The 57671-nt window shown below is 45.8% G+C and carries 48 protein-coding genes, 5 tRNA genes, 1 other RNA gene and 1 pseudogene (2 of these 55 cut by a window edge); 40 read left to right on the forward strand and 15 right to left on the reverse strand.

Going from position 1 to position 57671, the window contains the following annotated elements:
- Positions 1 to 1724: the 5' portion of a glutamine synthetase III gene (locus MYF79_RS08375; protein WP_247813389.1), read on the reverse strand. 475 nt of this gene lie to the left of the window's left edge; only the first 1724 of its 2199 coding nucleotides appear in the window; its start codon is at positions 1722 to 1724; its stop codon lies off the left edge, out of view.
- Positions 1725 to 2088: 364 nt separating this feature from the next.
- Here MYF79_RS08375 and purL point away from each other — a divergent pair, with 364 nt between their 5' ends.
- The gene (purL, locus tag MYF79_RS08380) at positions 2089 to 4344 is read left to right on the forward strand and encodes a phosphoribosylformylglycinamidine synthase subunit PurL (RefSeq protein WP_247813390.1); all 2256 of its coding nucleotides are present in this window, start codon (positions 2089 to 2091) and stop codon (positions 4342 to 4344) included.
- A 778-nt stretch (positions 4345 to 5122) separates the two neighbouring features.
- Here purL and MYF79_RS08385 read toward each other — a convergent pair.
- On the reverse strand, positions 5123 to 6370 hold the full coding sequence (locus MYF79_RS08385) for an aminotransferase class I/II-fold pyridoxal phosphate-dependent enzyme (protein WP_199657723.1): 1248 nt from the start codon (positions 6368 to 6370) through the stop codon (positions 5123 to 5125).
- Positions 6371 to 6489: 119 nt separating this feature from the next.
- On the opposite strand from MYF79_RS08385, the gene pafA reads away from it, so the two are divergent.
- The 3 genes from pafA to MYF79_RS08400 all read left to right on the forward strand — a co-directional run bounded on the left by pafA (position 6490) and on the right by MYF79_RS08400 (position 9829).
- Entirely contained in the window at positions 6490 to 8181 is a 1692-nt protein-coding gene (gene pafA / locus MYF79_RS08390; RefSeq protein ID WP_247813391.1) for an alkaline phosphatase PafA, read from the forward strand.
- A 96-nt stretch (positions 8182 to 8277) separates the two neighbouring features.
- Positions 8278 to 9057, forward strand: coding sequence for an enoyl-CoA hydratase/isomerase family protein (locus MYF79_RS08395; protein WP_247813392.1), 780 nt, complete (start codon positions 8278 to 8280; stop codon positions 9055 to 9057).
- Between the two features lie 109 nt (positions 9058 to 9166).
- Complete coding sequence (locus tag MYF79_RS08400) at positions 9167 to 9829, forward strand: hypothetical protein (protein ID WP_247813393.1); 663 nt, start codon at positions 9167 to 9169, stop codon at positions 9827 to 9829.
- 452 nt (positions 9830 to 10281) lie between these two features.
- Here the strand turns inward: MYF79_RS08400 and MYF79_RS08405 are convergent, their stop codons facing one another.
- Positions 10282 to 10665, reverse strand: a complete 384-nt coding sequence (locus tag MYF79_RS08405) for a hypothetical protein (protein ID WP_247813394.1) — start codon at positions 10663 to 10665, stop codon at positions 10282 to 10284.
- 152 nt (positions 10666 to 10817) lie between these two features.
- Here MYF79_RS08405 and MYF79_RS08410 point away from each other — a divergent pair, with 152 nt between their 5' ends.
- From MYF79_RS08410 to MYF79_RS08420, 3 genes are all read left to right on the forward strand, one after another.
- Entirely contained in the window at positions 10818 to 12248 is a 1431-nt protein-coding gene (locus tag MYF79_RS08410) for a tetratricopeptide repeat protein (RefSeq protein WP_247813395.1), read from the forward strand.
- Positions 12249 to 12526: 278 nt separating this feature from the next.
- Positions 12527 to 13291, forward strand: a complete 765-nt coding sequence (locus tag MYF79_RS08415) for a phosphosulfolactate synthase (protein ID WP_247813396.1) — start codon at positions 12527 to 12529, stop codon at positions 13289 to 13291.
- Between the two features lie 10 nt (positions 13292 to 13301).
- The gene (locus tag MYF79_RS08420) at positions 13302 to 14036 is read left to right on the forward strand and encodes a shikimate dehydrogenase family protein (protein ID WP_247813397.1); all 735 of its coding nucleotides are present in this window, start codon (positions 13302 to 13304) and stop codon (positions 14034 to 14036) included.
- Between the two features lie 246 nt (positions 14037 to 14282).
- Here MYF79_RS08420 and MYF79_RS08425 read toward each other — a convergent pair whose 3' ends face one another.
- Positions 14283 to 15080 carry a class I SAM-dependent methyltransferase gene (locus tag MYF79_RS08425; protein WP_247813398.1) on the reverse strand — a complete coding sequence of 266 codons (798 nt, stop codon included), beginning with the start codon at positions 15078 to 15080 and terminating at the stop codon, positions 14283 to 14285.
- Positions 15081 to 15183: 103 nt separating this feature from the next.
- Here MYF79_RS08425 and truB point away from each other — a divergent pair, with 103 nt between their 5' ends.
- The gene (gene truB / locus MYF79_RS08430) at positions 15184 to 15876 is read left to right on the forward strand and encodes a tRNA pseudouridine(55) synthase TruB (protein ID WP_247813399.1); all 693 of its coding nucleotides are present in this window, start codon (positions 15184 to 15186) and stop codon (positions 15874 to 15876) included.
- A gap of 847 nt (positions 15877 to 16723) precedes the next feature.
- Here truB and MYF79_RS08435 read toward each other — a convergent pair.
- On the reverse strand, positions 16724 to 19156 hold the full coding sequence (locus MYF79_RS08435; protein ID WP_247813400.1) for a BamA/TamA family outer membrane protein: 2433 nt from the start codon (positions 19154 to 19156) through the stop codon (positions 16724 to 16726).
- A 109-nt stretch (positions 19157 to 19265) separates the two neighbouring features.
- On the opposite strand from MYF79_RS08435, the gene MYF79_RS08440 reads away from it, so the two are divergent.
- Positions 19266 to 20012, forward strand: coding sequence for a TrmH family RNA methyltransferase (locus tag MYF79_RS08440; protein ID WP_247813401.1), 747 nt, complete (start codon positions 19266 to 19268; stop codon positions 20010 to 20012).
- A gap of 279 nt (positions 20013 to 20291) precedes the next feature.
- Here MYF79_RS08440 and MYF79_RS08445 read toward each other — a convergent pair whose 3' ends face one another.
- Positions 20292 to 21524, reverse strand: a complete 1233-nt coding sequence (locus MYF79_RS08445; protein ID WP_247813402.1) for an ABC transporter permease — start codon at positions 21522 to 21524, stop codon at positions 20292 to 20294.
- A 105-nt stretch (positions 21525 to 21629) separates the two neighbouring features.
- Between MYF79_RS08445 and MYF79_RS08450 the strand changes: the two genes are divergently transcribed.
- Complete coding sequence (locus MYF79_RS08450; RefSeq protein ID WP_247813403.1) at positions 21630 to 22922, forward strand: DUF5103 domain-containing protein; 1293 nt, start codon at positions 21630 to 21632, stop codon at positions 22920 to 22922.
- Positions 22923 to 23253: 331 nt separating this feature from the next.
- On the opposite strand, the gene MYF79_RS08455 is transcribed toward MYF79_RS08450, so the two are convergent.
- The 3 genes from MYF79_RS08455 to ffs all read right to left on the reverse strand — a co-directional run bounded on the left by MYF79_RS08455 (position 23254) and on the right by ffs (position 25846).
- Positions 23254 to 24573 carry an NAD(P)/FAD-dependent oxidoreductase gene (locus MYF79_RS08455; protein ID WP_247813404.1) on the reverse strand — a complete coding sequence of 440 codons (1320 nt, stop codon included), beginning with the start codon at positions 24571 to 24573 and terminating at the stop codon, positions 23254 to 23256.
- 283 nt (positions 24574 to 24856) lie between these two features.
- On the reverse strand, positions 24857 to 25507 hold the full coding sequence (gene fsa / locus MYF79_RS08460) for a fructose-6-phosphate aldolase (RefSeq protein WP_089835205.1): 651 nt from the start codon (positions 25505 to 25507) through the stop codon (positions 24857 to 24859).
- 239 nt (positions 25508 to 25746) lie between these two features.
- An RNA gene (gene ffs, locus MYF79_RS08465) (signal recognition particle sRNA small type) lies at positions 25747 to 25846 on the reverse strand.
- 259 nt (positions 25847 to 26105) lie between these two features.
- Here ffs and MYF79_RS08470 point away from each other — a divergent pair.
- Entirely contained in the window at positions 26106 to 26552 is a 447-nt protein-coding gene (locus tag MYF79_RS08470; RefSeq protein ID WP_247813405.1) for a DUF5684 domain-containing protein, read from the forward strand.
- A gap of 57 nt (positions 26553 to 26609) precedes the next feature.
- Here MYF79_RS08470 and MYF79_RS08475 read toward each other — a convergent pair whose 3' ends face one another.
- The gene (locus MYF79_RS08475; RefSeq protein WP_247813406.1) at positions 26610 to 27335 is read right to left on the reverse strand and encodes an RDD family protein; all 726 of its coding nucleotides are present in this window, start codon (positions 27333 to 27335) and stop codon (positions 26610 to 26612) included.
- Between the two features lie 237 nt (positions 27336 to 27572).
- Between MYF79_RS08475 and MYF79_RS08480 the strand changes: the two genes are divergently transcribed.
- The 5 genes from MYF79_RS08480 to MYF79_RS08500 are packed head-to-tail and all read left to right on the forward strand — an operon-like array spanning position 27573 to position 32976.
- The gene (locus tag MYF79_RS08480) at positions 27573 to 28556 is read left to right on the forward strand and encodes a stage II sporulation protein M (RefSeq protein WP_247813407.1); all 984 of its coding nucleotides are present in this window, start codon (positions 27573 to 27575) and stop codon (positions 28554 to 28556) included.
- Positions 28553 to 29413: a DUF4129 domain-containing protein gene (locus MYF79_RS08485; RefSeq protein WP_247813408.1), complete on the forward strand. Its 861-nt coding sequence runs from the start codon at positions 28553 to 28555 to the stop codon at positions 29411 to 29413. Before MYF79_RS08480 ends, MYF79_RS08485 begins: the two co-directional genes overlap by 4 nt.
- Positions 29410 to 30645: a DUF4350 domain-containing protein gene (locus tag MYF79_RS08490; protein ID WP_247813409.1), complete on the forward strand. Its 1236-nt coding sequence runs from the start codon at positions 29410 to 29412 to the stop codon at positions 30643 to 30645. The genes MYF79_RS08485 and MYF79_RS08490 overlap by 4 nt, the downstream gene beginning before the upstream one ends.
- On the forward strand, positions 30645 to 31625 hold the full coding sequence (locus tag MYF79_RS08495) for an AAA family ATPase (protein WP_247813410.1): 981 nt from the start codon (positions 30645 to 30647) through the stop codon (positions 31623 to 31625). Before MYF79_RS08490 ends, MYF79_RS08495 begins: the two co-directional genes overlap by 1 nt.
- Positions 31626 to 31635: 10 nt before the next feature.
- Positions 31636 to 32976, forward strand: coding sequence for a DUF58 domain-containing protein (locus MYF79_RS08500; RefSeq protein ID WP_247813411.1), 1341 nt, complete (start codon positions 31636 to 31638; stop codon positions 32974 to 32976).
- 28 nt (positions 32977 to 33004) lie between these two features.
- On the opposite strand, the gene MYF79_RS08505 is transcribed toward MYF79_RS08500, so the two are convergent.
- Positions 33005 to 33640: a hypothetical protein gene (locus tag MYF79_RS08505; RefSeq protein WP_247813412.1), complete on the reverse strand. Its 636-nt coding sequence runs from the start codon at positions 33638 to 33640 to the stop codon at positions 33005 to 33007.
- Between the two features lie 233 nt (positions 33641 to 33873).
- On the opposite strand from MYF79_RS08505, the gene MYF79_RS08510 reads away from it, so the two are divergent.
- Entirely contained in the window at positions 33874 to 34239 is a 366-nt protein-coding gene (locus tag MYF79_RS08510; RefSeq protein WP_247813413.1) for a DoxX family protein, read from the forward strand.
- Between the two features lies 1 nt (position 34240).
- Positions 34241 to 34840, forward strand: a complete 600-nt coding sequence (locus tag MYF79_RS08515; RefSeq protein ID WP_247813414.1) for an FMN-dependent NADH-azoreductase — start codon at positions 34241 to 34243, stop codon at positions 34838 to 34840.
- A 105-nt stretch (positions 34841 to 34945) separates the two neighbouring features.
- Here the strand turns inward: MYF79_RS08515 and MYF79_RS08520 are convergent, their stop codons facing one another.
- Positions 34946 to 35440, reverse strand: a complete 495-nt coding sequence (locus MYF79_RS08520) for a DinB family protein (protein ID WP_247813415.1) — start codon at positions 35438 to 35440, stop codon at positions 34946 to 34948.
- 123 nt (positions 35441 to 35563) lie between these two features.
- Here MYF79_RS08520 and MYF79_RS08525 point away from each other — a divergent pair, with 123 nt between their 5' ends.
- Positions 35564 to 36487, forward strand: a complete 924-nt coding sequence (locus MYF79_RS08525) for an AraC family transcriptional regulator (RefSeq protein WP_247813416.1) — start codon at positions 35564 to 35566, stop codon at positions 36485 to 36487.
- Between the two features lie 80 nt (positions 36488 to 36567).
- Complete coding sequence (locus tag MYF79_RS08530) at positions 36568 to 37428, forward strand: oxidoreductase (RefSeq protein WP_247813417.1); 861 nt, start codon at positions 36568 to 36570, stop codon at positions 37426 to 37428.
- An 18-nt stretch (positions 37429 to 37446) separates the two neighbouring features.
- Here the strand turns inward: MYF79_RS08530 and MYF79_RS08535 are convergent, their stop codons facing one another.
- Positions 37447 to 38448, reverse strand: coding sequence for an NAD(P)H-dependent flavin oxidoreductase (locus MYF79_RS08535; protein WP_247813418.1), 1002 nt, complete (start codon positions 38446 to 38448; stop codon positions 37447 to 37449).
- A 14-nt stretch (positions 38449 to 38462) separates the two neighbouring features.
- Positions 38463 to 39053, reverse strand: coding sequence for a riboflavin synthase (locus MYF79_RS08540; protein WP_247813419.1), 591 nt, complete (start codon positions 39051 to 39053; stop codon positions 38463 to 38465).
- A gap of 116 nt (positions 39054 to 39169) precedes the next feature.
- Here MYF79_RS08540 and rpsU point away from each other — a divergent pair, with 116 nt between their 5' ends.
- The 12 genes and pseudogenes from rpsU (at position 39170) to nusG (ending at position 44116) form a co-directional block, all read left to right on the forward strand.
- Entirely contained in the window at positions 39170 to 39367 is a 198-nt protein-coding gene (rpsU, locus tag MYF79_RS08545; RefSeq protein ID WP_089835189.1) for a 30S ribosomal protein S21, read from the forward strand.
- 82 nt (positions 39368 to 39449) lie between these two features.
- Complete coding sequence (locus MYF79_RS08550) at positions 39450 to 40394, forward strand: tyrosine-type recombinase/integrase (protein ID WP_247813421.1); 945 nt, start codon at positions 39450 to 39452, stop codon at positions 40392 to 40394.
- A gap of 192 nt (positions 40395 to 40586) precedes the next feature.
- The gene (gene hpf, locus MYF79_RS08555; protein ID WP_089835187.1) at positions 40587 to 40886 is read left to right on the forward strand and encodes a ribosome hibernation-promoting factor, HPF/YfiA family; all 300 of its coding nucleotides are present in this window, start codon (positions 40587 to 40589) and stop codon (positions 40884 to 40886) included.
- Positions 40887 to 41120: 234 nt separating this feature from the next.
- Positions 41121 to 41194: transfer RNA gene (locus tag MYF79_RS08560), tRNA-Thr, on the forward strand.
- A 72-nt stretch (positions 41195 to 41266) separates the two neighbouring features.
- A tRNA-Tyr gene (locus MYF79_RS08565) sits at positions 41267 to 41348 on the forward strand.
- Between the two features lie 138 nt (positions 41349 to 41486).
- Positions 41487 to 41559, forward strand: a tRNA-Gly gene (locus tag MYF79_RS08570).
- A gap of 72 nt (positions 41560 to 41631) precedes the next feature.
- Positions 41632 to 41703 (forward strand) — tRNA-Thr (locus MYF79_RS08575).
- 33 nt (positions 41704 to 41736) lie between these two features.
- A pseudogene (locus tag MYF79_RS08580) lies at positions 41737 to 41809 on the forward strand.
- Positions 41810 to 41879: 70 nt separating this feature from the next.
- Positions 41880 to 43067 (forward strand): elongation factor Tu, encoded by a 1188-nt coding sequence (gene tuf / locus MYF79_RS08585; RefSeq protein WP_199657694.1) that lies wholly within the window; start codon positions 41880 to 41882, stop codon positions 43065 to 43067.
- Between the two features lie 127 nt (positions 43068 to 43194).
- A tRNA-Trp gene (locus MYF79_RS08590) sits at positions 43195 to 43265 on the forward strand.
- 66 nt (positions 43266 to 43331) lie between these two features.
- Positions 43332 to 43526 (forward strand): preprotein translocase subunit SecE, encoded by a 195-nt coding sequence (secE, locus tag MYF79_RS08595; protein WP_236390949.1) that lies wholly within the window; start codon positions 43332 to 43334, stop codon positions 43524 to 43526.
- A complete protein-coding gene (nusG, locus tag MYF79_RS08600; protein ID WP_199657693.1) occupies positions 43526 to 44116 on the forward strand; it encodes a transcription termination/antitermination protein NusG in 591 nt (196 codons plus the stop codon). The genes secE and nusG overlap by 1 nt, the downstream gene beginning before the upstream one ends.
- 56 nt (positions 44117 to 44172) lie before the next feature.
- Here nusG and MYF79_RS08605 read toward each other — a convergent pair whose 3' ends face one another.
- Complete coding sequence (locus MYF79_RS08605) at positions 44173 to 44754, reverse strand: DUF1579 domain-containing protein (RefSeq protein WP_247813422.1); 582 nt, start codon at positions 44752 to 44754, stop codon at positions 44173 to 44175.
- 31 nt (positions 44755 to 44785) lie between these two features.
- Here MYF79_RS08605 and MYF79_RS08610 point away from each other — a divergent pair, with 31 nt between their 5' ends.
- From MYF79_RS08610 to MYF79_RS08645, 8 genes are all read left to right on the forward strand, one after another.
- Positions 44786 to 46045, forward strand: a complete 1260-nt coding sequence (locus MYF79_RS08610; RefSeq protein ID WP_247813423.1) for a transglutaminase domain-containing protein — start codon at positions 44786 to 44788, stop codon at positions 46043 to 46045.
- 303 nt (positions 46046 to 46348) lie between these two features.
- Positions 46349 to 46789 (forward strand): 50S ribosomal protein L11, encoded by a 441-nt coding sequence (gene rplK, locus MYF79_RS08615; protein ID WP_089835181.1) that lies wholly within the window; start codon positions 46349 to 46351, stop codon positions 46787 to 46789.
- Positions 46790 to 46836: 47 nt separating this feature from the next.
- The gene (gene rplA / locus MYF79_RS08620; RefSeq protein WP_106602923.1) at positions 46837 to 47526 is read left to right on the forward strand and encodes a 50S ribosomal protein L1; all 690 of its coding nucleotides are present in this window, start codon (positions 46837 to 46839) and stop codon (positions 47524 to 47526) included.
- 45 nt (positions 47527 to 47571) lie between these two features.
- Positions 47572 to 48099 (forward strand): 50S ribosomal protein L10, encoded by a 528-nt coding sequence (gene rplJ / locus MYF79_RS08625; RefSeq protein WP_199657690.1) that lies wholly within the window; start codon positions 47572 to 47574, stop codon positions 48097 to 48099.
- Between the two features lie 95 nt (positions 48100 to 48194).
- On the forward strand, positions 48195 to 48569 hold the full coding sequence (gene rplL / locus MYF79_RS08630; RefSeq protein ID WP_247813424.1) for a 50S ribosomal protein L7/L12: 375 nt from the start codon (positions 48195 to 48197) through the stop codon (positions 48567 to 48569).
- A 245-nt stretch (positions 48570 to 48814) separates the two neighbouring features.
- The gene (gene rpoB, locus MYF79_RS08635) at positions 48815 to 52624 is read left to right on the forward strand and encodes a DNA-directed RNA polymerase subunit beta (RefSeq protein ID WP_247813425.1); all 3810 of its coding nucleotides are present in this window, start codon (positions 48815 to 48817) and stop codon (positions 52622 to 52624) included.
- A gap of 148 nt (positions 52625 to 52772) precedes the next feature.
- Positions 52773 to 57068 carry a DNA-directed RNA polymerase subunit beta' gene (rpoC, locus tag MYF79_RS08640; RefSeq protein ID WP_247813426.1) on the forward strand — a complete coding sequence of 1432 codons (4296 nt, stop codon included), beginning with the start codon at positions 52773 to 52775 and terminating at the stop codon, positions 57066 to 57068.
- Positions 57069 to 57167: 99 nt separating this feature from the next.
- On the forward strand, positions 57168 to 57671 hold the 5' portion of the coding sequence (locus MYF79_RS08645) for a DUF4397 domain-containing protein (protein WP_247813427.1). 186 nt of this gene lie beyond the right edge of the window; only the first 504 of its 690 coding nucleotides appear in the window; it begins with the start codon at positions 57168 to 57170; its stop codon lies beyond the right edge, outside the window.

A 57671-nucleotide genomic window follows, 5' to 3' on the forward strand; every position in this document is an offset into this window, starting at 1 on the left:
TTGTCGGTAACGTAAGCATCCAGTGCCTTAGGAGTGGTTTTTACGTTGGCAAGGCCTCTCTTTTCAGCTTCTTTTTCCCATTCTTCGCTATAACCGTCGCCTTCAAACAAAACTTTTTCCGAATCTACAATATATTTCCGAAGAGTTTGCATAATCGCAATCTCTTTTTTCTCGCCTTTTTCGATCAGGGCGTCAACTTCAATTTTGAAGTTAGCCAGTGTTTTAGCCACGATTGTGTTCAATACAGTCATAGCGGAAGCGCAGTTTGCAGAAGAACCAACGGCGCGGAACTCAAATTTATTACCGGTGAAGGCAAAAGGTGAGGTACGGTTACGGTCGGTATTATCCAGCAGCAGCTCAGGAATATGACGGTGCAGGTCCAGTTTCAGGATGGCTTCGTCCTGCTCATCGAACTTGTTGTTCACGCGGGTCTTAACTTCCTGCAGTACATCATACAGGTATTTACCGGAGAAAACAGAGATGATAGCCGGAGGCGCTTCGTTGGCACCCAGACGGAAGTCATTGCTGGGAGATGCGATAGACGCTCTCAGCAGGTCTGCGTAGTCGTGAACAGCTTTGATCGTGTTAACAAAGAAAGTCAGGAACATCAGGTTGGTCTTCGGAGTCTTGCCCGGAGCCAGCAGGTTCACACCAGTATCTGTAGCCATGCTCCAGTTGTTGTGTTTACCTGAACCGTTGATGCCCGCAAATGGTTTCTCGTGCAGTAACACTCTCAGCTTATGACGTTTTGCCACTTTGGTCATTACGTCCATCAGCAGGGAGTTGTGGTCAACTGCGATATTCACTTCTTCGAAGATAGGAGCACACTCGAACTGGGAAGGAGCTACCTCGTTGTGACGGGTTCTCAAAGGAATACCCAGTTTGTAAGACTCTTCTTCGAAATCGCGCATGAAAGAATATGCACGCTCAGGAATTGAACCAAAGTAATGGTCTTCCAGCTGCTGTCCTTTGGAAGGAGCGTGACCAACTACGGTTCGGCCGCACATTACCAGGTCAGGACGGGCGTTAGCCAGACTTTCGTCTACCAGGAAGTATTCCTGTTCCCATCCCAGGGTAGCTGTAACTTTGGTTACATTTTTATCGAAATAGTTACATACGTCTACTGCAGCTTTATCCAGTGCAGAAAGCGCTTTCAGCAGCGGAGCTTTATAGTCCAGTGATTCACCGGTGTAAGCAACAAATATAGTAGGAATGCAAAGTGTTTTACCGTGACCCTGCTCCAGGATAAAAGGAGGAGAGGATGGGTCCCATGCAGTATAACCGCGAGCTTCGAAAGTAGCACGCAGACCGCCGTTAGGGAAGCTGGAAGCATCAGGCTCCTGCTGTACCAGCGCGTCGCCGTCAAAGGTTTCGAGGGCAGAGCCATCGCCTTTCAGTGTAAAGAAAGAATCATGTTTTTCAGCTGTAGTGCCGGTTAAAGGCTGGAACCAGTGGGTATAGTGGGTAACGCCTTTTTTCATTGCCCATTGTTTCAGACCAGAGGCGATCTGCTCGGACATTTTACGATCGATCTTAGTGCCAGACTTGATGGAGTTCATTAAGCTTTTATAAGCCTCATCACTCAGATTCTCGCGAACTACTTTTCCTGCGAATACATTGCTGCCGAACACTTCGGTGATCTTATTACCGTTCAGTTGTTCGGGCCTGATTTTTAAATCAACACCAGAAAGGTTTTCCAGTGCGGTGAAGCGTAAGGATTGCATGCTGTAAATAATTTTACACAAAAGAACGCTGTTGCGCTAACATAAGCAAGAATTAAGTTGATTTTAACTAAAAAATTACATTTAGTAGAGAAAAAGCTTAAATTTTTTAATTTTTGAATAAAAAATGAATAGTCAGTCCTGTTTAAACTGATATATTTAAAAAAATGTAATTCGTTAAAACTGCACTGATATTGCATTGACCTGATTATACGGAGGATAATACATTATAATATGAGCAGGGAAGCAGCCGTCAATTGTTTTAACCGGCAGGACCTGTAATTGCCAATATCCTTTGTCAATTGCAGGAAAAACCTGTAGGTTTGCATCTTCTTTTTTTATCTATCGTACTTATACATTCAGTTACATGCAAACTAACGTAGAAACTACAGATAAGTTTTCCCAAACTACTGTTGAAACTGCCGAGCAACTTGGTCTTACAGCAGACGAATTTGAGCGTATAAAGGGCATTCTGGGCCGCACGCCTAATTTCACAGAATTAAGTATGTATTCTGTAATGTGGAGTGAACATTGCAGTTACAAGAACTCAATTGTCTGGTTGAAATCACTGCCCCGTGAAGGTGAACGCCTGCTGGTAAAGGCTGGTGAAGAAAATGCCGGTCTGGTGGACATCGGCGATGGTTACGCCTGTGTGTTCAAGATAGAATCCCACAACCACCCTTCAGCTATTGAACCCTTCCAGGGAGCGGCTACCGGTGTAGGCGGGATCCACCGTGATATCTTTACCATGGGTGCGCGTCCTATCGCAGCACTGAACTCTCTGCGTTTTGGGAATATCAACGATAAAAAAACACAACATCTTATTAAAGGTATCGTTCACGGTATCGGTCATTATGGTAACTGTTTCGGTGTGCCTACCGTAGGTGGTGAAGCATACTTCGAAGATTGTTACGGTACTAACCCACTCGTGAATGCAATGAGCGTTGGGGTCGTAAGGGTAGGCCAGACAGTGTCTGCTACTTCCTATGGCGCCGGCAACCCTGTTTTCATTGTAGGTTCCGCTACCGGTAAAGACGGTATCGGTGGCGCCTCTTTCGCAAGCGCCAACATCACTGAAGACAGCGTGGAAGATCTGCCTTCTGTTCAGGTGGGAGACCCTTTCCAGGAAAAGAAACTGCTGGAAGCATGTCTTGAGATCATCCCAACAGGTGCACTGGTAGGTATGCAGGATATGGGCGCTGCCGGTATTACCTGCTCTACTGCAGAAATGAGCGCAAAAGGTGAACACGGTATGATCATTCACCTGGATAAAGTTCCTACCCGCCAGGAAAACATGAAAGCCTGGGAAATGCTGCTCAGCGAAAGCCAGGAAAGAATGCTGATCGTACTGCATAAAGGCAAGGAAGCGGAAGTCCTGAGAATATTTGAGAAATGGGACCTGCACTGCGTACAGATCGGTGAAGTAACAACTGATAAACAACTGAAGTTCTACTTAAACGGCCACCTGGAAGCTGATGTTCCTGCTGAAAGCCTGGTACTGGGCGGTGGCGCTCCTCAATATCACCGCGCTTATACCGAGCCTGCATACTTTGAGAAGATCAAATCTTTCGATATTCATAAAATACCTGATACCCTGCATCCACGCTTTGCAGCGGAAAGACTGGTTAAACTGCCAAACATTGCTTCCAAACGCTGGATCTATACCCAGTACGACAGCATGGTAGGTACTGCTAACGCCAGCACCAATGCGCCAAGTGATGCAGCTATCGTTACTGTAAAAGGCACTAAGAAAGCCCTTGCAGTGACTACCGACTGTAACAGCCGTTACGTATATGCAGATCCGCATGTAGGCGGACAGATAGCAGTAGCGGAAGCTGCACGTAATATAGTATGTAGCGGTGGTGAGCCAGTGGCTATCACCAACTGTCTGAACTTCGGTAATCCTTACGATCCGGAAGTATATTATCAGTTCGTACATGCGATCAAGGGAATGGGTGAAGCCTGCCGTAAATTCAATACGCCCGTTACCGGTGGTAACGTGAGCTTCTATAACCAGTCGCCCGATGGTCCGGTGTACCCTACACCAACTATTGGTATGCTGGGTATACTGGACGATATGTCTCAGCGGATCACCCTCAACTTCAGACAGGAAGGTGACCTGGTTTACCTGCTGGGCCGTAGCCGTAATGATATCAGCAGCTCTGAATACCTGCACAAACTGATCGGTATTGAACATAGTCCTGCTCCTCACTTCCACCTGGAAGAAGAACAGCGCCTCCATCATACTATCGCTAAATTAAATAAAGCAGGTATCATTCAATCAGCGCATGACGTAAGTGAAGGTGGTCTCTTTATTTCCCTGCTGGAAAGTGCAATGTCTTCCGGATTAGGCTTTGATGTGCACACAAATCCGAACTTCCGTAAAGACGCTTACCTGTTCGGTGAAAGCCAGAGCCGTGCAGTAGTAACTATCAAACCAGAAGACAAGGAAAAATTTGACGCTATCTTGCACAGTGTTATTGACGCAACTGAGCATTCCGTGAAAGTTGAAAAGATCGGCGTAGTGAAAGGAGAAAGTGTTGTAATTGATAATGAAGATTGGGGTACAGTGGCCAGCTGGAAACTGCCTTATGACGTTGCTATAGAGTCTCATTTACAATAAGTAAGCGATACTTAAAAGAGTAGAGGTGTAACACATATCCCACATGGGTGTTATGTTACACCTCTTCACATTTTATAGCTGTTCATCATACACTTATAACAATTGGGGAATTGGGTAATGCCCGACAGTAAAGGGTTTGACAAAAGAGGGGTGTTTATTGTACGCTTATTTCCTTTTAACAACTCATTAACAAAATCCCATCTTTGTGTGAATTTATATCCCAACGGTTAAACTACTTTTGATAAAGAGAAATGCGAATACACCGGGTCCGATAAAAAGGACCAAGTCCAATAATATTTATCCCGTGGAATCAAATTGATTCCCGTCCTATGAAAGCCAATGCCAATATTTATCCCCGGAATTAAAAGGATTCCGGTCCTATGAAATCCAGAAATCAGAACAATTATTATCCCTGGAACCGAATGGCTCCAGACCTATGAAACCTAGTTTATTTATCCCAGGAATCTTATGATTCCTAATTCTATGAAGACCAATTGTTCTACCATGTCCTAATGAAAGCTAAGTGAAACTTACACCTAGTGAGAAAGAACGATTTGTTGTGAAGCCCCTCGTATAAACGAGGGGTTTACTTTTTTATCTCAGTCCCAAAATAAACGCAAAAGTTGTGCCAGTTAGTATAGGCATTCCAGTTAAATTTTTTTCTTACGCTATTGATTAAACGTTGCCGTTCAATAGTGTACCTTATTTCATTCACTTTTCCGGTAAAAAAAGAAAGCCCGGATCATTGATCCGGGCCTTTTTATACATATTGGTATTGTTATACCATTGGTATTTCAGCTACTTCATATACTTTCCTGTCCAGCTTCTCTTTGGTTTCGCTGAATGCTTTCAGTGTCAGCTCAATATCTTCGTCGGTATGGGCTGCTGTCGGGATCAGGCGGTAGATGATCTGTCCTTTAGGGATAACAGGATATACCACGATAGAACAGAAGATATTGTAGTTCTCACGCAGGTCCAGGCACATTGCAGTTGCTTCAGGAATATCTCCCTGGAGGTAGATCGGCGTTACAGGTGAATTGGTTCGGCCGATATTGAAACCACGGTCACGCAGACCTTTCTGCAGTTTGTTCACATTATCCCACAGTTTGTTCTTCAGGTCTGCGTTTTTGCGCATCAGTTCAACGCGTTTCAGATGTCCGATCACCAGTGGTAATGGAATAGATTTCGCAAAGATCTGGGAACGCATGTTGTAACGCAGGTAGTTGATGATCGCTTTATCACCGCTCATGAAAGCGCCGATAGAAGCTCCTGATTTTGCGAAGGTATTGAACAGCAGGTCGATCTTATCCTGAACGCCCTGTTCTTCACCCGTACCAGCGCCGGTTTTACCCATGGTACCAAAGCCGTGTGCATCATCTACCATGAAACGGAACTCATATTTTTCTTTCAGGGCAGCAATTTCTTTCAATTTACCCTGATCACCGGCCATACCAAACACGCCTTCAGTGATCACCAGGATACCACCGGTACCGCCATTGGCCTTGATCAGCTCTTCTGCACGTTTTAACTGTTTTTCACAGTCTTCAATGTCATTGTGTTTGAATACATAACGGTGACCCTGGTGCAGACGCAGACCATCAATAATACTTGCATGGCACTCGGCATCGTATACGATCACATCGCGACGGTTACAGATAGCATCGATCGCACTCATGATCCCCTGGTAACCATAGTTAAGAAGGGTAGTATCTTCCTTCCCCATGTAGTCGGATAATTCTTTTTCCAGCTTTTCGTGGAAATTGGTATTTCCACTCATCATACGGGCTCCCATTGGAGTGGCAAGACCGTACTCCGCCGCTGCTTTAGCATCAGTAGCACGCACCTCAGGATGGTTGGCCAGGCCCAGATAGTTATTCAGGCTCCAAACAATTTTCTCGTTACCCCTGAATTTCATACGGGGGCCAATCTCACCTTCCAGCTTAGGGAAAGCAAAGTAACCATGAGCTCTGTCAGAGTGTTCGCCTATAGGGCCCATGTGCTTAAGCAGTTTCTCAAAAATATCCATATGTTAAATAATAATTAAGAGTGATCAACGAAAACCCGCACAAAGGTATTAAAATATTAGTTTTTGTAAACTTGGGTTACCTTTGAAAATGTGAATAATAAATAATGTATTTAAAAATCATGAATTGTAAGTTCTTGTCGTGTGTGTTCATAACGGCCTCCCTCTTATCTACACAATTTGCTGACGCTCAGAAAGCTACCTCTCCCAGACCCGGTTACGTTACTGCATGGAGTAAACCCGCTGCTGCTAAAAAAATTATCCGTCCCAAGCTGGTGGTTGGCATCGTGGTGGATCAGATGCGTTGGGACTATCTCTATCGTTATGCGAACCGCTATACAAATGGTGGTTTTAAGCGGTTACTGAAAGATGGCTTCTCCTGCGAAAATACGTTAATTAATTATACGCCAACCATTACCGCCTGCGGCCATACCTGTGTATATACGGGATCGGTGCCTGCCATACACGGTATAGTAGGTAATGACTGGTATAACAGGGACCTGAACAGGGATACTTATTGCGCTGAAGATAGTACTGTAAACACGGTGGGCAGCGCATCCAATGCCGGAAAAATGAGTCCCCGCAACATGGAAGTAACAACCATCGGCGATGAATTGCGCCTGGCTACCAATTTCAAAAGTAAAGTGGTGGGTGTTGCTATCAAAGACCGGGGCGCGATCCTCCCGGCGGGGCATAGCGCTACAGCTGCTTATTGGTATGACGGCAGTACCGGCAACTGGGTTACCAGCACCTACTATATGGACCAGCTGCCAGGCTGGGCGGCAGATTTCAATAGTATGAAATGGCCGGCCCGTTACCTCAGCCATCCGTGGACCACTTTGTACCCTATCGAAACTTACCAGCTGAGTACCGCCGACAACAAGCCATATGAAGGTACTTTCAAACCGGGTAAAGCACCCGTTTTCCCATATGAACTGGGCGGTGAAACCGGTACACCATTCAAATCTATCTCTTCTACACCCTTCGGTAATACCATGACGCTGGAATTTGCCAAAAAAGCATTGGAAGCTTACCAGCTGGGTAAAGGAGATGTGACTGACATGCTGGCTATCAGCCTTTCGTCTACCGACTATGTAGGTCACCAGTTCGGACCTAACGCTATTGAGATTGAAGATACTTACCTGCGCCTCGACAAAGACCTGGAAGTTTTTTTTAAGTACCTGGATGCCGCTGTTGGCAAGGGACAATACCTGTTCTTCATCACCGCTGACCATGGTGTGGCACATGTTCCTGGTTTTATGGCGGAAAACAAGTTGCCCGGCGGTGTCTGGAGCGAAGGAAAAGTTGTCGGCGATCTGAATAAACTTATGAAAGAGCAGACCGGTGTGGATAAAGCTATCTCCGGCGCCAGCAATTACCAGTTGTATCTGAATCATGAAGCAATTGCGAAAGCAGGAAAATCGTCAAAAGATATGCGTGAGCTCATTATCAATGCATTACTGAAAGATCCGGCTATCAGCAATGCCTTCCCGCTGCAGGAGTTGATGTCGACCACCCTGGCAGAACCAATGCGTACGATGATGACTAACGGTTTTAACAGGAAACGCAGTGGTGATATTCAGATAGTGCTCAGACCAGGATATATTGATGGTGGAAAAACAGGTACTACGCATGGTTTATGGTACGCTTACGATGCACATATTCCGCTGGTATGGATGGGATGGGGCGTCAATCCAGGCAGAAGTAACCGCACGATTGGTATGACAGACATTTCTCCTACCATCGCGGCTTTATTACATATTCAGATGCCAAGTGGCAACGTGGGCCATGTAATAGAAGAAATAACGCGATAAAGACATCATTTCAGAAAGCTGGCGATTTCGGATCACAGAATTTAACAAGTTCTTGTTATATTCATTCTGCGATCTGAAATCGCCAATCCATAAATAATGGCTTTCGAACATATCCTATATGATGTTAAAGACCGTGTAGCCAGTATAACGCTGCACCGGCCGGAAAAACGCAATGCGCTGAATGGCGCTATGGTAGCAGAACTACGCGCTGCTTTCAAGCAGGCGGAAACTGATCCCGATGTGAAGGTGATCATATTGAAAGGCGCCGGTGAGGCATTCTGCGCCGGGGCAGACCTTGAATATCTCCAGCAACTCCAGTTAAATACAAGAGAAGAAAATCTTGCCGATTCAAAAGAACTGATGCAATTAATGCAGCAGATCTACTATCATGATAAAATAGTAATAGCCCAGGTAGAAGGACATGCCGTTGCCGGTGGCTGCGGCCTCGTTACATTGTGTGATCTGAGTTATGCCGTTCCGGCCGCAAAGCTGGGATATACCGAAGTGAAGATCGGTTTCATTCCGGCGCTTGTAGCCGTATTCCTTGTCAGGAAAATAGGAGAGGGGCGCGCCCGGGACCTGTTACTGACGGGACGACTGATCACCGCCGAAAAAGCAGCAGATTACGGCTTGCTGAATGAAGTAATACCGGCTGACAGCATCGCGGAACATGTGGCCAGAGTTGCCAACGATCTCTGTACCGGCGCTTCCGCCAATTCCCTGAAAGTAACCAAAAAACTGATCACGGGTGTTTTCGACCAGCCATTGGATAATGCGTTGGAACAGGCAGCCAGATCAAACGCGGAAACGAGGGAACATACTGATTGTCAGCGGGGTATTAAAGCCTTTCTGAATAAGGAAAAAATGGTTTGGTAATCCGGTATGATTTTTTCAATATAACCTATGAAGTCAGGCATAGTGGATCCCTATACAGCGGAAATATTATGCAGGGTAACATCCGGCCTTAAACTTTAAAACATTGCGGATGAAATACATAACTGTCATGCAAAAAGCTATTTTAACACTTTTATGCTGTTGCCTGATCACCGGTAGCCTGTTTGCACAGCGGCTGGTATCAGACGCCAAGATCGTTTACCGGATCGAAACACCACCACAGGCAGATCCCTCTTTTGAAGGCGGCACACTGACCCAATACATGAAGGGGCACCTGAGCAGAGTAGATATAGATTTTAAATCTGTGCACTACAGCTATCTCATTAACAGCCGTGAAGAAACGGTGGTGACGCTCATCGACAATCATGGAGACAAATACCTGATCCGTGCCGGTAAAGATGAATACACCAAGGAGTTGAATGAGTATACACAGGTGCAGTTCAAAGATGGCACCGAAACGAAGCAGATAGCAGGGTACAACTGTAAAAAGGCAATTGGAAAAATGCCTGATGGACAGACATTTGAGGTATACTATACCACCGATCTATTGCCCGAAAACAAGCAGTATAACCGCCGTTTTGTAAATCTGAAGGGTATACCCTTACAGTTTGAGATCATCAATAAAAACGGCTCAAGAATGCATGTAGTGGCAACTAAGGTTGACCTGTATGCTGTGCCGGGATCTTTCTTTGATACGCCTAAATCGGGGTATAAGGAGATCAGTCGAGAAGAGCTGATGAAAATGGGAAGCTGATAAGCTTACTTATAATTTTTAAAGGGTGCTGTTTTTAACAGCGCCCTTTTTTATTCCCTGAATCAGGTATCGCCTGGATATTTATGCTGCGTTCACTTGAGTTTTTCTTCCCTTGCTTCGGTTTCAGGCAGGATGGCGGTCGGATCTCCATTATCGGATCGCTGTCGGGTATTTTAGTCAGCCGGGGCTATGTTTATAGCTCAGGTGTGCAGACCTGCTATGTGCCTGGCGCCGGGGTATTACCCGGTCGGCCTGGAGTTACGGAGCGGGCAGGCATCTTTGGACGGGAACGGGGTAGGCTGGACAGGTGTTGTTCTCTCGTTAAAAGCGGGCAGGCATAGCATTGCCCCGGGTTAATGATGCTTCGGGATACCCAAACAAAACGCAAAAGAAAAGGTCCCGTCTCAGACGGGACCTTTTCTTTTTATGCAGAGTGCAAATGGTCAGTGTGATCAGTTCTTCCTCAATGGCAGCACTATGTGCAGCTGATGATAATTCATGTTGGAAGGCTGTTGAATTTTCGCGGCATATGGCAGTACATATGTTACGTTCCCTTTCTTAATCGTCATGACTGACTTAAAGTTCCAGGAATTATTTTCTGACAGTTTAAAGCTGGAGCTCATAGCACCATTGAAACGAAACCCGGCATCAAGGCTCAGATTGGTCTTTCCTGACAATCCTGCCAGGGAAATTCCGGTTTCGTTCTTCTTTATCTTGTCTTTATTATCAGAGGTTAAATTATCGCTGGCTTTAGCCGTCAGTCCTGATATTACCAGGATGCCAGCCAATAAAAAAGACAATGAAAAGGTCTGCAATATGTTAGTTATCTGTTTCATTGTATCACAAATGTACAAACTTTTCTATATATTATATAACAAATTCTTAACGAAGATACGAAAAAATCTTAAAGTAATGTTAAATAATTTAAAGAATCCCGGGAGTCCGGGGGTATAGGCGCCCGATTCAAAAAATACTTATATTTACATTAATGAATCAAGACTTTCCATTTTTAAACGACGATTTTGAGGAGTTAAGAGACTTGTTGCAGCAGTTTGAAAACCTGAAAGCTGGCCAGTCTCATTCCTTTCTCGACGAGGATTCTTTCGAACTGATCATAGACTACTATGATGAGCATGATGAACTTCCTAATGCCATGCAGGCTGCTGAAATGGCTATTGAACAGTTCCCTTATTCTTCTACGCTCTTACTAAAAAAGGCCAATTTACTCATAGAATCAAAGAAATACCAGGATGCAATGGATCTGCTCGAAAAGGCAGCCATACTGGATAGCACAGATATTAACCTTTATATCCTGCAGACTGATGTATATCTTGCCATGAACCAGCATGAAAAGGCTGCGGCCGTGCTGGAAGAGCAGATTGCCGTATTTGAAGGAGAGGATAAGACTGAATTATTGCTGGAACTGGCAGATGTATATGACGACTGTGAAGAATTTGAAAAGGTTTTCGACTGTTTGCGCCTTACGCTCGAACACGACCCCAATAATGAAGAGGCTTTACATAAGATCTGCTTCTGGACGGAATTTACCGGCCGGAATGAAGAAAGTATTCGCCTCCACACCAATATCATCAACGAGCACCCCTACAATCAGCTGGCCTGGTTTAATCTCGGTACTGCTTACCAGGGACTAAAATTATATGAAAAAGCCATTGACGCTTATCAGTACGCTATCGTAATCGATGAGAAATTCGACTATGCATACCGTAATATGGGCGATGCCTATATCAGGTTACGTAAATATGCCGAAGCAATTGACGTGCTGAAGAAGCACCTGGAAATTGCCAAACCGGAAGATGTTATTTATGAAGCCATCGGTCACTGCTACGAACGCCAGCGTAAATACACACAGGCCCGCTATTACTACCGTAAAGCATCCCACCTGAGCCCTGGCGATGATAAGCTCTACTATAAGATCGGTATAGCTTACATGACCGAAGCCAACTGGGAAAATGCTATCAAATCTATTATGAGCGCTATTAAGATCAATAAGAACAGCGCCGAATACCTGATAGCACTGGGCCAATGTTATCTGGAACTGGATAAGAACAAAGAGGGATTGATCCATCTGCTGGCAGCGGTACGTATCCGTCCTTCCAGCATAACACCCTGGCAGGAGTTTATCCGTGGTCTCTATGTTTCAGGCTTCTATGAAGAAGCCCTGTCACAGCTGGAGGCAGCAACACAGAAAGTAGGGCATAAGCCTGTCCTGCAATACTACCGGGCAGCTCTTATGTTTGCAACCGGTAAATCCAAAGAGGGTATGTTACAACTGGAAACAGCGCTTCAGGTCAATGCAAAACATGTGAAGAAACTGATAGAACTGGATCCGACATTGTTGCAACATCCCGGTATTGTAGAACTTATCACCAGGTATAAACGTACCAAAAAAGGGAAGTAATAAAGCTATTATCAGGAACCTTTGTTCCTTACATGCGTAATATTATGTGCTGTAATCCTGCACTAAATATTACGCATTTTTTTGTTTAATTTACTGATCTTTAGTGAATTATGAGATAAGAAAATTTCTTTCTGATAAAATCTTTTATTTGAAACTCTTTAGACCGGAATATGTTAATTTTGCGCCGGTTAATAAAGATGGGCAGTTCCCTATTCCAGAAAACCAGTGAAGTATAGTAGTTTGGTTTACAGACCGTCAAGACGAAAAAAAACGTTCAAATGAATTTTAATCTGACACAAATTCCCGATCGGACAAAGAAACCTCGTACCCATGGTCTGACCATGGTGATGGATAAAGGGCTAAGTTTGGAAGAAGCTAAGAATTTTTTATCAGTAGCGTCTCCACATGTTGATATCCTAAAGCTGGGTTTCGGAACTTCGTTTGTAACGCCTAACCTGCGCCAGAAAATAGAATTATACCAGTCTGCCAATATTCCTGTGTATTTCGGCGGAACATTATTTGAAGCATTTCTTATCCGTAATCAGTTTGATGAGTTTGTGAATGTGATCAAAGATTATGGTATTAAACATATCGAAGTATCTGATGGCTCCATTACCATACCGCATGCTGAAAAATGCGGTTACATTGAGAAACTGTCGAAGATAGCTGTTGTGCTGAGTGAAGTCGGTTCCAAAGATGCGGAACATATCATTCCTCCCTATAAATGGATTGAACTGATGAATGCCGAGCTGGGCGCCGGCGCTACCTATGTCATCGCTGAAGCCCGTGAAAGTGGTAATGTGGGTATCTATCGTGGCTCCGGTGAAGTAAGGGAAGGTCTTGTACAGGAGATCCTGACCAAGGTGCCTTCTGAGAAGATCATCTGGGAAGCACCACAAAAAGCGCAGCAATTGTATTTCCTGGAATTGATCGGTTGTAATGTGAACCTGGGCAACCTGGCGCCACACGAAGTGATCTCCCTGGAAGCAATGCGTATCGGCCTCAGAGGAGATACTTTCCACCTCTTCCTGGATAAAGCATAAACCGTTCTTTATGAAGGTGTACGGTCTTATCGGTTATCCGCTTAGTCACTCATTCTCGAAAGGATTTTTTGCCGAAAAATTTGCCCGTGAGGGCATCAGGGACTGCATGTATGAGAGCTTTCCCATACCAGAAATAGGCGAATTACCTGCATTGATAGCGCAATATCCTGATCTGCAGGGATTGAATGTCACCATCCCCTATAAACAGGTGGTGATGCCCTACCTGGATGAAATGAGTCCCGCTGCGGCACAGATAGGAGCCGTTAACTGCATCCGGTTCAAAAACGGCCGTAAGACGGGCTACAATACAGATGCTATCGGCTTCAGAAGATCCCTGGAACCCTTGCTGAAATCTTACCACAACAAGGCACTGGTGCTCGGTACTGGTGGGGCAGCTAAAGCAGTACAATATGTACTGGAAAATCTGAACATCCCTTATAAACTGGTTAGCCGGAAGGCTTCCGCTGATTCGGTCTCTTATGAACAGTTAGATGCTTCTATAATGGCATCTCATACGCTGATCATCAATACTACTCCGCTGGGTATGTATCCTAATGTCGATGCCGCTCCTGCATTGCCCTATGAGCTGTTAACTGACAAACATCTTTTGTACGATCTTATCTACAATCCTGCTGTCACCGCTTTCCTGCAACAGGGAGCTGACAGGGGAGCGACTATTAAGAACGGTCACGAAATGCTCATATTACAGGCAGAAGCAAGCTGGGAGATCTGGAACAATGATTAAAGCTGCTCAGACAAAGAGAGGCTAAGAACACCAGATCCATTATCAACGAAGCACACCACTGTATCGTTAAACATAGCATAACAATAAAGTAAAAGCTCCCACCTTGGCGGGAGCTTTTACTTTATTGTTATAAGTTATCTTAAGATAAAACACATCATAGGATCATTTCTCATTCCTGCGCCTTGATCATATAATAAATCCCGGTTGTAAAAAAGTTTCTCACAAAAGGGATCACAGCTATCCTCATTACTGTGCCTTGATCATATAATAGACACAGGTCGTAAAAAAGTTCCTCACAAAAGGGATCGCAGCTACAAGGCCCGATTGCAGGCGGGGTTTCAATCCAAATTTATATTTATAGATAGGATTGATCAGGTAGAATTGTTTACTGGTGATCTTGTAACCCTGTTCTTTCACGATGCGTTCAAAACGTTCAATAGAGATCCCTGTTTCCTTGATCTCCATTAGTTCTGCGATGATATTAGGCGGCTCTCCAAAAGCACGTAAAACGCCTCTATAGAGCGGATTAGGCAGCAAATGGATATATGGCATCATATTCAGCACTTTGCTTTCACATGTCTGCTGATGACCGCCATGTGGCATGTACCAGGGTGGGAATCCAAAATATACTTGTCCGCGGGGAGTCAGCAGGTTTTTCAGATAACCTATGATCTTCGCCTGATCTGGAATATGTTCAATAGCATCTTTCAGAATGATGAGATCAAAGGAATGTTTAAACTCTCCCAGGAAATCAACATCATAGATATTCTTGTTAATGAGCTGCATGTTACCTGCGTCTACGTATTGTTTCAGGTAATCATGCGCAAGCGCAATTTTATCATCTGAAAGGTCTACCCCCACGCAATGACAACCCTTTTCCAGGAAAGGTATCAATACGCCTCCTTCACCACAGCCTATTTCCATTATCCGCAGATCCGGTGTTACCGGCATGGCTGCATCTATAAAAGGCAGCACATAGTTAATGGAATTATCCACCTGTTGCTGATATCTGACATTCGCGTTGCTGTGTTGTATTAAAGACATATTATCAAAATTGCGTGAAAATAGTGAAAAAGCGCATATTTTATACCAGTATGGTGTATCAGAGGGTGAACGTCGCAATCCGGGTTTCTATTATCTTTGCGGGATGAATCAGACAGCAGAAAAAAACATTTACGAAGAAGGTCAGGTAATACTTATCAATAAACCCTTGAAATGGACCTCTTTCGATATTGTGAGAAAGATCAGGAACACCACAAAAGCGAAGACCGGTCATGCCGGTACCCTGGATCCGCTGGCAACCGGATTACTGATCTGCTGTACAGGTAAAATGACGAAAAAGATCAACGAATACCAGGCACAGGAGAAAGAATACACCGGCACTTTCACTATAGGCGCCGTTACACCTACCTACGATCTGGAATCTGAACCGACTGACTTCAAACCGCTGGATGGCATCACCGAACAGCTGATCCATGACACTACCCGCCAGTTCCTGGGCGAGCAGCAGCAGCTTCCTCCTATACATTCCGCCATCAAACAAAATGGTAAGCCTATTTATGAGCTGGCGCGCAAAGGCGTTGAAGTGAAAGTAGAGCCCCGCACAGTTTTCATTAAAGAATTTGAGATCACTAAAATAGAAATGCCTGTAATATACTTCCGCGTTGTTTGCAGCACAGGCACCTACATCCGTTCCCTGGCCAACGATTTCGGCGCCGCCCTCGGCGTAGGCGGCTACATGAGTAGTCTTTGCCGTACACGAATAGGAGAGTTTAAACTGGAAGATGCCTGGGATATCGAGCAGTTTATCGAGGAAGCGAAGAATGTTATTAAAAAATAAGAGGCGCTGGTAAGCGAATACAGATGTGTAGTACCCTTGGAATTATATCGTTTAAATAATTCGAAGGTTCCGTTATTGTTATTGTCTAATCTGCAACAAGCATTTCCGGTTTAGATTATTGGATTTGAATAACACCCGGTTTCAATCCCAGGGTGCGGGCACCGGTTTGCATCATTCGGTTTGAATAATACCGGTTTCAATTCCCCAAGTTTGCAGGCACCGGTTTGCATCGGATAGTTTCAATCGCCGGTTTAAAACATCGGGTTTGAATAAACACCGGTTTCAATTCCCAGGGTTTGGGGCCCCGGTTGGCGTTGGATGGTTTCAATCGCGGGTTTACATCATTGGGTTTGAACAACACCGGTTTTCAATTCCCCCGGGTTTGCAACCCGGGGCTACAAACACGTGACTCCTGACAGAGTCTATGCGATAGTAATGAATGGCCAATGTTTGTTGGGGTTATGCGTCTATTAGGCGCCTGTGAGTATAACGGTTTTCAGGTGGAGATTGCTGGCCTTAGTTATCTGAAGTAAGCTGATGTTTTGTACCAGGGGTTTAATCAACATCCCATCGTTCCAATACCTGCAAAGGTGATAGTAAGGAACTTCAGAGAACTACAGCCAGCAGTCCCACCTGAAACCGCGGCCGACGCTCGGGCCCTGATTAAAATGGGTGTGGTGAAACACCTGAAACCGCGGCCGACGCTCGGACCCCGATTTAAAATAGCTGTCGTGAAACACCTGAAACGCCGGCCGTTGCCGAGATCCCGATTAAAGTTAATGTCCCTGAAACCGCGGCTGGATGTCCGGATCCTGATTTAAAGTGGCTGGCCACTGGTGCAAGCCCGCTAAAACGGATAGCCTATCGCCACATTCCAGATGATATTATTCCGCCGCCACGCCGCATCTCCCAACTGCCACTGACTAAGATACCACCCACTCTTATTCCCCTTATAATAAGGCACTTTCACCGGCACACCCCAATCCAGCCTGATCAAAAAGAAGGAAAAATCCAGCCTTAATCCAGCCCCCGTACCCACCGCCAGATCACGATAAAGGTTTTTCAGTCTGAACTCACCTCCCGGACGAATAGTATCCTTTTTCAGCATCCAGATGTTACCCATATCAAGGAAGGTCGCACCCTTGAGGTTGATACTACCATTGAACAGGCGCAGGAGGTCAAAGCGATATTCGATATTACCCTCAAGCTTCATATCACCGGTCTGATCCGGGAAGTTGCTGGCAGTAATGGAACTATCCTTGAATGTGCCCGGCCCCAGCGTACGTAGTCGCCAGGCACGGATACTATTTGGACCACCAGCCGTGAACTGGCGGATATATGGCATTACGTCTGATTTGCCGTAAGGAATGCCGACACCGCCATAAATACGGGTGGCAAGTGTAGTATGATTGGTCAGGGTCCAGTAATGCCGGTAATCAGCCTCTAATTTGAGAAAACTGGCAATCGGCATATTGGTCAGGCTTTCAAGATCGGTACCTTTTCCGGAAATACTGCCCCAAAGGCTGTTGATACCATTCAGCCACGCGCCGGACTCTTCGACATTCGCACGGAAGTAAGAATAGTGATTGCGATGCAGGACATCGTTATTGCTGTAGATGTAAGTGACATTCTCGCCACCGATAAACGCCGGCTCAAAGCTTCTCTTCAGATAAGGGTTCTTATTCACGATGCTATCGCGGAACCCTGCATTCAGGTTTACCCCTACATAGTTGAGGGAGATCGGTTTGACGATCCAGCGTTTATAAAGGTTCTGGTTCCACTCATACCCGAAAGACGCATTCACGTTGGAAATGTAGAACTTGGCAGAACGGGTGAGATAATCGACCCCGGCTGTCAGCCTGGTACGTACGGTAGACCGGTTGCGCTGGGCAATATGGAAGGGAGTAATAAAGCGGGGAAAGATCAGGCTGACCTGTCCGCCTATTTCCTGCGATTGCAGCATCCAGTTGCCCTGAGTGCGGATGAGCTCAACGCCGGTATTCAGGCTCACGTTCAGCTGGGTGGCAGAACGGCCGATATTGAGGTGCCGGTAGTTCAGGCTGACGCCGCTACCAACGAGGTAATCAGAGCTCGTGCTGACCTCAAAGTTGGCCCCTATCTCCTGACGGCGTTTCGGCGTCATGAAGATGTAAGTGTTCAGTGTATTTGGTTTGTCTTTGCTTTCCCGGTATTGCAGGTTGACGAACTGCCAGGCGCCCAGGTCATAGAGGCGGCTGATGGCATCGTTGGTACGCTGCTGGGAAAACCGTTCGTCCTTTTTAAGCAATACAGACCTGTAAAGCACAGCCGGCTTCAGGATGTCCTGACGGTAACGGATGACCAGGTCCCGGCGCTGGGTGGTCTTGAACAGGGAATCGGCAGTACTGCCATATACCGGGTAATCGGGATAGGCAATAATACTGTCCAGTGTATACTGCTGATAGCGGAGGGATGAGTCTTCCGGATTCCAGATCTTAATGGTGATATCCATTTTAGGCCTGTCTTCCCCTTTACGTTCGTTGTACACGTTAACGATCCCTTCGAAGGGGTTCATGAGGTTGCGGAACAGGGTTTTATGTAGGGTGTCGATCTCAAATTCGATTGCATCGCGGTCAAATTTATAATAGCCGGCATTGCGTATCACACGCATGAGCCTTTCGCGTTCACTGCCCAGGGCTTCCTGCTTGTAAGACATGCCCGATTTGATCAGGGCCAGTTTTTCATTCTCTCTGACCAGCTTCAGCAGATTGGTGTCAGGTATTTCATAGCGGATCTTGTTGATCACAAAGTTCTTACCAGTATTCACCTTGTAGGTGACATTGACTTTCTGCCTTTTGATGGACTCCTCGTAATCTACGGTCGCATAGAAATAGCCCTGGTTATTCAGGTAGCTGACCATACGTTTGATTGATTCCTTGGTTTTGGTAGAATCGTAGATCACCGGTTCTTCCAGGTTGCGGGGCGCCAGCATCAGGTTCCAGAACCAGTTGGATTTCTTTTCATTGTACTTCTGGTTGTAGAGCCATACCTTGAAACGGGTGCCCATAAACAAGGTATTGGACTGTTGCAGCATGAGTTGCTTGGAAGTAAGGGAGGCGCGGATATCCTGTTTTTCTGCGGAAGATGCTTCTCCTTTTACATCCACATCGCTGTCCACATAAAGCAGCTGATTCTTTTGGAGGTATTTTGTATTGGAACATGCTGCCAGCGCCAGTGTGGTCATCAGGATGATTATATAGTTCAGATAAATGAAAAGGGAACTATGTGGCCGCTGCTGCATCAGAGTCAATACAATTATTAATAGTTAGAAGCTTTGTTTTCTGTTTATTTCCATAGAGGCCAGTCCGCGTGGCTTTGCCGATTAAAAGAATTCATGTAGGTTTGGCTCTATGTTGTCGAAGGCGCAAATTAAGTATATTCAATCATTACAGCATAAAAAATACCGTCAAAAATCCGGCCAGTTCATTGCTGAAGGAGATAAGATCGTTCCGGAGCTGCTACAGGAAGGCATTCCCGTGCAGGAGGTGTATGCAACTGCTGCCTGGATAAGTACTCATAGATCTTTACTGGACCGTACACCCGGTGTAAGGGTCACGGAAGTAGAAGAAAGTGTCCTGAAGCAGCTGTCAGCGCTGACTACACCTAATCAGGCATTAGCCCTGCTGGATATCCCGGGATCTGCTCAGGTAGCGCCGGGATCTTTGAAAGGTACTGTATCCCTGGCACTGGAAACCATCCAGGACCCGGGTAATCTGGGTACGATCATTCGTATAGCCGACTGGTTCGGCATCCGTCAGATCATTTGCTCACCCGATTGTGTGGATGCCTACAATCCTAAAACCATCCAGGCCACGATGGGCAGCATTGCCCGTGTAAGCGTACTGGAAAGTGATATCGTTACGCTGCTGCAGCAGGCGGGTGTGCCTTCTTATGCCGCTACCCTGCACGGTACCAATATCACCGAATTCTCAAAACTGAAAGAAGGTATTATCCTCATCGGTAATGAGTCCCGCGGACTGAGTGAAGCGGTAATAGCCGCCAGCACCTATAAGATCACTATCCCAAAACTGGGTGGAGCGGAATCCCTGAATGCCGGCGTCGCGGCTGGTATCATCTGCGGACGATTGTTAGTGTAGTACACTGATAACCATTTGTGCCCAAGGTCATATGCCGATATCCGGATCAGACGAACCACTGCTCCGGTTGTTAAGACAAGAATGAGATAACAGCCGGCCTCGTGCCCATAGCGAAATATTCTGTGAACAGCCGGTTGGCAGAAGATTGCGGTTACAGCGGCTGTAAGCAGGTTAAAACCATCGTTCCTGATTATTAAGTCAGCACGTTAATAAGGATATAAAACAGGAAGTCCATAGCGATCAGCGCTATGGACTTCCTGTTTTATATCTTATCAATGATTATTTAAACTGTATTGCCTTTACCGGCGTTATCCTCCGGATGATCCGGGACGGCAGTATCAATACCAATACGCAAAGCAGCAGGGTGCCTACATCAATCAGCACCACCTGCAGCCAATTCAGGGAAATAGCTGCGACAGACATATAGTAAGACTCTTCCGGCAATTTAAAGAGGCCGGTAGTTTGCTGCAAAATGGCTAAACCAATACCCAGGATATTTCCGAGGATAATCCCTGTTATGACGATATAGGCCGCCTGTATCATGAAGATTCCCTCTATTCTGTCATTCCGCAGACCCAGCGCTTTCAGGATACCGACCATATTGGTCCGTTCCAGGATGAGGATGAGAATTGCCGTGATCATGTTGATAGCGGCTACAATAGACATGATCACGAGTATAATGAGCTTATTTTTATTCTGTAAACGCAGCCAGGCAAAGATGTTAGGATAGATGTCAGCAATGGAACGGATGAACAGCTGATCGGGAATTACATCAAAAGCAGCGGTACCTATCTCTTTCAGGTTGCGGTAATCATCCGTAAAGATCTCATATCCTCCTATACTACCGGGTTCCCAGTTATTCAGCTTGCGGATCAGTTCAATATCGCCCAGTACATATGTCTTGTCATATTCCTCAATGCCTGTTTTGTAAATGCCGCTGATGGTCAGTTTACGCGCCCTGGGTGGTTGGCCCTGTGCCTGGATGAAGTAAATGATCAGCGGATCATGCAGTTTCAGTTGTAATTCCTTGGCGAGCCTGGCGGAGATCAGCACTTCAGGTGCATAGCTGCTGTCATTGTAGTGAATAACACTGCCTTCCTGCAGGAATTGCTGCAGATGGTCCCAGTTGTAATGGCGGTCCACTCCCTTGAAAATGACGCCTTCCAGATCTTTTTCTGCTTTTATTATAGCAGATTTGGTAGCATAAGCGTTTATTGTATTGATGCCTTTTATCTGCCTGAGCTTAGCCAGGGTCGTACTGTCCATTGTGAAGGGAAATTGTTCTGTCAGCGGACCGGCATTGGGCTGATACTCGGTAATGTGCATATGTCCCCAGAAACTGAATATCTTCTGCTGGATGACCTCCTGGAAGCCATTCACCAGGGCCACTGCCAGTATCATCACTGCTACGCTTATCGCAGTAGCTGCAATAGCAATATTGATAATGAACTTTGAAAAGGAAGATGACCGGTTAAAGGCAATCCGCTTGGCAATGAAGAATGGCAAATTCATAAGACAAATGTATTGAATATAATCATAAACAGCCGGCCGCTTATAACGAAGCTGCGCGGTACAAATTGAAAAAATAGTACCTTAATGGTTACTTGAAATGCTATTATGAAGATAAAATCCTTCTTCTGTATACCGGTAATATGTTTACTGGCGTACGTTCTGCCGGTAGCTGCGCAGGAGAATACCACTAGTCCTGACCACGTTTACTACAGTAATATCCGGTCCGTAAAGCTGAACCAGGCAGGCGATCAGCTCAGCTATCCCATTATTACGCTCAATGGCGATGAAAAGTTGGAATTGAGCTTTGATGACCTGGACAATGACGTGAAGAACTACTTTTATACGTTCGTTTTGTGCAATGCAGACTGGACACGGGCTCAGATCAACCAGGTGGAATACCTGCGCGGTTTCTCCGAAAACAGGATACAGGATTACCGTTTTTCCAGTATTGCCCTGCAGAAATATACCCATTATTCAGTACAGCTGCCCAACCAGAACTGTTACCCTACCAGGTCGGGCAATTACCTGTTGAAGGTGTACCTCGACAGCGATACCGACCAGCTGGTACTGACCCGCCGCATGCTGGTAATAGGCAATAAGGCCAGTGTGAGTGGCTTTATCCAGCAACCTGTTACACCTAAGATATTCCGGTCACACCAGAAGATCAACTTTTCTGTTAATACAGGCGGACTGAATGTTATAAATCCTTTTGACCAGATGAAAGTAGTGATCCTGCAAAACTATCGTTGGGATAATGCTATCAAATTCCCACGTCCTTTATTCATTAAAGGCAATGTGCTGGAATACAACTGGGAGGTGGACTGTGTAATGCCGGCAGGTAAGGAATGGCGATGGATAGACCTCCGAAGTTTCCGGTTGCAGACGGAAAGAGTGAAAACAACGGAGTATGCAAAAGATCATACGGACGTCTATGCCCTTCCGGACTTTGAAAGAGGAGGGAAGATGTACCAGTACATCAAGGATATTAACGGATTGTACTATCTCGCCACGCTCGATGATTATGACCCTTTCTTTGAAGGGGATTATGCTACTGTACATTTCTCTTTCCCTGTACCTGAGCCCTATGCAGGCTATAACATGTATATTCTTGGGGAATTGACGAACTATGAGTGTAATGAAAATAGCAGGATGGTGTTTAATCCGGCTACCAGAGCGTATGAAGGCACATTATTCCTGAAACAGGGTTTTTATAACTACGTGTATGCATTAGTGGATAATACCGTTGTGGACAGTAAGCCCAATACGGAGCTGACAGAAGGAAACTGGTGGGAAGCGGAGAATAACTACACGATATTGGTTTATTATCGCGCATTAGGTGGAAGAGCGGATGAACTGGTTACTACCACTACACTGAACTCCATGTTGAGCCGTAAATAGCACGTAGTAAAAAAAGCAAGGCGTTCATAGCCGGAAACTATGAACGCCTTGCTTTTTTATTACTGCAGATGATATGTTGTGTTAGCAATCCCTACACAAAATATCAGCGAGTCATTATACTGCGGATGATATGTTTTGTTACCAGGCTCCCACAGCATATCAGCTGGTCATTATACTGCGAATGATATGTTGCCTTACTAACCTCTCAGAAGATCGGCTGATAATTCTACTATTGCGGATGATATACCGCGTTGCCAATCGTCCACTGAAGGGCTGCCGGCATTGATGTAGCCACGGATAACGTATTATATTCGCAATCTCCTGCAGAAGATCAGCTGACAACGGTCTGGCGGAGTTTCACAATATTTGCAGCGCCACGTTTAATAATAATACGCGTACCACGGTCAAAAGTGAAGTAACGATAGAACCAGTTACTGAACACCACCAGTTTATTCCTGAATCCGAGAAGGCTCATAAGATGCACCGCCATCCACACCATCCAGGCCATAAATCCGCTCAGTTTCATTCCTGCAAATTCAGCCACGGCATGATTACGGCCTATAGTAGCCATGCTGCCAAGATCCTTGTACTTAAATGCTTTCAGGCCACGGCCGGCAGATTTGATCATCTTTACGATATTCTCTGCCAGGTTTGCGCCCTGTTGAATGGCCACCTGTGCCACCATGGGATAGCCTCTGGGAAACTTAGGATCATTCACCATCTGGGCAATATCGCCGATGGCATAAATATTCAGCGTGCCGCTCACCAGGTTGAATTCATTCACTTGTATACGGCCGTTGGGTAATATTGATTCCTGCGGAATACCTGTTACCGGTACACCTTTTACGCCCGCGGCCCACAATAATGACTGGGTCTTCAGGGTTTCGCCATTGCTGAGCAAAAGTGTTTTACCATCGTACTCTTTCACAACGGCATTGCACAATACCTTCACACCGAGTTTCTCCAGGCTTTCCAGCGATTTGCGGGAAGAGTGTTCACTCATACCGTTCAGGATACGTCCGCTACCTTCAATGAGATAGATGTTCATCAATGATACCGGCAGTTCAGGATAATCTTTCGGCATAATATACTTACGCAGTTCTGCGAAAGCACCTGCCAGCTCTACACCTGTAGGACCTCCACCTACCATCACGAAGTTCAGTTTTGACCTGATCTGTTCTTCATCTTCCAGTAGCAGGCTTTCCTCAAACTGTTTGATCACATAATTACGGATCTGTACTGCTTCAATGAGCGACTTCATACCAATGGCATGTTCCTCAATCACCTTGTTGCCAAAGAAATTGGTGGTGCTGCCGGTAGCGAGTACCAGGTAATCGTAACGCAGCTCTCCGATGCCTGTTTCGAGTATATTTTCTGCAGGCCGTACACCGGTTACCTCGGCCATACGGAAGAAGAAGTTGGATTGGTGTTTAAAGATCCCGCGAAGCGGAAAAGCGATACTATCTGTTTCAAGACCAGCAGTAGATACCTGGTAAAGAAGGGGTTGGAAGAGATGATAATTGTTCCTGTCAAGCATCACAACCTGTACGGGGGCATTTTTGAGTTTTTTGGCCAGGTTGATACCGCCAAAACCGCCACCTACAATTACTACACGGGGCATTCCTGTTTCCGGAATATTCGGTTGAATCATAATACAATCATTTAGCAATCAATGAAATAAATTCGAAATGAACGTGCTTATGTCTTGCGACACTATGTATTCAAACGCCGGAAATTATAAATGCTACTCAAAGTTACAATACTTTCAGAAAAAAATGAAAGTTATATTGAGAAAGTGAGGAAATATTCGTGTCAATCGGTTGGGATATTACTGGAGGCCGTATAAAATACTGTATTGGCATCGCATCTGCCAGGGGCAAAAAAAATCCCCGATGCATGGCGTGCACCGGGGAGTATACCATCTAAAAGCAAGATTACATTTTCTTAGCGTCTTCCAGGAACTTAGCCAGACCGATGTCAGTCAGCGGGTGTTTCAGGAGACCGAGGATTGAATCCAGCGGACATGTGCAAATGTCTGCACCGGCTTCAGCACATTTGATGATGTGTAAAGGAGAGCGGATAGAAGCCGCCAGGATCTCGGTTTTGAAGCCCTGGATGCTGTAGATCTGTGCTATCTGGGCAATCAGCTCAACGCCATCCCAGTTACTGTCATCAATACGGCCAATGAAAGGAGATACAAAAGTAGCACCTGCTTTAGCAGCCAGGATAGCCTGACCTGCAGAGAATACCAGTGTACAGTTGGTTTTGATACCGTTGTCAGTGAACCATTTCAGCGCTTTGATACCGTCTTTGATCATAGGCACTTTCACCACGATGTTTGGGTGAATAGCAGCCAGTTTCTTACCTTCTTCAACAATGGCGTTGAACTCGGTAGACAATACTTCTGCACTGATAGGACCATCTACCAGCTCGCAAATTGTTTCATAATGTTTGAGGATGTTAGCTTCGCCTTTGATGCCTTCTTTAGCCATCAGGGAAGGGTTGGTGGTAACACCGTCAAGAACGCCCAGGTCGTTTGCTTCTTTAATCTGTGCCAGATTTGCAGTATCTATGAAGAATTTCATTGTGAAATGATTTAGTCCTTTTTTAATAATTTATTGCCGTCACAATAGTACGGAACAAATGATATATAATCAACAGTACTCACTGATTCATTTAGAATCAATATAGAAACCGGATAATCGCGAAATAAACAGTTGAAACGCATTGGGTAGAAATCACAGGCCATCCTTATGGAAGGAGGAGAGTTAATAGCATTACAACTGAATCTATCGACTGATGACCTGGAATACAAAAGAAAAAAAAACGGCAAGTTACTTACATCGCACCGCTACAACCGCCTACCCTTGCTACATTCCTGTCCTGGGGGAGTTCAGCAGGAGCTGGTCGTATAAGACTTGCCGGCTGCAAATGTACACTAATTGAAATAAATAACAAATCTTAAAAGAAAAATTATTTGAATTATTTTAAAAAGTAAACAAAAAAAAGTGTTGCTTAGTGATCAATTTCATTCTGTCTGCTGTTATATGTCTTGTATCAGTGACCGGTTGAAACACAGCAGAGGCTCCTTATTCTATGAAATAAATATGTTTTTGACATCACGATCCGACTGTCATTATGCTCATTTTCTGTACATATATCCTTTCACCTAAACATTTAATTATGCAAGACGTATCCTACGAATCTTCAGGCGCTGCTATGACTGGCGCATTCCTTGTTCTTATGGTGTTCTACCTGGCCATTGTCGTGCTGCTCATCGTTAGCGGCTGGAAAGTATTCGAAAAGGCCGGTAAGCCAGGTTGGGCAAGTATTATCCCTATCTACAGTTTAATTGTGATGCTGGAAATTGTAGGGAAACCCTGGTGGTACATTTTCATGTTCCTGATCCCTATCTACGGGTGGTTCATCCTGCCTATCATGTTGACCCACGATCTCAGCAAGAGCTTCGGGAAGGATGTCGGGTTCACGATAGGGCTGCTGTTCTTAGGGATCATTTTTTATCCGATCCTGGCATTCAGCAAAGACATCCAATATATCGGTCCCGCTGGTCGTCCCGCCGGGCCTGCATTGGATAGCCAGATAGGTAGTATCGGAAATCCGGCAGTATAAAACACTTTTGCCATAATTAGTTCTCCCTGCCGGTTGTCATTTATTGGCGACCGGCAGCTATCGAGTCGTATAGTAGTTATAATCGTTCAGGACCGTTTCCAGGAATTCTTCAGGCAGCATATCCGTCTTGATCTCAAGCACATCTTTTACACGATAGGCAACACGCGCTGCCAATTCGGGGTTCTTTGACTTGATAGCCTGATCCATCAGCGACTTGATCTTATTCATATCCCTGTCAGACAATTTCAGGATCTGGGGGAAACGCGGCTGATAATCCACCGCCGACATATCCCTGAATATCGTGTCGTTGAGGCTCGCCTTGGTTTTTGTACTCACTACGATCGTTCCTGCCACAATATCTCCCAGCCGCTGATCATAAGGCGACCTTAATATCGCAATGATGGGGATAATACCGTTCCAGAAGAAATAGGGGGCTTCCAGCAGGCGAAACAGCCACCTGATCAGGTGTTGGCTGATACTGGGCTTCCCGCCCTGCATATTCCGTACTTTGATGTTCAGCATCAGCTTACCCGGCGTCTGTCCGTTCATAACGATCTCAAGTACAAGGAAATAGAATAAGATCGGTAATACACCCAGGAAGAAGTACACCACATAACTCGTTACCTCGCCCAACTGCATATTGTACACCGTATATCCCAATGCTATACAATATACCGCCCTGATGAGCGTATCCAGCAACCAGCCCATAAATCGCTGGAAAAGGTTCGCTGTCTCAAATTCAAGGTCTATATTGAAAGAAGTGGGTATTTTTATTGAAGCCATGTATAAATTTACTAATTAATCTATATGTTTGTGAGTAGTCCACAGATCGTAGATCATAAGCGGTAGATCTTCGTTCTGAACAACTCCGCTGCTGGCTAATCTAGCTACATTTATTTAATTAATATTAGCTGCCGGGGGCTTTTTTTTGTATATTCTGAACAAAATCCTTTCATTGAACAGTTGATGGCTTATTCTTTATAGCCTATCAGTTATGGATGACGGACTAACAGACAGCCCATGCGTGAATCAACCTTCATAAAAAAGAATCTCCAGCGCTGGAAAAGATACCAGGAGCAACCTGCCGAAGATCCGGACGAGATGGCGGAACGTTTTACCAGCCTGCTGGACGATCTGGCTTATGCCAAAACCTTCTACAGCTTCAGCAAGGTGACCGGTTATATCAACAGCCTGGCTGCCGGTATCTATCATAGTATCTATGGCAACCGGAAAGGGCAGGATGGCCGGGTACGCAACTTCTTCATCTATGAGCTGCCACTATTGTTCCGCAAATACCACCGTTTGTTCCTTTTCACTTTTTTGTTCTTTCTCCTGTTCTGCGTCATTAGTGCTTTTTCTGCTGCCCATGATGAGACTTTCGTACGTGGTGTGCTGGGAGACGAATATGTGAGTATGACAGAACAGAATATTAATAACGGCGATCCTTTTGGCGTTTATAAACAAGACAACGAGCTGGTAATGTTCCTGCAAATAGCAAAGAACAACATTACCGTGGCAATGTGGACCTTTGTCGGAGGTGTGACCCTGGGAGTAGGTACCCTGTGGCTGATGATGAAGAATGCCGTTATGCTCGGCGCTTTCCAGTATTATTTCTTCTCCAAAGGACTAGGCATAAAATCGGTCCTTGTGATCTGGATACATGGCACCCTGGAGATCTCAGCTATCGTAATAGCCGGTTGCGCAGGACTGGTAATGATCAGCGGACTGATATTCCCGGGTACCCGTAAAAGACTGGATGCTTTGAAAAATACGGCCCGCGATGGTGTAAAGATAGTAGTGACGCTGATACCGGTATTTATAGTGGCTGCCTTCCTGGAAGGTTTTGTAACCCGGCATACCGCTATGCCGCTATGGGTCAGCATCAGCATATTGTCGCTATCACTGCTATTTATCATTGGTTACTTTATTGTTTACCCGATCTATCTGCATCGTAAAGGATATAAGCTCGGACTGAAAGCAACTATTATAAAGCCTGTGAAATGAAGAAAACGCGCGTTCATTATATCCTGTTATTATTGTGTCTGCCTTTGTTGGTCAGCGCGCAGCAATCTGTACCCACGGAACAATGGGATTCCATGGTTGCTGAAGATATGATCAACACTGCCACAAAAAGAGAGGCTGCAGAAGAAGCGGCAGATACCAGCACGAGGGAAGATATTATCCGGCATGAAGAAGAACATCACCTCTGGGACCAGGCAGCGCCGGCAATGGCTGATACGATGTCCTCTTATGCGGATTATCCGTTGGTGCTACGAGCAGTGCCTGACAGCGTCATGAAGGTACTGCAGGCCGATCGGGAATTGCAATACCGGAAAAAGAAACCGGAGCAGCGCAAAAATATACCCTGGCTCAACAATCTCTTTGCAGGCATCTTAAAGCTGGTAGGGCTTTTTAAGTTTGTGATCGTGGGTATTATTTTAAGTTGTGTTGGCTTTCTGTTGTATCTCTACCTGAAACAGAACGGCTACCTGTTTAAGAAAACAAAGCCGGATGCTGACAAGACCGTAAGACTGACAGAAGAAGAGCTGGATACGGAAACATATCATCAGCAGATAGAACAGGCCATTGCTTCCGGAAAGCTCAGAGTGGCGGTAAGGTTGTTGTATCTGCAAACACTGCGGGTACTTGTAGATAAAGGGATTCTTACCTACAGCAGGGAAAAAACCAATGCAGCTTATCTGCGCAGCCTGGTATCTACACCATGGTATAAAACATTTGCAACGCTGACACTGGATTATGAATACATCTGGTACGGAGAGATGCCTGTGAACAACGAACAGTTCAACGTTATACACAAGCAGTTCCGTCAATTTATGAACGAATTAGGCTATACCCGGTGAAATCAAAATTAATAATAATAGTCAGCGCCATTGTCCTGGTATTTTTGATCCTGCTGGTCTTCTCTGCACGTACAGGCAAGCCGGACAGTCAAAATATTGACGAAAAGGAACTTGCACGGCAGAGCTTTTCCCATAAGGATAAAAGTCCCGGCGGGTGTTATGTGATGTTTAAAACATTATCTCATCTTTTTTATTATGATATCAGGCCGCAGGTAGTGACCAAGCCTTTTTCCCGCACCTACAGCAAAGATGAAACACTTGCATCTACTGATTATAACCTGTATATCCTCGTGACAGACAAGTTGTACACTTCAGCAGAAGACGCTAAGAATATGATCAAATTTGCTGCTGCGGGTAATCAGCTGTTCATTGCAGCCAATCAACCGGACAGCCTGCTGCTGGAATACCTGAATGTAAAGGTGAATGATGAAGGAATTTTCCAGTCGTTTACCAATGCGGATCAGCGATATGTGAACAGTAGCCTGGCGCCGGATACTGCCTTTTCCCGTAAAGGCATCAGGGGGGGCAGTTTCATCACAAAGATGGATACCAGCCGTACTACTATATTGGGTACAGATGCATTCCACCGTCCCGACTTTGTAAGAGTATCAGTTGGTGAAGGCGCAGTGTTCCTGCTGTTGCAGCCATCTACGCTGACCAACTATTTCCTGATGCATGACCGCAATATAGTGTCTTTGGAAAGGCAACTGGCCTATACTAACCTATACATGGATCATGTGTACTGGGATGAGTTTTACAAATATCAACACTATCGTCAGTCGTCCGATTTCAGCGAGTGGCAGGTGCTGATGCGTTATCCGGCTATGCGTTGGGCCTTGTGGCTGGCGGTGGCATTATTACTGATCTATATGTTGTTTGAAAGCAAACGCAGGCAACGCATCATACCTGAAAGGCCTTTGCTGGTGAATAATTCACTGGAGTTTGTAGATGCGCTGGGACAGTTGTACTATCAGCAACATGACAACCGCAACCTGGCGCAGAAGATCATTCTGCAGTGGCAGGAGTTTGTACGCACACGCTATTATCTGAATACAAACAACCTGGATGCTGCATTTGCAGAGGCATTGTCCCGCAAGGCAGTTATGCCGCTGGAACAGGTGAAAGATATCCTGAACAGTATCCAGGAGGTACAGTCCGGTCACACCATTACAGATGAATATTTACAGCGATTTTATAAAAACATACAAGCGTTCTATTTAAATACGAAATAATGGAGGAAACTACATTTCAACCCAGGACTGATTTTACCGCGCTGCATGAAGCGGTAGTGGCCATCCGGGAGCAGATAGGAAAGGTAATTATTGGTCAGCATGAGATGATCGACCTGTTAATAGCAGGGCTGCTTACACAAGGCCATGTGCTTATAGAAGGCGTGCCTGGTGTAGCGAAGACACTGACTGCCAAACTACTGGCGCGCTGTATAGATGCAGACTTCTCCAGGCTGCAGTTTACACCCGACATTATGCCTGCCGACGTGATTGGTACTTCCATATTCAATCCGGAGAAAAGAGAGTTTGAATATAAGCGTGGCCCGGTGTTCAGCAACCTGGTGCTGATAGATGAGATTAACCGTGCCCCGGCGAAAACGCAGGCGGCCCTGTTTGAAGTGATGGAAGAAAGGCAGGTGACGAATGATGGTGTTACACATCCATTACCTGCTCCTTTTATGGTAGTGGCTACACAGAACCCGATAGAGCAGGAGGGAACGTATCGCTTGCCTGAAGCGCAGCTGGACCGTTTTCTTTTTAAAATAGAAGTAAAATATCCTGCACTGGCGGAAGAGATATCCATGCTCCAGGCAATGCATCAATACAATGGTATGTCTGACCTGACGCAGCTGGTCGAGCGTGTAGTAACCGCTATACAGATCATGGAATACCAGGTGCTGGTGCGTAAAGTGCATATAGAAGATAAACTGCTGCACTACATTGCTGCGCTGATCCATGAAACGCGTAACAATGCATCACTGTATCTCGGAGCTTCACCGCGTGCATCGCTGGCAGTCATGAACTGTGCAAAGGCAGTTGCCGCCATGCACAACCGCGACTTCGTTACACCTGATGATATTGTCAGCATGTTGCCGCATGTATTGCGTCATCGTATTATGCTCACACCTGAACGTGAGATGGAAGGTATTACTACAGATGAAGTGATCTCACAGATCGTGAAGTCGGTGGAAGTACCGAGGTAAACATTATTGTATGTTGAAAGCATTTTATCAGTCTTTATTTTTTACAACGCGCTTCTATGCATTACTGGGAAGCACGGCGATGTTATTTGTCGTGTCTTATTTTTTCCCTTCATTGTATATCGTGTCGGAGCTGATCTTTATACTACTCGCATTCCTGCTCGTACTGGATATCATCTTTCTGTATGCGGCCGGAGAGAAGCCACTGGAGGTGACGCGCTCCATGGCCAGCCGTTTCAGTAATGGTGATAATAATGACATCAGGATAAAGCTGGTAAATAATTATCGTTTCCCCGTTACAGTTATAGTACTGGATGAATTACCGGTGCAGTTCCAGGTACGTGATTTCAGGAAAAAGGCAAAGCTGAAAGCCGGCGAGGAACAGGAGATTCACTATACCTTACGTCCTGTAGAGAGGGGAGAATATCATTTCGGTAAAACCAATGCTTTTGTGCGCAGCCTGTTGGGATTGTCGCAGCGGCATATTGCACCGCTGAATGAGGATATTGTCCGGGTATATCCTTCTTTCCTGCAGTTACGCAATTATGAGTTCTTTTCTTTCAATGGCCGGTTACAGGAAATGGGGGTGCATAAACAGCGGGTAACAGGTCATAGCATGGAGTTTGATCATATTAAGGAATATGTGCGTGGCGATGATGTACGTATGCTGAACTGGAAAGCCACTGCGCGCAGAGGTACGCCAATGGTCAATAGTTATGTTGAAGAGAAATCGCAGCAGGTATATTGTGTGATTGACAAAGGCAGGGCCATGAAGATGCCTTTCGAAGGATTGTCTTTACTGGATTATGCTATCAACGCCTCATTGATCTTCAGTAATATTGCCTTGCAGAAGGGAGATAAAACAGGGCTGGTTACGCTTGCAGCGCAGCAGGTGGACGTACTGCCTTCCTCTGCCAAGAAGACGCAAATGAACCTGATACTGGAGAAGTTATATGCGCAGGAAACACAGTGGCAGGAAAGTGATTATGAGCGGCTGAGTGTTACTCTGCGTAGTGTTTTTTCCCAGCGTTCCCTGCTGATACTTTTCACCAATTTTGAATCTATGACGGCGCTGCAAAGGCAGCTACCCTATCTGCGCAGGCTTTCAAAGTATCACTTGTTGCTGGTAGTTTTCTTTGAAAATACAGAGCTTAAGAAAGTAACAAAAGATCACGTGCATACTGTGGAAGAGATCTATCGTCAGGTGATTGCACAGAAATTTGCTTATGAAAAGAAACTGATGGTCAGGGAGCTTACGAAATATGGTATCCTGTCCTTACTTACTCCACCGGAACAACTCACATTAAATGTGATCAACAAATACCTGGAGCTGAAAGCCAGGGCGCTTATTTAGCGGTGGAAATCAGCTCCGGGGCCCTGGATCATTTATCCTGGAGTTGTTTCACGGGTATTGTACCCGATATAGACATTGCCGGATCGTTCTTATTGGTTGCTGTAACAGTGATAGCGCGGGTAGCGTCATCAGGGTTCAGCAGCAGGTCCTGCCCCAGCAATTTTCCTGCACTGGTCGTAAATTTAATAGCAGCTGTATCCAGCGGATAGATCTTTCCGCTACTGAAGGCACCTTCCACATTCAGGTAAAACCGGATGCCTCTTTTCAGGCTGTCGGCATAGTGATTGAAACGGATACTTTCGAGGTGCGGGAGCATTAACGTGGTTGTCAGTGGTTGTGGGTTTTCAGGTACTGTAATAGTAAGCTCTACCTGGTAATGCAGTTTCGCCGCCCGTTGTCTGTCGAGTTGTAAATAGCCGTTCTGGACACTGCCGGCAGAGCTGGTCACTTTGATATTTCTCCAGCGGTAAGCCCCTTGTAAATATCCTTCCGTTTTTCTTACCTGTCCGTTTGCATACCTGAATTCCAACCCTATAGGGATGTGATCATATAATTCGGCTATGGAAGCCGGGTCATAACTGGCAGTAACGCTGGTTATATTGTTTTGCTGTGCCTGGGCATTAAAAAAAAGCAATAACTGCGCGATGATTAAAATGGCTCTCAATGTGTTTTTTACCTGAAAGCTGAAAAAATCATTCCACATTTACAAGTATAGGCGGTTTTTTATGTTTCTTAACAGATGCCGTGGCGCTATGCTATGAGTGTCAATGGCCAGGGAAGAGAAAGGTGCCGGCGCAGATTGGCTGGATGCTATCCTGCAGGTTAGCACTAACCTTTGGTATACTACTAACTATTTAATAGCAATTGTAAATAGTTTTGTCCTGTCAAAAAAATCAAATGAAAACATTAAGGATTGTTTATTGGATCAGCACTGCGATGATAGCATTGATGATGGCATATTCAGGCTATGCCTATTTTACCGATGTAAAAATAGATCAGGCATTTCAGCATCTGGGTTATCCGGCTTACTTCAGAATTGAGCTGGCTATAGCCAAACTGATAGGTGTTGTGTTATTACTCACGCCGGTTGGCAGCAGGATAAAGGAGTGGACATATGCAGGTTTCACCTTTACGTTCATATCCGCAGGTATTGCTCATGTTTTTTCGGGAGACCCAATGCCGGTGCCGGTTGTACCATTTATTTTCCTTGCTGTACTGGCGGTATCCTACTTCACTTATCACAAGTTAAATAAATCAAACTAGCATGAAAAAGATACTAAAAATTATATCCAGTGTTAAGGGGGCTGAATCAAAAAGTACGCAGCTGGCGGATGCAGTTATTGAAAAGCTGATCGTGCAATATCCAGGTAGTACTGTTAATGTAAAAGATCTGGCAAAGGAGCCATACGAGCACTTTCACGAAGGGCATTTAAAAGTGTATGGTGGACTGGGAGAAGTAACACCGGAGGTGATAGCGGGCGTGGAAAAAGCTTCTGAAGAAGCGATCAATGAGTTAATGCATGCGGATATTATTGTGATAGGTGTTCCGATTTACAATTTCAATATTCCCTCAACACTGAAAGCATGGTTGGATCATGTGATGCGCGCAGGAAAAACGTTCTCTTTTGCGAGTGGTCAGAAAGAGGGATTGGTCAATAATAAGAAAGTATATCTGGCTGTGTCATCAGGCGGTATTTATTCCGAAGGACCAATGCAGACATATAATTTTGCTGTTCCGTATCTGGAAGCGTCTCTTGGTTTTATTGGTATAACCGATATCAGCACATTCTGGGCGGAAGGATGTGATATGCCTGGGTACAAGGAGACAGCATTACAGAAGGCGATTGACAAGGTGGCTGTATAGATGATAACTTGCTTTTATCTGATTCAGGATTGCTTACACAACAACGTATAAGTCCCCGGAAATAAACCATTTCCGGGGACTTATACGTTGTTGTGTAAGCAGGTCTTACATATACTTCATGGCTTCGTAGCCCAGTAGCCTCCGCCACAATGCCAGTTGTCCGATACAGTTGGCCTCGCGGTAAGTCTGAAAGGAAACCAGATCAAACACGCTCATTTTCATACCCGGCATTTCAAAGGGCTCATCAAATTTTTCGTCGTCAGCATTGAGCAGCGCTTCTCTCAAAAGCGGGGAAATGATCTTCCAATCTTTTTCAAAATCGCTCAGCGCCGGATAGATGGCGCCATCCTGTATGCCCTTATGGTCTTTAAAAAGGTCATGTGCCTGTTGCTGTTTGTCGATGCCGAACAATCTGGCTAGTTCGAATCGCTCCTGTACCAGGCTACCTGCCAGCCATGCCATATGATTTGCTTTTGTACCCAGGCGTTCATTGGCATCTTTTTCGGAAATGCCGGCAATGACATTTGAGAAAAAAGTGGTATGCATGTCATACAATACCATAAAGCCAAAAGTTTTGCTGCTAAGTGGTTGTACTTCCATTTTAAACAGTATTGGTGAGTACTAAGGTAGCTAATAGCCCCTGGCTGCCAGCTTGCCGGAGATGCCAACCTTAGGGGGTATTTGTGACAAATACAGTAAATTAGTAGTCATATAGACTCAGTTATGCCATCTCAGACGCTTGACAGCCGAACCATAGATACATTGAGAGATATTCCTGACCTGGTTCCTGTATTCCGTGAATATTTTGAAAATTGGACCATCAGGGTGTTTAACAGGGAAATTCATGAATGCCGGAATTACCTGTCTCCCAACCGGAGGGATTTCTATAAGATACTGCTGACTACGAAAGGGGCCGGCATATTTACAATGGGATTAAATACCTATTACCTGGAAGAGCCCAGCATTCTGTTTATCCATCCCAATGATATCATTTCCTGGAAAAACCTGTCGGAGGAGTCAGGCGGATATTACTGCCTTTTCAGAAAATCCTTTGTTAATGAACATCCCATTTTGAAGTCAGGTATGGACAAATTCGCACTTTTCTCCGACAAGTCGAAGAGTGTGATCAGGCTGAAGGAACAGCATGTACAGACATTAGAACAATTATTTGCAAAGATGAAGGAGGAAGAGCTGCTCAACAGCAAGTGGAGTGATGATTCGATGCAGGCTTACCTGCAGCTGATAATGGTGGAAAGCGCCAAGATTGGCGATTTCCCTCCACCAGACACTGTGACGGATGAGTTCCGTCATGTACATGAATTTTTCAGGTTGCTGGAAGCGGAGACTGCTGGTATCAATAAGGAAACGCCTATCAGGATCAGGACCGCCAAGGAGTTTGCTGCAGACCTGGCAGTGCATCCCAACTACCTGAATGCCCTGTTGAAAAAGCACACAGGACAGAATGTAAGTACCCATATCAAGAACCGTTTACTGGACGAGACCAAAGTATTACTGTTGCAAACCGACTGGTCACTACAGGAGATCGGGTACAGTATCGGTTACGCCGAGCAACCCAATTTCAACTCATTCTTTAAGAAAAATACCGGCATTACCCCCGCTGAATTCAGGAAGACCTATCATCTTTGATTTTCATAAAAGGTTCAGTGTTTTTGCTAAAGCCCGGCTGCAGGCTTGTTTTCATCTTTGTATCATAAAATACAAGCAAAATGAAAAACACAGGAACACAGAAAGTATGGTTCATCACCGGAGCATCCCGGGGCTTTGGATTGGAAATATCAAAGGCGGTTCTTGCCGCAGGCGACAAACTGATTGCTACCGTACGTAGCAAGCCGGAAGACCTGGCTGCCCGGTTGGGAAATCATGCGCATCTCGCTGTTGTAACACTTGATGTCACAAATGAGGAACAGGCGAAAGCGGCAGCTAAGCAGGCTGTTGACGCTTTCGGAAGAATTGATATCCTGGTAAATAATGCAGGGTATGGTTTACTAAGCGGGGTAGAAGAGGCCACCGCCCGGGAAGTAAAAGATAATTATGAAGTAAATGTGTTCGGACTGTTGAATGTAACCCGTGCAATATTGCCCTATATGCGGGCGCAGGGATCCGGTCATGTCATCAATATTTCATCCGTAGGTGGTTTATTTGGCTATGTAGGCTGGGGTATTTACGGTTCTACCAAATTTGCGGTAGAAGGCATCACCGAAGCAATGGCGCAGGAACTGGCTCCGTTGGGTATTTATGCTACGGTAGTAGCTCCCGGTTTCTTCAGAACAGAATTCCTTGACCACTCTTCCCTGGTGAAAACCGGCAATGAGATCAGTGACTATGCAGCCACCGTTGGCGAAATGCGCTCTTTTGCAGCAACAGTAAACAAAAAGCAACCCGGCGATCCTGTAAAGCTGGCGCAGGCCTTCCTGAAACTGGGGCATGCGGAGAAACCTCCGGTACACCTGCCACTGGGGAACGATACCCTGGCTAAATTCAGGGAAAAGATTGCCGCTTTTGAGAGGGAAATTGCTGAATGGCATGAAGTGGTCACCGGTACGGATCATGATGATGTTGCCGCCTGAGATTGCAGCAGGATGGTTTCATTTAACCAGCAACTGGCTTGTTTTCTCCAGGGTTTCTTCCAGTTCCTGTACCAGCCTGTTCACAATGTCATGGATGGAGCTGATATCTTCCACCATTTCGACGCTTTGACCGGCTGACCAGAGTTGCTGGTAATTGCCTGGTTTTACGGCAGCTTCCAGTTTTTTCATGCCACGCAGCTGCACCAACATCTTGAAATATTTACGGGTACGGGCATTTTTATTGAGTTGCTTTTCCAGCCAGTTCTGTTTATAGCCGATCTTTTTTGCTGCGGGGGTATTGATAACATTACAGGGAGTTCCGGAGAGGCGTTCCGTCAATACGATATCTTCCATACCATAATCGAGGATGGCGTTCTTGTATTCATTGCTGACGCCGGCTTCCTCACTGGCAATAAAACGTGTGCCTATAGAGGCGCCATGGGCGCCCAGCACGAGAGCACTGGCCAGTTGCTGACCCGTAGCGATCCCACCTGCGGCAACCAGGAGTTTTTCGGGAAATGCTTTCTGCAGGGCAGGAACAAGGATATGCATCGGATATGGACCGGCATGGCCTCCGGCGCCGGCACATACAGCAATAAAACCGTCGCAGCCGGCCTGGGCCGCTTTTTCGGCATGTTGTATATTGGTAACGTCGCAAAGCACCTTAGCCCCGTAACTGTGTGCGGCTGCAATCACCTCTTTGGGACTACCCAGGGAGGTGATATACAAAGGTACTTCTGCCGCCACGCAGTCTTTCAGGTGTTTTGAATACAGTGGATTGGTCTTCTGAACAATGAGGTTAACGCCATAGGTGCCCTGGCCGGGCGGCAGTTGTGCCCGGTGTTGGTTCAAATGCTCCAGCACCTGCTTCAATTCTCCCTCTTTTCTATAGTTGAGGGAAGGGAATGTGCCGGCAATACCGTTGTCCATGGCGGCTTTAACCATTTTTTCGTTACTGACGAGGAACATGGGAGCCATGATGACCGGATAGCGGATGGCAAGGGCTGAGGTTAATTGCATAAGTGGGTGTTTAGCTATGATTTCACAGCAAGCTGCCTGGCCACGAATTTTCCGAGGATGTCGAATTCCAGGTTGATCGTGTGGCCGGGTTGAACGGCTGAGATGTTTGTGTGTTCATATGTATATGGAATCACAGCAATGCTGAATTCCGTATTGGTCACATTATATATGGTCAGGCTGATGCCATTGAGGCAAATGGAGCCTTTTTCCACGATCAGGCCGGCAAATTGTTCGGGGTAACGGAAGCGGTATTCCCAGCTACCACCCTGAGGCGTGCAGGAAATACATTCTCCTGTGCTGTCGACGTGGCCCTGGACGAGGTGCCCGTCAATCCTCCCGTTAAAGACCATGGCTCTTTCCAGGTTTACCTTTTGTCCGGGGCTAAGTTGGCCGATATTGCTTTTCAGCAGCGTTTCGGCAACGGCAACAATATCGTAGGTATCGCCGTCTATGCGGGTAACGGTCAGACAAACGCCGTTGTGGGCTACACTCTGGTCTATTTTCAGTTCCGGTGCGAGGGAAGAGCGGATGGTGATGACCATATTGGTGCCTTCCTGCCTGGTGGCTATTACTTCTCCTAATGATTCTATGATTCCTGTAAACATAGGGCTAAATTAAGTAATAATGGGGAGATGGCCGTGGCCAGAAGGTCCTGACATTTTTTTGATAATTAAAAGGAATGTTATATCTTTGCCTTCCTGAAAAAAAGGAGTATTATATTATGTTGATCATCGATTCCAAAGATTGCGAAAACATTGACAAGGCGCTCAAAAAATACAAAAAGAAATTTGAGAAAGCCCGTATCCTGCTGCAACTCAGGTCACGTCAATCTTTCACAAAACCTTCTGTTAAGCGTCGTACTGAAGTGTTGAAAGCTGTTTACAAACAGCAATTGGCCAGTGGTAAATTAGACGATTGATTCTATCGGGGGTAATTCCCCACACAAAATATGTGATGATTGTAAGGTTTATTATAACTTTACAATCATCAACTTTTTTATTTTGAGTGAAGTCTTACACCCGGTAGCTAATCGTTTTCTGGCTTACATCCGGCTTGAGAAGCGCTATTCTGCACATACTGCTACTGCATATCAGCAGGATCTCACCCAGTTTTTTATTTTTTTAAGATCTCACTATGGCGATGTGTCACTTTCTGGCATATCGCATTCGCATGTCCGTACCTGGCTGGCCTGGCTGATGGAGGAGGGCATGATTGCCAAGAGTGTTAACCGCAAGATCTCCACACTTAAATCCTTTTTCAAATATGCGTTGCGTCATGGGGAAATTACCATTTCTCCTATGACGAAAGTGACTGCCCCCAAGATCGGGAAGCGGTTGCCTGGCTTTATTGACGAAAAGGGCATGCAGGCGGTGGAAGACAACCGGAGTATGCGCAGGGGGCAGGAGGATACGCCGATTTTTGCGGATGACCTGGAGGGCAGGACGCACCGGATGATATTTGAGCTGTTGTATCATACAGGCATCCGTTTGTCGGAGTTGATCAATTTGCAGGAGCGGCATGTAGATACGGGCAATCTAACCATAAAAGTGCTGGGAAAGGGCAATAAGGAGCGGATTATCCCGATCAGTACCTTATTGAGGGATGCAATAGGGGAGTACCGGGCTATGCGCCGGAAGGAGCTGGCTGAATATGATAAGGAGGTATTGCTGGTAAATCCGCGGAGCGGAAAAAAATTATACCCGAGATATGTTTACAATGTGGTAAGGGGGTATCTGACTGATCACCAGATTACGACACTTAGTCGCAGGAGTCCGCATGTGCTGCGTCACACGTTTGCTACGCATCTTACAAACAACGGCGCTGATCTGAACGCAGTGAAGGAGTTGCTGGGGCATTCCAGCCTGGCCTCCACACAGGTTTATACACATAATAGCATCGAGAAGCTGAGAGAGGCATACCGGAAAGCACATCCAAAAGGGGAGTAGGAGGGAGCTGCCGTACTTTAACAAAATATTACTAAATGGTTATGTAAAAGAGTCGAAAAGTGACTAAATTAGTAATGAGTTCTTTGTATACTTTTTACATTAGTCGATATCCATTACCATTAAAACAATGAAAGCCTATGGACGTAATGTTACGAGCATGTACAAGATTGTTTAAAACTAAAAATTAGTGCTATGAACGTTCAAATTCAAACAGTACATTTTGATGCTGACTCAAAGTTGATTGACCATGTGAGTAAAAAAATTCAGAAACTCAATACTTTTTACGATCGGATTATCAGCGTGGAAGTTTTTCTGAAATTAGATGGAATTGCCCATCAGATTAAGGATAAAATAGCTGAAATAAAAGTCCACATCCCCCGCCAAGACTTATTTGTAAAGCACGAATCCAAATCCTTCGAAGAGTCGTTTGATCTCGCCTTTGACTCGGTTGTTAACCAGATTAAGAAAACCAAAGAGAAGAAATTTCAGTAAAATCTTAAAAATATTTTGGAATTAAATATCTGTTTACTACCTTTGCCATCCCGATCGAAAAAAGGGATCGGCAAAGGTAGTAAAGTTCTTTACTGTAGGGTGTTTTAGCCAATTAATACAAGTCTTAAAATTTGTATCCGGGTGCTGAAAAAAAGATTTTGAGATTAATTAAATTCAACTATTTTTGCACCCTCTTATAACGGATACCTTTTATAAGATTCTTGAATAAGATAAGCCAGCATAGCTCAGTTGGCCAGAGCTACTGATTTGTAATCAGTGGGTCGGGGGTTCGAATCCCTCTGCTGGCTCCGGAAAAATTCCGAAGCAAAAAAATGGTCCGGACGGACGTGATTTTGGGAAAGGAGTTTAAGGATTAAAAAGGGCAGGTTCCAGAGTGGCCAAATGGGGCGGACTGTAAATCCGCTGTCTACGACTTCATAGGTTCGAATCCTATCCTGCCCACTCAGTGCAAATGTTCCGCCTTTGCCCCTTAGCAAAGGCGGAACTTGTCTGTTAAATGCAGATTCTCCTGAAGAGAAGATAGAGAGTAGAGAGATGTGGAGTCGCTTTAGTTCTTTAGTTTATTATCAATTTAAATATGCGGGAGTAGCTCAGTTGGTAGAGCGACAGCCTTCCAAGCTGTAGGTCGCGGGTTCGAACCTCGTCTCCCGCTCATCGTAATACCGGTTCGAAATTTTTGTCTTGGTATTACATGGGATGAAAGTTCTTTAAAAAGATTTTCAATGCTGTTGTAGCTCAGGGGTAGAGCACTTCCTTGGTAAGGAAGAGGTCGTGAGTTCAATTCTCATCAACAGCTCAACGGATTTCCAAACATCCGGGATCCGGATTTCGTTGTAGCTCAGTGGCAGAGCGTTCCTGGTGAATACCAGGAAAGGTCGTGGGTTCAATTCTCATCAGCGGCACAAGTTTGTAAAACCGTTTTTTAAAAACAACTATCAATACAATCTTTACAAACCATCTAAAAAAAATACAATGGCAAAAGAAACCTTTAAGCGGGATAAACCCCACGTAAACATTGGTACCATCGGCCACGTTGACCACGGTAAAACTACCTTAACTGCTGCCATTACTACCATTTTGGCAAACAAGGGTCTGGCAGAGAAGAAAGGTTATGATGAGATCGATGCGGCTCCTGAAGAAAAAGAAAGAGGTATTACCATCAATACAGCACACGTTGAGTATCAGACAGCTAACCGCCACTACGCGCACGTTGACTGTCCTGGTCACGCTGACTATGTGAAGAACATGATCACTGGTGCTGCGCAGATGGACGGTGCTATCCTGGTGGTTGCCGCTACAGATGGTCCAATGCCACAAACTAAAGAACACATCCTGCTGGCTCGCCAGGTAGGCGTTCCTCGTATCGTTGTGTTCATGAACAAAGTTGACCTGGTTGATGATCCTGAGTTGCTGGAACTGGTTGAACTGGAAATCCGCGAACTGCTGAGCAAATATAACTACGATGGTGACAACACACCAATCATCAAGGGTTCCGCTACCGGTGCTCTGGCTGGTGAAGACAAATGGGTTGCTGCTGTTGACGAACTGATGGCTGCAGTTGATGAATACATCCCACTGCCTCCTCGTCCGATCGATCTGCCATTCCTGATGTCTGTTGAAGACGTATTCTCTATCACTGGTCGTGGTACTGTTGCTACAGGCCGTATCGAGCGTGGTAAGATTAAAGTAGGTGAGCCAGTAGAAATCGTTGGTCTGATCGAAAAACCACTGTCTTCTACATGTACTGGTGTTGAGATGTTCAAGAAATTGCTGGATGAAGGTGAAGCTGGTGACAACGCTGGTCTGCTCCTCCGTGGTATTGAAAAGTCTCAGATCCGTCGTGGTATGGTTATCACTAAACCTGGTTCCATCACTCCGCACACTGAATTCAAATGCGAAGTATACGTACTGAGCAAAGAAGAAGGTGGCCGTCACACTCCGTTCTTCAACAAATACCGTCCTCAGTTCTACTTCCGTACAACTGACGTAACTGGTGAAGTTGAATTACCAGCAGGTGTTGAAATGGTTATGCCTGGTGATAACGTTTCTCTGACTGTAAAACTGATCGCTCCGATCGCTATGGAAAAAGGTCTGAAATTCGCTATCCGCGAAGGTGGACGTACCGTAGGTGCAGGTCAGGTTACTGAGATCCTGAAGTAATCACTTTTTTTGATATAAAAGGCCATTAGCAATTAGCAAATTGCGGTCAGCGGAATAAATTTAATTTATGTAAATTTGTTTCGCCGGGTAGCCTGGAGCTGGCGGCTAATGGTCTTTTTTTACACACACGGGCATAGTTCAATGGTAGAATAGAGGTCTCCAAAACCTTTGATCAGGGTTCGAATCCTTGTGCCCGTGCTAACAATGGTGAAAAGTGAAGGCTTTTCACCTTTCATGTTTTCAAACGGTTAATCTTTTACACCAATGAATAAGGTTAGAGCATACTTCCGGGAGTCATATCATGAGCTGGTGCATAAAGTATCCTGGCCTACATGGCAGGAGCTGCAGTCTTCCACAATGATCGTATTAATTGCCACTGTAGTTATCACTGCGATTGTTTGGGGTATGGACGCCCTCTCACATCTCATGTTAACACAGTACTATAAAATCATATCATAATGATGGATGCATCCAATAACCCTGCAGAAGAAACAAACATTCCCACCCAGGACACCAAATGGTACGTTCTGCGCGTAGTGAGTGGTAAAGAGAAGAAGGTAAAAGAGTACCTGGACATCGAAGTACGTCGCTCCGATTGGGGTAACGTGATCACCCAGATATTTTTACCTGTAGAGAAAGTGTATAAAGTGCAGGCAGGTAAAAAGGTGATGCGCGAAAAGAACTTCTACCCGGGTTACGTGATGATCGAAGCAATAGATGGTAAAATGACCGATGAGGTGATCCAGTCTATCCGCAACGTATCGGGCGTTATTCACTTCCTGGGTAAAGATAAGCCCATCGCTCTGCGTAAGGCTGAAGTGAACAAGATGTTAGGTAAGGTTGATGAAATGTCTGATAACGGACTGACCATGAGCGAACCTTTCATTGTCGGCGAAACTATCAAGATTATCGATGGCCCTTTCAACGACTTCAACGGTATCATCGAAGAGGTGATAGAAGACAAGAAGAAGCTGAAAGTAACTGTGAAGATCTTCGGTCGTGCCACTCCTGTAGAACTGAACTTCATGCAGGTAGAAAAAATCAGCTAACTATTTCAGTAATCATATTAAACCGTCCCGCTTTAAGCAGGACGGTTTTTTTATGCCTAATTCTTTCTGGTAAACTTGATCTCCATCGTCTTGAATTCCTTCCCGTCATTTACCATGTACATTTCCATCACATGATGGTTATCGTCCACCATCCTGAAGATCTCTTTGATGTCCATATCTTTTCCGGTCATAGGATCGACTGACTTACCTTTAAATGTGATAGATTTAGTACCCTCATCCCAGGTTCCTTCCGTGTTCATAATGCCGGTGCCCATGTTGTCAACCCAGGAGCTCTGGAATATTTTCTTAGCATTGTCATAGGCCAGCAGGCCATGACCTTCGAAAGGCATACCCATAAAAGTACTTTTGTGAATTGATTCCTGGTAGCGGCCGCCCAGGATCATCCTGTTGACGGTAGTACCTGTTGAAGTGGTCGGGGGCGCATCAGGTTTCATCCACATCGTCATATCGAAGCTCCATTCACCCTCCGCTTTGGCGAGCATCTGGTGAATGTCGCCCGGAGTCATATATGCCATCCAGGCTTTTTCTTCGTCGGATTGTGTCTGTGCCCGCGAAGTAGTGCTGAGCGATAAAAATGAGATGAGGACTGAGGCTGAAAATAACAATAGACGTCGCATAATTGGTGGAGTTTTGTTGTTATCATAACGTTTGAAAACAGAGAAGGTTGGATGGGATGAACGCGGAAGTTGTGCGATATTCGTTAGTTTCGCAGATATTTTCGCTATACATATGAGGGTTACTTTTATATTGTTAACTATCATCACATTTTTCTCTGTATCATTAACATATGCCCAGCCTAAGGAAAGAATCAGCACAGAGCGCCCGGTCCCGCCGGCGCTGGTAGTACCTGAAGCAGACCTGGTAACGCCCGCAACGCTGAGCCATTATTTATCGGTACATACTACGTCCCGGAAAGAGTTCGTCCGCCAGTTATACAACTGGCTGGTATGGAACGTTGGGTATGATGTGCCCAATATGTATAGTCCTGATTATTATAAAGACACCCTGGATGCCGCTCAGAAGACTTTAAAAACCAGGATCGGGGTTTGCCAGGGATATGCAAACTTATATTACCTGGTTTGTAAAGAGGCCGGCATTCCGGTACACCTGGTAAGTGGGTATACCAAAACCTACGGCAGGATTGACAATGCAAGTCATGCGTGGATAGCGGTAAAGATAGACAGCGCCTGGTATATGACAGACCCGACCTGGGGAGCGGGCGTAGTGAACAATAACAAATTTGTCCGGAAGCCTGTAGATAGTTATTTCCTGGTGGCGCCGTCAGCCTTTGTAGCCACGCATATGCCCTTTGACCCCTTATGGCAGTTGATGGAGCATCCTTACCGGCATGATGAGTTCCGGGACAACAATCTGAAAGCAGCAGCAGAACGGCCAGTATTCCATTATAAAGATTCACTGGCTGCCTACGAAACAATGAAGGATGACCTGTTGAAATACCAGCTGGTCATCAACAGGATCGAAGGGGGAGGTGTGACCAACCAGTTGATCAGTCATGAGCTGGTGTATTATAAGCACCTGGTGAAGTTCATTGCTGAGAACCGGCAGATAGCGGCGGCGAACAGGGCGATAGACGATTTTAACAGGAGCAGTAATCAGTATAACCGGGCTGTGAACCTGTTCAATGAATATGTACACTTCAAGAACAATCATTTTAAGCCTTTGAAGCCGGACAGTGAGATCAGGGAGATGGTGGCGGCAGTAGGGCGGAAGCTGGCGGAGAGCAGGAAGGGGCTGGCTGGATTGAACCGGAATGAGGGAGTGATCAGGGGAAATATCAGTGAACTGGAGGAATCGCTGCGTGTGTTGGAGAAGCGTGTAAGCGAGGAACAGGCGTTTGTGGATAAGTATATCAGGACGGGGAAGATGTTGAGAAAATCTTTGTTTTAAAAAATGCGACGGGGATGGGAATTCCATTAAATTAAATTAGATTTGTCCTGAACCATTAAGACATTGTTACGCCCGAAAAGTTTTTACTGTTGGGTTAAGATAAAATAGTTTTGTAATAGGATTGTAAAATTTTCGACCCGAACTGATTATAATAGCAAAAAGAATGCCCGAAAGCAAATTCTTTTTGAGATTTAATTCATTATTATATACCTTTGCATCCCCTTTAAAAGGTAAATTTTTCTCCTTTTAGTTTTGGGAGTCTCGTCAGAGATGAGACGTTTTCACCAAATTAAACTTTATAACATGGCAAAAGAGATCGCTACGTACGTGAAATTGCAGGTGAAAGGCGGCCAGGCCAACCCTGCACCTCCGATCGGTCCCGCATTGGGTTCTAAAGGTGTGAACATCATGGAGTTCTGTAAGCAGTTCAATGCCCGTACCCAGGATAAGATGGGTAAGGTATTGCCTGTGTTGCTGACTGTTTACACTGACAAGTCATTTGATTTCGTAATTAAGACGCCTCCTGCTGCTGTACAGCTGCTGGAAGCTGCCAAATTGCAGAGTGGTTCCAAAGAGCCTAACCGTAACAAGGTTGGTAAAGTTACCTGGGCCCAGATTGAGGCAATAGCTCAGGACAAAATGGCTGACCTGAACTGTTTCACCAAGGAAAGCGCCATGAAAATGGTAGCTGGTACTGCCCGTTCTATGGGTATAACAGTAGATGGTAACGCTCCCTGGAATTAATTGTGTCACCCTGTTGAAAGCAGGTTAACTTTTTAAAACATTTTGCAATGGCAACTAAGAAAAGAAAAGCAGCCGATACAAAGGTGGACAAGAATAAGGTTTATAGCCTGAAAGAAGCTTCCACACTTGTAAAAGATATTAACTGCACCAAATTCGACAGCTCTGTCGATTTACATATCCGTCTGGGCGTAGATCCCAAGAAAGCAGACCAGGCTATCCGTGGTTCCGTAACGCTTCCCCACGGTACTGGTAAAACCAAACGTGTATTGGTTCTTTGCACTCCTGATAAAGAAGCTGCAGCGAAAGAAGCCGGTGCTGATCATGTTGGTCTGGACGAGTATATCCAGAAGATTGAAGCTGGTTGGACAGATATCGATGTAATCGTAGCTACTCCTGCTGTAATGCCTAAGATCGGTAAACTGGGTAAGATCCTGGGTCCACGTAACCTGATGCCGAACCCTAAGACTGGTACTGTTACCAACGATGTAGCAGCTGCAGTGAACGAGGTGAAAGGCGGTAAGATCACTTTTAAAGTGGACAAAGCAGGTATCATTCACGCTTCAATTGGCCGTGTATCATTTGCTTCTGACAAGATCGAACAGAATTCTCAGGAGTTGATCAACGCTATCATCAAGCTGAAACCAGCTACAGCGAAAGGTACTTACCTGAAAGGACTGTCTATGGCGAGCACAATGAGCCCTAGCATTACAGTTGACACAAAATCTGTTCAAAACTAATGATTGGCCGGTAGTATCAGGCAGATCAACAAATTGACAAAAGCTATGAACAAAGATCAAAAAAACGAAGCGATTGAGCTGCTGAAAAGCAAGTTCTCTCAATATAACAACTTCTACATCACCAACACCGAGTCTCTGACCGTTGCACAGGTAAACAACCTGAGAAGGGTTTGTTTCGACAAGAATGTAGAAATGAAGGTGGCTAAGAACACCCTGATCCGTAAGGCACTGGAATCTCTGGATGCTGAGAAATATGCAGGTGTATATGACGCGCTGAATGGCGTTACTGCCCTGATGTTCTCTGACAGTCCTAAAGAGCCGGCTCTGATCATCTCTTCTTTCCGTAAGGACAACAAGAAGTCAGAAAAACCAGAACTGAAAGCAGCTTTCGTAGGTGATGAAGTTTACACCGGCGATGCGCAACTGGCTACCCTGGTTAAGATCAAGACCAAGAACGAACTCATCGGAGACGTTATCGGTCTGTTGCAATCTCCTGCAAAACGCGTTCTCGCTGGCTTGCTTGAGAAAGCGAAGAAAGAAGGTGCCGGCGCAGAAGCACCTGCAGCTGAGTAATTGGCTGAATGCCTGACGGGCGCGCAAAACAACACTGGCTTCCAAGTCACAATATAAATTATTACAATCTTTAAAATTCTTAAAAACATTATACAATGGCAGACGTTAAAGCTTTAGCCGAACAATTAGTAGGTTTAACTGTTAAGGAAGTACAAGAACTGGCAGATTTCCTGAAATCTGAATACGGTATCGAACCAGCTGCTGCTGCAGTTGTAGTTTCTAATGATGGTGGTGGCGGTGCTGCTGCTGCTGAAGAAAAAACTGCCTTCAACGTTATCCTGAAAAATGCAGGTGCTAGCAAACTGAACGTAGTTAAGATCGTTAAAGATCTGACCGGCCTTGGTCTGAAAGAAGCTAAGGAACTGGTAGACGGTGCGCCTAAATCACTGAAAGAAGGCGTTTCCAAAGCTGAGGCAGAAGATCTGAAGGCTAAGCTGACAGAAGCTGGTGCTGAAGTTGAAATTCAGTAATCTTTGCTTAAAGGATACCTCTTTATAAAGGTCAAAAGTGCTTCTGGCACTTTTGGCCTTCTTCCCTTTGGGAAAGTGTCTTTTCGGAGCGTCAAAAAGGGGGAATCACCAGGTCGGTGGATTTGACACAGCAGAGAAGACAGAAATTTTTGAGGGTATTTGGCAAAGATGTCTTAATTTCCCCGATTCATGTTGTGATTTACTTCACAATATTATATAAGTTAATATAACTGCTAACTTCGAATATGTCTCTAAAAAAAGCCCAAACAAACGAAAGAGTAAATTTTGGAAAGATCAAACAAGTTACTGAGACACCGGATCTGTTGGCTATCCAAATCCAATCTTTCAAGGATTTCTTCCAGTTAGAAACCACACCAGACAAACGTAACAATGAAGGCCTTTTTAAAGTATTTAAGGAGAACTTCCCGATTACAGATACCCGCAACATCTTTAATCTGGAGTTTCTGGACTACTTTGTAGACCCTCCGCGATATACTATAGAGGAATGTATTGAACGTGGGCTTACCTATTCTGTACCGCTGAAGGCGAAATTACGTCTGAGCTGTAACGATGAGGAGCACGTTGACTTCCAGACGATTGTGCAGGACGTATTCCTCGGGAATATACCCTACATGACCCCTAGAGGTACATTCGTGATCAATGGCGCAGAGCGCGTGGTAGTATCTCAGCTCCACCGTTCTCCTGGTGTATTCTTCGGACAGTCCATACATCCAAACGGTACTAAAATCTACTCGGCAAGGGTGATTCCGTTCAAAGGGGCGTGGATGGAGTTTGCAACTGACATTAACAATGTGATGTACGCTTACATCGACCGTAAGAAGAAGTTCCCTGTAACTACCCTTCTGCGTGCGATCGGCTACGAAACAGACAAGGACATTCTGCAGCTCTTTGGAATGGCTGACGAAGTAAAAGCAGACAAGAAGAGCCTGGAAAAATATGCCGGTAAGAAACTGGGTGCACGCGTACTCAGAAGCTGGGTAGAAGATTTCGTGGATGAAGATACCGGTGAGGTAGTGAGCATCGAGCGTAACGAGATCATGCTGGAACGTGACAGTATCCTGGACGAAGCGAATATTGAGACGATCGTGGATATGGGCGTGAAAAGCGTGTTTGTGCAGAAAGAAGAGGTGAGCGGCGACTTCTCAATCATTTACAATACTTTAAATAAAGATACATCCAACTCCGAGCTGGAGGCAGTTCAGCACATCTACCGCCAGTTGCGTGGTGCCGATGCGCCGGATGATGAAACAGCAAGGGGTATCATCGATAAATTATTCTTCTCTGACAAGCGTTATGACCTCGGAGATGTAGGCCGTTACAAGATCAACAGGAAACTGGGTCTGCCTACACCGCTGAACATGAAAGTGCTGACCAAAGAAGATATCATCGCGATCATTAAATACCTGGTACAGCTGACCAACAGTAAAGCGGAGATCGATGATATCGATCACCTGAGCAACCGTAGGGTGCGTACCGTGGGCGAACAGTTATATGCGCAGTTTGGTGTTGGTCTGGCCCGTATGGCCCGTACCATCCGTGAAAGAATGAACGTTCGTGATAATGAGGTATTCACTCCGGTGGACCTGATCAATGCAAGGACACTGTCTTCCGTAATCAACTCCTTCTTCGGTACCAGCCAGCTGAGCCAGTTCCTGGATCAGACCAACCCGCTGTCTGAGATCACGCACAAGCGTCGTATCTCTGCACTCGGACCCGGTGGTCTTAGCCGTGAAAGAGCAGGTTTCGAGGTGCGTGACGTACACTATAGCCACTACGGCCGTCTGTGTACCATCGAAACACCGGAAGGTCCGAACATCGGTCTGATCTCCACACTGTGCGTACACGCGAAAGTGAATGACATGGGCTTTATCGAAACGCCTTACCGTAAGGTGAATGAAGGTAAAGTAGACATGGAAAAAGTACAGTTCCTGAGCGCTGAAGAAGAAGATTCTGTAAAGATCGCACAGGCAAACGCACCACTGGATGAAAGCGGCAACTTTGTCAATGATAAGGTGAAATCCCGTGAAACCGGTGACTTCCCGATCCTGGATAAAGGTGAGGTTGAATACATGGACGTTGCTCCGAACCAGATCGTTGGTCTGAGCGCCTCCCTGATTCCGTTCCTGGAACACGATGACGCCAACCGTGCTTTGATGGGATCAAACATGCAACGTCAGGCCGTACCGCTGATCAACCCGCAGGTGCCTATCGTAGGTACCGGTCTGGAAGGTAAAGCAGCACGCGACTCCCGTCTGCAGATCACCGCTGAAGGTAAAGGTGTGGTTGAATTCGTGGATGCAAATGAAATTCATGTTCGTTATGAGCGTGATGAAATGCAGAAACTCGTGTCATTTGAAGATGACCTGAAGATATATCAGCTGACCAAGTTCGTTAAAACCAACCAGAGCACCTGTATCAACCTGCGTCCTGCCGTTAAGAAAGGACAGCAGCTGGTGGAAGGGGACTTCCTCACAGAAGGTTATGCTACCCGTGGTGGTGAACTGGCGCTGGGCCGTAACATGAAAGTGGCGTTCATGCCATGGAAAGGTTACAACTTTGAGGATGCGATCGTAATCTCTGAGCGTGTGGGCCGTGAAGACCTCTTCACTTCTATCCACATCGATGAATACGAACTGGAAGTACGTGATACGAAACTGGGTGAGGAAGAACTGACCCCGGATATTCCGAACGTAAGTGAAGAAGCTACCAAAGATCTGGACCAGAACGGTATCATCCGTGTTGGTGCGCACATTAAGGAGGGAGATATTCTGATCGGTAAGATCACCCCACGTGGTGAATCTGATCCTTCTCCTGAAGAAAAACTGCTGCGTGCGATCTTCGGTGACAAGGCTTCTGATGCGAAAGACGCTTCTCTGAAGGCGCCTCCAAGCACAGAAGGTGTGGTAATTGACAAGAAACTGTTCAGCCGCGCCAAGAAAGACAAGAACTCCAAGACCCGCGAAAAAGCGGCTTTGGAGAAACTGGAAAAAGTACACCAGAAGAACGAAGAAGACCTGCTGGAAGTGCTGATGAGTAAGTTGCTGACACTGCTGAAGGATAAAACCTCTCAGGGTATCACCAACACTTACGGTGAAGTATTGATCTCAAAAGGCTCGAAGTTCTCTTCCAAGAACCTGGCTAACATCGACTTCCAGAACGTGAATCCGCTCGGCTGGACCACCGACGAGGTGACCAACGATCAGATCAACACACTGCTGCACAACTATAACATCAAGTACAATGAGGAACTGGGACGTTACAAACGTGAGAAGTTCAACATTTCAATTGGTGATGAGCTGCCAGCAGGCGTACTGAAACTGGCTAAGGTATACCTGGCCAGCAAACGTAAGCTGAAAGTGGGTGATAAGATGGCGGGCCGTCACGGTAACAAGGGTATTGTTGCGAAGATCGTGCGTGATGAAGACATGCCATTCCTGGAAGACGGTACACCGGTAGATATCGTACTGAACCCATTGGGCGTACCTTCCCGTATGAACCTTGGACAGATCTACGAAACAGTACTTGGTTGGGCTGGTCTGAAACTGGGTGTGAAGTTTGCAACGCCAATCTTTGATGGTGCTACTACTGAGGAAATTGCCAACTATATCAACGAAGCAGGTCTGCCAAGCTTCGGCCATACTTACCTGTATGATGGCGAAACCGGTGAGCGTTTCCACCAGAAAGCTACTGTGGGCGTGATCTACATGCTCAAGCTGAGCCACATGGTTGATGACAAGATGCACGCCCGTTCTATCGGACCATACAGTCTCATTACACAACAGCCGTTGGGTGGTAAGGCGCAGTTCGGTGGTCAGCGTTTTGGTGAGATGGAGGTGTGGGCACTGGAAGCATATGGTGCATCCAATATCCTGCAGGAGCTGTTAACCATTAAGTCCGATGACATTGTAGGCCGAGCCAAAGCATATGAGTCTATCGTTAAAGGCGATAACATACCAAAAGCAGGCGTACCGGAATCATTCAATGTATTGATACATGAGCTCCGCGGTCTGGGTCTGGATTTGAAATTTGATTAATAATTAGTCCATAAGCTGATGGTCCATAGTCTTAAGCAAGCGCTTTAGACTATGGGCCTTAGGCTTTAGATAATCAGACACGGTCTACATGGACGTTGTCTATGCCCGCGGACTGAATAACATGTGAATTTTCTTTAAACAACATACAATGGCCATCAAGAAAGAAAATCGTCCTAAATCAAACTTTAGCAGCATTACCATCAGCCTGGCTTCTCCGGATTCAATCCTGGAGCGCTCATATGGGGAAGTGCTGAAGCCGGAAACCATCAACTACCGTACTTACAAGCCGGAGCGTGATGGTTTATTCTGTGAAAGGATCTTCGGCCCCGTAAAGGACTATGAGTGCTATTGCGGAAAATACAAACGTATCCGTTACAAGGGTATAGTGTGTGACCGATGCGGTGTGGAAGTAACAGAGAAAAAGGTACGTCGTGAAAGAATGGGCCACATCCGCCTGGTTGTGCCTGTTGTACACATCTGGTACTTTAAATCATTACCAAATAAGATCGGTTACCTGCTGGGGATGAGTTCCAAGAAACTCGAAACCATCGTTTACTACGAAAGGTACGTGATCATACAGGCTGGCGCTAAACAGGAGAAAGGCCTGAACTACGGCGACCTGCTGACAGAAGAAGAATATCTCGACATACTGGATACCCTGCCGAAAGACAACCAGCTGTTGCCTGACGAGGATCCAAACAAGTTCATCGCCAAGATGGGTGCTGAAGCGGTAGAAATGATGCTGGCCAGAATAGACCTGGATAGCCTTTCTTACCAGCTGCGTAACCAGGCGGCAACTGAAACCAGCCAGCAACGTAAAGCAGAAGCGCTGAAACGTCTGAGCGTGGTGGAAGCTTTCCGTGAGGCAAATGGCCGTGTTGAAAACCGTCCTGAGTGGATGGTGATGCAATATATTCCTGTAGTACCACCAGAACTGCGTCCGTTGGTTCCATTGGATGGTGGCCGTTTTGCGTCTTCCGACCTGAACGACCTGTACCGCAGGGTAATTATCCGTAACAACCGTCTGAAACGTCTGATCGAGATCAAGGCGCCAGAGGTGATCTTACGTAACGAAAAACGTATGCTGCAGGAAGCAGTTGACTCCCTCTTCGATAACTCCCGTAAATCAAATGCGGTGAAAGCGGAAGGTGGACGTGCACTGAAATCCCTGTCTGACGTACTGAAAGGTAAACAAGGTCGTTTCCGTCAGAACCTGTTGGGTAAACGTGTTGACTACTCCGGTCGTTCCGTTATCGTGGTAGGTCCTGAACTGAAACTGCACGAGTGTGGTTTGCCTAAGGATATGGCGGCTGAACTGTTCAAACCGTTCATTATCCGTAAGCTGATAGAAAGAGGTATCGTTAAAACGGTAAAATCAGCGAAGAAGCTGGTTGACAGAAAAGAAGCAGTGGTTTGGGATATCCTGGAAAATGTACTGAAAGGGCATCCTGTAATGTTAAACCGTGCTCCGACCCTGCACCGTTTGTCTATACAGGCGTTCCAGCCTAAACTGGTGGAAGGTAAGGCGATCCAGCTCCACCCACTGGTGTGTTCTGCGTTCAACGCCGACTTTGATGGTGACCAGATGGCCGTGCACGTACCGCTCAGCAATGCTGCGATACTGGAAGCACAGTTACTGATGCTGTCATCACACAACATCCTCAACCCGCAGAACGGTACGCCTATCACCCTGCCTTCACAGGACATGGTATTGGGGCTGTACTACATCACCAAAGGCAAGAAATCTACTCCTACTGAAAAAGTAGAAGGAGAAGGTAAGGCTTTTTACTCTGCAGAAGAGGTGATCATCGCTTATAACGAGCAGCGGGTAAACCTGCATGCGAACATCCGCGTAAGAGCGACTGTACGTAATGACAAGGGTGAACTCGAAACTAAGCTGATCGAAACAACTGTAGGCCGTGTGATCTTCAACCAGCACGTTCCAAAAGAAGCTGGTTATGTGAATGCACTGCTGACCAAAAAATCCCTGCGTGAGATCATTGGCGACATTATCAAGTACACTGATATCCCTAAGACTGCGAAGTTCCTGGATGATATCAAGCAGCTTGGTTTCCGTACCGCGTTCCGTGGTGGATTGTCCTTCAATATCAATGACCTGATCATCCCCGAAGTGAAACAGCACATGATCGATGGTGCTTCCAGCGAAGTGGATGAAGTATGGGATAACTATAACATGGGTCTGATCACGAATAACGAACGTTATAACCAGATCATCGATATCTGGTCCCGTGTGGACACCAAAGTAACTGAAACGCTGATCCGTGAGCTGGCGAATGACAAACAGGGCTTCAACTCTGTGTACATGATGCTTGATTCCGGTGCGCGTGGTTCCAAACAGCAGATCAAACAGCTGGCCGGCCTGAGGGGATTGATGGCAAAACCGCGTAAGAGTGGATCTACCGGTTCTGAGATCATCGAGAACCCGATCCTGTCCAACTTTAAAGATGGTCTGAACGTATTGGAATACTTCATCTCTACGCACGGTGCCCGTAAGGGTCTTGCGGATACGGCACTGAAAACGGCGGATGCGGGTTACCTGACCCGTCGTCTGGTGGACGTAGCACAGGATGTGGTGATTAATGAAGAAGACTGTGGTACACTCCGTGGTATTGCGACTTCTGCACTGAAAGATAACGAAGAGGTGGTTGAACCACTGTACGACCGTATCCTTGGCCGTACATCCCTGCACGACGTATTCGATCCTCATACAGAGGAGCTGATCGTTGAAGCGGGTAGCCTGATCAACGAAGATATCGCTCACCGTATCGAAGACAGTTCTATTGATACTGTAGAGATCCGTTCCGTGCTGACCTGCGAAAGCCGCAGAGGCGTGTGCGTGAAATGTTACGGTAAGAACCTCGCTACCGGTTATGTGACCCAGCGTGGTGATGCTGTAGGTATCATTGCGGCACAGTCCATCGGTGAGCCTGGTACACAGCTGACACTGCGTACCTTCCACGTGGGTGGTGTGGCTGGTTCTACTTCTGTGGATACCGGCTTACAGGCTAAATTCGACGGTACTATCCAGTTCGATGGTCTGCGTACTACTACATACGAAAACAACGAGGGTGAAAAAGTTCAGGTGGTAATTGGCCGTACCGGTGAATTACGTATCATGGACGTGAAGAACGACAGGTTGCTGATCACCAACAACATTCCGTACGGATCTACCCTGCTGGTAAAAGACGGACAGAAAGTTGCGAAAGGTGACATGATCTGTACATGGGATCCATACAACGCCGTTATCGTATCTGAGATCGCAGGTAACATCCGTTTCGACAGCATCATCGAAGGTATCACCTTCCGTGAAGAGGCTGACGAGCAGACTGGTCACCGTGAGAAAGTGGTAATTGAAACCAAAGACAAGAATAAGATCCCGTCTATCTATGTAGACGGTAATAAGGAGGTGAAATCTTATAACCTGCCGGTAGGCTCCCATATCGTAATTGAAGAGGGTGAAGCTGTTAGAGCTGGTCAGGTAATTGTTAAGATTCCTCGTATACTTGGAAAACTGCGAGACATCACGGGTGGTCTGCCACGTGTAACGGAACTGTTTGAAGCACGTAACCCAAGCAATCCTGCCATCGTATCTGAAATTGATGGTGTGGTAGCTTTCGGTAACATCAAACGTGGTAACCGTGAGATCATCATCGAAAGCCGTGAAGGTCATATCAAGAAATACCTGGTGCCATTGACCCGTCACATCCTGGTACAGGACGGTGACTTCGTGAAAGCTGGTACAGCGTTGTCTGATGGTTCTATCACTCCGGCAGACATCCTGTCCATCAAAGGACCGTTTGCTGTTCAGGAATACCTGGTAAATGAGATACAGGAAGTATACCGTTTACAGGGTGTGAAGATCAACGACAAGCACATTGAGGTGATCGTACGTCAGATGATGCGTAAAGTGAACATCGAGGATCCGGGCGATACCCGCTTCCTGGAAGGTGACACTACCGATAAATTTGAATTCTTTGAAGAAAACGACAATATCTTCGATAAGAAGGTGGTTACAGAAGCCGGTGAATCTACCGTGCTGAAAGCTGGTCAGATCGTTACCCTGCGCCAGGTAAGGGAAGAAAACTCCCTGCTGCGCCGTCAGGATAAAAAACTGGTGGAATTCCGTGATGCAAAACCGGCTACCTCCAGCCCGCTGTTACAGGGTATTACCAAGGCGTCCCTGGGTACTCACAGCTGGATCTCTGCAGCATCCTTCCAGGAAACAACCAAGGTACTGTCTTCTGCAGCCATCAACGGTAAAACAGATGACATGCTCGGCCTGAAAGAGAACGTAATCACCGGTCACCTGATACCTGCAGGTACAGGTCTGCGTGAGTTCGAAAACATGATCGTAGGATCCAAAGAAGAATATGATATCCTGGCGTCTTCCAAAGAAGTGTTCCAGTTTGACGAAGAAGAATAGAAGAGATACACTCATGTATAAAAAAAATGTCCCGGCATTACGCACGGGACATTTTTTTTACCTGTAACTTTCCGCCAATTAAACTACCGGATGATAGTTATGAAGCAAGGGCTTTATTTAGTATTGTTAGTAATAGCAGCAGGTGTTATTGCCTGCAGTAAGAAGAGTGACAGCTCTATACCGGAGACCAGTTCCCATATTAATTTCTTTACAGCGGTGCCAGACCAGGAATTTGACGTGACCATAGATACCACCAGTATCGGCACTGAGCTGGGATACGGAGAAAGTACCGGCTATCATGCATTCCTGGCGAAGCGTTATACAATGAACATCTATCGTGCAGGGAATCATACTACTGTAATAGGAGGCGGGGAGGTCAGCTTACGGAATGGGCATTATTATTCTGTATTTCTGTCGCAGAACAACAGCGGAGTACTGCAGCTGAGGCTTATCGAGGATGTGCTGGGAGCCTCCAAGCCCAATTATGGCAAGTTACGGTTTGTTAACCTGAGCGATACCTATGTAAATGCGGCTACGCGGCTGACCCAGGATTTCTATGTGGATGGCGTACGGTATTTCCGGCGTCTGAGCTACCAGGCCGCC

The sequence above is a fragment of the Chitinophaga filiformis genome (assembly GCF_023100805.1).
GTDB classification, from domain to species: domain Bacteria; phylum Bacteroidota; class Bacteroidia; order Chitinophagales; family Chitinophagaceae; genus Chitinophaga; species Chitinophaga filiformis_B.

What these genes read in the sequence shown, in the direction of transcription:
- purL (WP_247813390.1), top strand. Translation starts at nt 2,089, where the DNA reads ATGCAAACTAACGTAGAAACTACAGATAAGTTTTCCCAAACTACTGTT.
- MYF79_RS08385 (WP_199657723.1), bottom strand. Translation starts at nt 6,370, where the DNA reads ATGGATATTTTTGAGAAACTGCTTAAGCACATGGGCCCTATAGGCGAA.
- pafA (WP_247813391.1), top strand. Translation starts at nt 6,490, where the DNA reads ATGAATTGTAAGTTCTTGTCGTGTGTGTTCATAACGGCCTCCCTCTTA.
- MYF79_RS08395 (WP_247813392.1), top strand. Translation starts at nt 8,278, where the DNA reads ATGGCTTTCGAACATATCCTATATGATGTTAAAGACCGTGTAGCCAGT.
- MYF79_RS08400 (WP_247813393.1), top strand. Translation starts at nt 9,167, where the DNA reads ATGAAATACATAACTGTCATGCAAAAAGCTATTTTAACACTTTTATGC.
- MYF79_RS08405 (WP_247813394.1), bottom strand. Translation starts at nt 10,665, where the DNA reads ATGAAACAGATAACTAACATATTGCAGACCTTTTCATTGTCTTTTTTA.
- MYF79_RS08410 (WP_247813395.1), top strand. Translation starts at nt 10,818, where the DNA reads ATGAATCAAGACTTTCCATTTTTAAACGACGATTTTGAGGAGTTAAGA.
- MYF79_RS08415 (WP_247813396.1), top strand. Translation starts at nt 12,527, where the DNA reads ATGAATTTTAATCTGACACAAATTCCCGATCGGACAAAGAAACCTCGT.
- MYF79_RS08420 (WP_247813397.1), top strand. Translation starts at nt 13,302, where the DNA reads ATGAAGGTGTACGGTCTTATCGGTTATCCGCTTAGTCACTCATTCTCG.
- MYF79_RS08425 (WP_247813398.1), bottom strand. Translation starts at nt 15,080, where the DNA reads ATGTCTTTAATACAACACAGCAACGCGAATGTCAGATATCAGCAACAG.
- truB (WP_247813399.1), top strand. Translation starts at nt 15,184, where the DNA reads ATGAATCAGACAGCAGAAAAAAACATTTACGAAGAAGGTCAGGTAATA.
- MYF79_RS08435 (WP_247813400.1), bottom strand. Translation starts at nt 19,156, where the DNA reads ATGCAGCAGCGGCCACATAGTTCCCTTTTCATTTATCTGAACTATATA.
- MYF79_RS08440 (WP_247813401.1), top strand. Translation starts at nt 19,266, where the DNA reads ATGTTGTCGAAGGCGCAAATTAAGTATATTCAATCATTACAGCATAAA.
- MYF79_RS08445 (WP_247813402.1), bottom strand. Translation starts at nt 21,524, where the DNA reads ATGAATTTGCCATTCTTCATTGCCAAGCGGATTGCCTTTAACCGGTCA.
- MYF79_RS08450 (WP_247813403.1), top strand. Translation starts at nt 21,630, where the DNA reads ATGAAGATAAAATCCTTCTTCTGTATACCGGTAATATGTTTACTGGCG.
- MYF79_RS08455 (WP_247813404.1), bottom strand. Translation starts at nt 24,573, where the DNA reads ATGATTCAACCGAATATTCCGGAAACAGGAATGCCCCGTGTAGTAATT.
- fsa (WP_089835205.1), bottom strand. Translation starts at nt 25,507, where the DNA reads ATGAAATTCTTCATAGATACTGCAAATCTGGCACAGATTAAAGAAGCA.
- MYF79_RS08470 (WP_247813405.1), top strand. Translation starts at nt 26,106, where the DNA reads ATGCAAGACGTATCCTACGAATCTTCAGGCGCTGCTATGACTGGCGCA.
- MYF79_RS08475 (WP_247813406.1), bottom strand. Translation starts at nt 27,335, where the DNA reads ATGGCTTCAATAAAAATACCCACTTCTTTCAATATAGACCTTGAATTT.
- MYF79_RS08480 (WP_247813407.1), top strand. Translation starts at nt 27,573, where the DNA reads ATGCGTGAATCAACCTTCATAAAAAAGAATCTCCAGCGCTGGAAAAGA.
- MYF79_RS08485 (WP_247813408.1), top strand. Translation starts at nt 28,553, where the DNA reads ATGAAGAAAACGCGCGTTCATTATATCCTGTTATTATTGTGTCTGCCT.
- MYF79_RS08495 (WP_247813410.1), top strand. Translation starts at nt 30,645, where the DNA reads ATGGAGGAAACTACATTTCAACCCAGGACTGATTTTACCGCGCTGCAT.
- MYF79_RS08500 (WP_247813411.1), top strand. Translation starts at nt 31,636, where the DNA reads ATGTTGAAAGCATTTTATCAGTCTTTATTTTTTACAACGCGCTTCTAT.
- MYF79_RS08510 (WP_247813413.1), top strand. Translation starts at nt 33,874, where the DNA reads ATGAAAACATTAAGGATTGTTTATTGGATCAGCACTGCGATGATAGCA.
- MYF79_RS08515 (WP_247813414.1), top strand. Translation starts at nt 34,241, where the DNA reads ATGAAAAAGATACTAAAAATTATATCCAGTGTTAAGGGGGCTGAATCA.
- MYF79_RS08520 (WP_247813415.1), bottom strand. Translation starts at nt 35,440, where the DNA reads ATGGAAGTACAACCACTTAGCAGCAAAACTTTTGGCTTTATGGTATTG.
- MYF79_RS08525 (WP_247813416.1), top strand. Translation starts at nt 35,564, where the DNA reads ATGCCATCTCAGACGCTTGACAGCCGAACCATAGATACATTGAGAGAT.
- MYF79_RS08530 (WP_247813417.1), top strand. Translation starts at nt 36,568, where the DNA reads ATGAAAAACACAGGAACACAGAAAGTATGGTTCATCACCGGAGCATCC.
- MYF79_RS08535 (WP_247813418.1), bottom strand. Translation starts at nt 38,448, where the DNA reads ATGCAATTAACCTCAGCCCTTGCCATCCGCTATCCGGTCATCATGGCT.
- MYF79_RS08540 (WP_247813419.1), bottom strand. Translation starts at nt 39,053, where the DNA reads ATGTTTACAGGAATCATAGAATCATTAGGAGAAGTAATAGCCACCAGG.
- rpsU (WP_089835189.1), top strand. Translation starts at nt 39,170, where the DNA reads ATGTTGATCATCGATTCCAAAGATTGCGAAAACATTGACAAGGCGCTC.
- hpf (WP_089835187.1), top strand. Translation starts at nt 40,587, where the DNA reads ATGAACGTTCAAATTCAAACAGTACATTTTGATGCTGACTCAAAGTTG.
- tuf (WP_199657694.1), top strand. Translation starts at nt 41,880, where the DNA reads ATGGCAAAAGAAACCTTTAAGCGGGATAAACCCCACGTAAACATTGGT.
- secE (WP_236390949.1), top strand. Translation starts at nt 43,332, where the DNA reads ATGAATAAGGTTAGAGCATACTTCCGGGAGTCATATCATGAGCTGGTG.
- nusG (WP_199657693.1), top strand. Translation starts at nt 43,526, where the DNA reads ATGATGGATGCATCCAATAACCCTGCAGAAGAAACAAACATTCCCACC.
- MYF79_RS08605 (WP_247813422.1), bottom strand. Translation starts at nt 44,754, where the DNA reads ATGCGACGTCTATTGTTATTTTCAGCCTCAGTCCTCATCTCATTTTTA.
- rplK (WP_089835181.1), top strand. Translation starts at nt 46,349, where the DNA reads ATGGCAAAAGAGATCGCTACGTACGTGAAATTGCAGGTGAAAGGCGGC.
- rplA (WP_106602923.1), top strand. Translation starts at nt 46,837, where the DNA reads ATGGCAACTAAGAAAAGAAAAGCAGCCGATACAAAGGTGGACAAGAAT.
- rplJ (WP_199657690.1), top strand. Translation starts at nt 47,572, where the DNA reads ATGAACAAAGATCAAAAAAACGAAGCGATTGAGCTGCTGAAAAGCAAG.
- rplL (WP_247813424.1), top strand. Translation starts at nt 48,195, where the DNA reads ATGGCAGACGTTAAAGCTTTAGCCGAACAATTAGTAGGTTTAACTGTT.
- rpoB (WP_247813425.1), top strand. Translation starts at nt 48,815, where the DNA reads ATGTCTCTAAAAAAAGCCCAAACAAACGAAAGAGTAAATTTTGGAAAG.
- rpoC (WP_247813426.1), top strand. Translation starts at nt 52,773, where the DNA reads ATGGCCATCAAGAAAGAAAATCGTCCTAAATCAAACTTTAGCAGCATT.